This window comes from Pseudomonas sp. NPDC087804 (genome assembly GCF_044742965.1).
GTDB classification, from domain to species: domain Bacteria; phylum Pseudomonadota; class Gammaproteobacteria; order Pseudomonadales; family Pseudomonadaceae; genus Aquipseudomonas; species Aquipseudomonas rustica.
On record NZ_JBIUVN010000008.1, the window covers coordinates 113,733 to 169,511 of the forward strand.

The following is a 55,779-nucleotide window of genomic DNA, read 5'->3' on the forward strand; positions in this document are numbered from 1 at the left end:
TCAATGACCATCCGCCAGCCACCACCAGCGATCGACGCAACGCAAGGCGATCACGCGCGCCGATGGCGTGGCCGCAGAGGGCTTCGACGGCGTGGGCCAGACCGTCGAGGGCGTGGGCGGTCAGCAGCAAGCCATTGAGCAGCAGCGCGTTGGCGGCGACGGTGGCATCACCCAGCCGCGCGCCTTGCACGGTGATCAGGAAAAACACCGATTGCAGGGCGAGGCTGCGGATGAAGATGTCGCGATTGACCGCCAGCAACGGGCGCCAGCTCTGCCACAGTTTCAACGCCGCCCAGGCAATGTGCCCCGGATACGCGCGCAGGGCTTTGCGGGTCATGTAGAGGCCGAGCAGGGCGCCGCTCCATTCGGCGATCACCGAAGCGCGGGCCGAACCGACCACGCCCCAGTCCAGACCGATGACAAACCACAGATTGAGGGCGATGTTGATCAGGTTGGTGCTGAGCAGAATCGCCAGTGGCGCCCGCGCGTTTTGCGTGCCGAGGAACCAGCCGACCAGCGCGTAACTGGCCAGCGCCGCCGGCAGGCCGAACAGCCGCGTATGGAAAAACTCCCGGGTGAGCTGATCCAGCTCCGCCGACGGCTGCATGAAATGCAGAGCTACGCCGCTCAACGGCACGCCGAGGGTGCCGAGCACCAGCGCCAGACCCATCGCCAGCAGCAACCCTTGCAAGAGAATCTGTCGCAACGCCGCGCCGTCACTGCGCCCGGCTGCTTGCGCGGCAAAACCGGTAGTGCCCATGCGCAGAAAACCCATGGCCCAGGCGAGAAAGGTGTACAGGCTGGCGCCGACTGCCACGGCGCCCAGTTGATGGGCGTGGGGCAAATGGCCGATGACAGTGCTGTCGACCAGCGCCACCAGCGGCACGGAAATATTCGAAAGGATCATCGGCGCAGCCAGCGCCCAGACCTTGCGGTGAGTCGGGCGGTCGCGCCAGTCGGTGGTCAGGTTGGACATGCGGGCTCCTTGGGGGAGCGGCATTGTAGCGATTAACGCTATCCCCCTGTAGGAGTGAGCCTGCTCGCGATAGCGGTGTGTCAGCTAGAGATGTTTCAACTGAACCACCGCTATCGCGAGCAGGCTCACTCCTACAGGAGGGCGGTGGTGTCAGTGAATAATCCAGCTCAGCAACCACAACCCCAGCAACAACCAGATAATCCCGGCAATGATCGACGCATTCATAAACGCCCGAATCGCCGACCACAACAGCATCAACCCGACAATCAGCGCGATGATGCTGATGATCGATGTGTCCATCCCCAGCGTCTTCGCCAGCCCGTCGACAAAGTTGCCGCCGGCATTGCTCAGAATATTGAACAGCCCGCTGAGGCCATCGACGATAAAGCGGATCACCGACCCGAGCGCCTGGCCGAGCCATTCGAAAAAGCTTTCTACCTGCATGTGTGCATCCTGATGAAAGAGCTGAGCCTTGGGCCACAACGCAGGTGGCCGAGTTCCCTGCATGATAGTGGGTTTACACCGCCCTTGTAGGAGTGAGCCTGCTCGCGATAGCGGTGTGTCAGTCAACGGTGATGTTGAATGCAATGGCGTCATCGCGAGCAGGCTCACTCCTACAGGGTTTGCGCTTGCCTTCAGCGGGCATCCGCTTGAAGCTATACGCCTTCAGGAGAGCCCGATGAACCTTGTTGAACTGACCGAACGCCTGCACGCCATTCGCGACCGCAATGACTGGCGGCAATTTCACAGCCCGAAAAACCTGGCCATGGCCGCCAGCGTCGAGATGTCTGAGCTGGTGGAAATCTTCCAGTGGCTGAGCGAAGACCAGTCGCGCCAGTTGCCCGCTGACAAACTCGCCCACGCCGGGCAGGAAGTCGGCGATATCGTGCTGTACCTGTTGCTGCTGTGCAGCGAGTTGGGGTTGGACATGAATGAAGTGGTGCGCGCCAAGCTCGCCGACAGCGAACGGCGGTTCAGCTGATGAGCGACCGGCATTTCGACCAGTTGGCGACGCGTTTCGCCGAAAAAATCTACGGCGGTGCCAAAGGCGCGATTCGCCTCGCGGTGTTGCAGGCCGACCTCGCTGAAGCGCTGCCGGATCGGCGGTTGCGTGTGCTCGACATCGGCGGTGGTCTCGGCCACATGTCGCTGTGGCTGGCCGAGCGTGGCCACGACGTGACCTTCACCGAACCGGCCGAGCCGATGCTTGAAGGCGCGCGCCAGCGTTTCGCCGAAGCCGGGCAGACCGCGACGTTTATTCAGGCGCCGTGGCAGGAATTGCTTGGGCAACTCACCGAACCGTATGACCTGGTGATCTGCCACGCCGTGCTCGAGTGGCTCGCCGAACCCCACGCGATCCTGCCGGTGCTGCATCAATTGACCAAGCCCGGCGGCTGGCTGTCTTTGGCGTTCTACAACCGTGACGCGCTGATTTACCGCAACCTGCTCAAAGGCCATTTCAAGAAAATGCGCAAGAACGACATGGCCGGTGAAAAGCAGAGCCTGACCCCGCAGCAGCCCCTCGATCCACGGGAATTGGCAACGCAACTCGAAGGGTTGTGGCAGGTCGAAACTCAGAGCGGGATCCGGGTTTTCCACGACTACATGCCGGTGGAATTCCAGGCCCGCGCCGAACTCGTCGATTTGCTCGAGATGGAGCTCGCTCACCGTCGCCACCCAAGCTTCGCCGGGCTTGGGCGTTACTTGCACTGGATCTGCCGGCCGATCTGATCGGAGCGCGAAATGAAAGCTCAATCCGGGTTATTGCTGATCTGTCTGGGGTTGGCCGCCTGCGAGGGCAGCAACCCTTACGTGGCGCAATCGCGGCCCTTGCCGCCGGCGCCGCCGCAAGCCGCCAACACCTTTGATCGCAGTGCTTATCCGGCGCCGCCGCGTGATTACGGACGCTATCGCAGCTGGGCCTGGCTCAACGGCCAATTGCCGCCGGGCACGGCATGGGCGGATTCGGCGCAAGTGGCCGAGGCAGTCAGCAACGCGCTGGATCAGCGTGGTCTGCGCCCGCTGCACGACAATCGTCCGGCCGACCTGTTGGTCAGCGCCAATCTGAGTCTGCAAACACGCTTGCGTCAGGTGCAGGACGATTACGGCTACTACGGCGGCGGATACAGTGGCTATGATCGTTATGGTCGGGGTTACGGGATGTACAACAGCGTGCCGATCGTGCGCACGTACTCCGAACAAGTGGTCGTCGTTCAGGTGGATCTGGTCGACGCCGGTACCGGACAACCGGTCTGGAGTTCCAGCGCCGAAACAGGCACCCGTGGCAACCAGAGTGATCAAGCTGATTCGATCCGGGAGGCTGTGGAAAAGGCCATGTCGGCGTATCCTCCCAGTTAGCTTCTTGCAAATGAGAAGCTTGTGCAGGTCATGTCTTCTACCGGAGAAAAACCATGTTCCGTCGTCTCGCCTTACTGGCCATGGCCGCGTTGCTCAGCGCCTGCGCCGCCAATCAGGTCAATCATGACTTCGACGCCAGCCGCGATTTTGCTGCGTATCGCAACTGGAGCTGGAAAGAACCCGCCCTGCAATATCGCCCGGATGATCCACGGATCAAAAGCGACCTGACCGAGCAACGCATCCGCCAGGCCGTCACCGATCAACTCGATCAGCGCGGTTTGCGCCCGGCCGCTGCCGGGGCCAAGGGTGATTTGAGTGTGCAGACTTACTTGATCGTCGAGGATCGTCAGCAGCAAGTGACGACCAATTACGGCGGCGGTTGGGGGGGGCCGTGGAATGGCTACTGGGGCGCGCCGATGTACAACGAAACGCGCAACATCACCTACAAAGTCGCGACCATCCAGATCGACTTGCTCGACGGCAAGGACGGCAAACTGGTTTGGCGCGGCAGCGACGAGCAGATGCTCGCCAGCAAACCGAACCCGGAAGACCGCAGCAACGCCATCCGCGAGACCGTCACCCGGATCCTCGCCAACTACCCACCGCGCTGAAATGATGTAAAAAATCCCCTGTAGGAGCTGCTGAAGGCTGCGATCTTTTGATCTGTTTTTTTAAAAGCAAGATCAAAAGATCGCAGCCTTCGGCAGCTCCTACAGGGATTCGTCAGCGTTCGTTTGCAGGCGCGTCTACACTCAATCGCATCAATGGAGGTAGCGCTCGGCAGTGCGCCGGCAAAGGAGTGCGCCATGTCGCCTCGTTCGCAGTTCAATGGCCCGGCCCGGCAACGCGGGGCGATCGGGTTGATGGCGGCTGCCACGCTGAGTGTGGCGCTGGTGGCGATGCTGTTGGTGGTCGACACCGGGCGCTTGTACATGGAACAGCGCAAATTGCAGCGGGTGGTGGATAACGCTGCGCTGGAAGCGGTGAGCCGTGGCGGCAACTGTCTGCCCGGTTTGACCGCTGCCACTTACGCCGGGCAAAGCGCGGTGCGTAATGGTTTTACCGTCGATGCCAACAACACCCTCGCCACCACCTGTGGTTCATTAGTCACGGCCGCGACCGGATTGCGTTCGTTCACCGTGGATGCCACGCAAGCGGCAGCGGTGCGCGTAGTCGGCAGTCACACCCTCACCACCAGTTTTGCCGGCGGCGTGCAGGCGTTGTTCAGCGGCACGGCGGTCAGCCTCAACACCACGCTTAACGCCACGGCCGTCGCCGCGAAACCCCAGCCGACCATCGCCCAACTGAACATTCGCAGCACCTTGGCCACGATCAATACCGCGCAATCGAACATCCTCAATCCGCTGTTTTCCGGGCTGCTGGGCGGCAACGTCAACCTCACGGCGCTGGGCTGGAACGGTTTGCTCAACACCGATATCAACCTGCTCAGCTACCTCAACCAATTGGCGATCAACCTCAATGTCGCCGCCGGCAATTACACGCAGCTGCTCAACACCCAGGCCACGGTCACCCAACTGATTCAGGCCGCCGCGACGGTGGTGCAACTCAACGGCGCCACGGCAGAGGTGATCACTGCACTGGGCCAGTTGCAGGTGGCGGCGATCAACGCGGCGCCGGTCAAACTTGGCGATATTCTGCAATTGCAGACCGGCACCACGGCGGCGGGGCTCGACGCCAATCTGCAACTGCTGCAACTGGTGCAGGGCGTGATTCAACTGGCCAACAGCAAAAGCGCGGTGGCGGCGACGTTGCCGATCAGTGTGTTGGGGCTGGCGAATGTCACGGTGAAGGTGAAGGTGATCGAGCCGCCGCAGTTTTCTGCGATTGGTGATCCGGCGCTGGCCAAGGTCGATCCGCTGGGGGCGAACCGGATTTATGTGCGCACTGCGCAAATTCGCACGCTGATTTCAACGAATCTGCCGGTGCTGAGCGGCGTGACCGGGCTGACCAACGCCGTGCTTGGACTAGTCGGTGCATTGACGCCGACGCTCAATGCGCTGCTGAGTCTGGACTTGGTTGGCACGCTTAACTCGCTGGGCTGCCTGCTTGGCGCGGGTTGCGAGCAACTGGATCCGCAACTGCTGCCGACGCCGCGAATCGACATCAGCCTGGATGTTGGCGGTGCGAAAAGTTATGTCACCGATTTCCGCTGCCCGACGGGCGCTACCGGCACCAAAAGCCTGACCGCCCACACCATCACGTCGATTGCCGACCTCAAACTCGGCAAGATCGACGCGACCAATGCGTTCTCTTCGGCTGCCGAACCGACGGTGGCGCCGTTGGCATTGATCGATCTGGGTATCGTCACCTGCCACAAAATCCTCGGGCTCGGAACCTGTGATGCATCCACCCACGTCCCTTTCGGCGCCGGCGGTATCGGCATCATGCTCGACACCAGCGTCGCGCAAAACTCGCAGGATCTGGTGTTCTCCAGCTCAACGCCGTTCGCCACCCCGGCCAACCTGAAATTGCCGCCGAGCATTCAGGCGGCCGTGCCGACTACCAACATCGTCAACAGCCTGTCGAACACGCTGGCGGGGGTTAACCTGATTGTCTATCGACCGCTGGGTAGCAATCCGTTGGGTGCCATTGTCACGGGCGTCGCCTCACTGATCAGTGACGTCACCAACCGTTTACTCCCTGCGGTCACCGCTGTGCTGAGTCCCTTGCTGGATCCTATTCTCAACAACCTGCTAAAAAGCCTAGGCATCAACCTGATGGACGTCGACGTCGGCGCCAACATGACCTGCGGGCAAACCGGCAAAGCCTATCTAGTCATCTAATCGTCCGCCGCAATCGGCAGTTCAATACAAAACCGCGCGCCCTCGACCGAGTTGCGCACGCTCAAAAGCCCACCCATGTTGTCGATAATCCCGTAACTCACCGACAGCCCCAACCCAGTGCCGACACCAATCGGTTTGGTGGTAAAAAACGGCTCGAAAATCCGCTCGAGCAAACGCGGATCAATGCCGCCACCGTTGTCCTCGACCCACAGCCTGACCTTCTCATCATCACGCTCGGCATAAATCGAAATCCACGGTTTGAAGCTCGAATCCTTCTCACGCTTGCTCAACAACGCATCGCGCGCGTTGACCATCAGGTTGATCAACACCTGCTCCAGTTGATCGACATAACCGCGCACCTGTACCTGAAAACCGGTGTCGCTGATGCGCAGATCCACGCCTTTTCCGCGCATGCCTTCAGCCAACAGTGACAACGTGCCTTCGATGGCCGACGCCGGATTGAACAGTTGCTGCTCGATCTCCGAACGGCGGCCGAACACGCGCATGTGATCGACAACCTTGGCCGCGCGCTGCACCTGCGCGTCGATGCGGTTGAGTTTGTCGGTCAGGTAATCGACCTGCACATCGCCGTTACTCAAGCGCTTGAGCACGTTGACGATGGCCATGCGCATCACGTTCAGCGGCTGATTGATTTCGTGGGCGAGCCCCGTGGCCATCTCGCCGAGGGTGGCCATTTTTGCGCTCTGCGTGAGCTGCTGCTGCGAGCGGCGCACTTCGGTGTTGTCGCGACCCACCGCTTGCACTTCGATCAACTGTCCGCGCTCATCAAACACACCGCGATCCGACCAGACCCACCAGGCATGTTCGCGGCCAGGCAATTGCAGACTTATTTCAGCGGTGCTTACCGGGTTGTCCGGGGTCAGCAGCGTCAGGCGCTGGACGAAAGCAGCGCGCTGCTCGTCGGACATCCAGGTGCCCAGATCGATACCCGGCAATTGCTCTGGCGTGCATTCCAGATAGTTAGCCAGTGGCCGGTTGCCGAAAGTCAGGGTCAGATCCGGGCGATAGCGGCAGATCATCGCCGGTGAATCTTCGACCAGAATCCGGTAGCGCTCTTCGCTTTGTTTGATCCGCTCAGCGGCCAGCGTCGCATCGGTAACATCCAGCCATAGGCCAACGGCTTCGACCGGCAAACCGAGGTCGTTGCGCAGCAGTTTGGCCTCGTCGAGTAGCCAGTGATAATCGCCACGGCTGTCCCGCAATCGATAACGCGCACGCACCGAACCTTCGCGCAGCAACTGCCGAGTACGCTGGAAATACACCTCGCGATCTTCCGGATGCAGGCGTTCGATCAGCGCCGCCGCCGTGCAATCCTCCAGACGCAAACCGAGCAACGGTTGCAGGCTGGCGCTGAAAAACGCCGGTTGCAATGCACCTTCGGCGTAGTGCTGCACGTAAATCACCGCCGGTGAACTGGCGATCAGATTGTCCAGCCGCGCATGGGCGGCGGCGGCCAGTTGCTGCTGGTTTTTGATGTCGCTGATGTCGAGCATGAAACCGACCAGCCGCCGGTGTTCGGCGCTGCCGGTGACTTGCCCTTGCACGCGAAACCACGTTGGCGCCTGCTCGTTATCCGCAGGGTGCAGACGCACGCTCAAGGTCAGCGGCTCGCCGTGTTGTTGCAGCGCGTGCAGGCCGCTGCGCATTTCCTCGCGATCGGCAGGATGGATCTGCGTCAGCCATTCTTCCTGGGTCAATCGTGTCGCCTGCAGTTGTAGGGCTGCAGCCAATGACGGCGCCAATTGCACCGCGTCGCCGACACCGGGGATTTCCCACCACCCGGTGCCGAGCAAGGTCTGTAGGGATTCCAGACGTTCGTGCTGGCGATGATGTTGCTGCTCGCGCAGACGCCCGAGCAACGGCGCCGCCAGTGAACTCGCCAGCCACATCCAGTCGCGCACGGTCAGATAGGGCGCGGCGTGATCAACGTCGTAAAAACCGCAGAGCAACCATGCGACCACGCCGCGATCATCGCTGTAGGGCACGGCAAAACCGTCGGCGTTGCCGAAGATGATCTGTACGCGCGAATGTTCGTTGAGGCCGTGGTGCGCATCGAGTCGCTGCGGCGCGGTGCCGTTCAAACTGTCGAGCGGCGTGCCCAGTCGCTGACCGTCGTGCCACAGCGTCGGCGCGTCATGGGCCTGGAACTGCCGATAGATTTGCCAGCCCTGTTCCTGTTCATCGAGCAGCGCCAATGCCAGACAAGGGATGTGCCAGCGCTGGGCGATGACTTGCAGTTGTTCGCTGACAATCGCCGGCAAACGCAGCGGGCCGCAACTGCGCAATTGTTCGCTGATTTGCCCGGCGATCACTTGGCAGGCGTCGTGGTGACGCGCTTGCTGGCGTTCGATGAGCAAGTCGGCGATGTCCATCAATTGCAACAGCCAGCCGTTGCCCCAGCGCTGCGCCCAGCCGCGCAAATGCAGTACCTGATCGCCGAGGCAGGCGAAGTCGAGATCGAGCAGTTGCCCCTGCCAATCACTTGGCTGGCCCTCGATGGCCAGGCAACTGTGGGCAAGCAAGTAGTCGCTCAGCGGTAACGGTTGAGCATGAGGTTTCTGTTGTTCCAGTACATGGCGCAACGGCCCGGCCATCTGCAATACCGCGCCGTCATCGTCGAGATGAATGTGCAGGCCCAGCATCGGCGAGACCAGAGGCTCCAGCGGTTCGTGAGCGACGATCGCTGAACGCTTGAGCAACCGCCCGAAAAGTTTATCGCCCGCCGTCAAAATTGCAGACTCGATTGGGCGGTCAGATTGGTCGGCAGGCTGGGCACGGTGCCAACTCCCGGCAGCACCAGAAACGGCAGCACCTGATTGAGTTTGCTGACCGGGTAATTGACGCTGACGGTGAGCGTGCCGTTGAGACCTTTAGTGCTGTCGAAAACCGCGCTGGTATCGGTGCCAATCACCAAATTGAACGACGACGGCACCCAAGACAATTGTTGAGTCAGTGCTGCATTCGCAGCATTGACGACCGCCGTCGCATAACCGGGCGTCGTCGGGTCAATGGCGACGCTACGGCGCACGGCTTCAGCCGTCGCCTGATTGAACGATTGCATCATCACGAACGGCAGGCTGTAGCTGATCAAGCCGTAAAACACCGCAAAAAAGATCACGAACACCAAGGCGAACTCAATCGCCACCGCACCTTTTTGCGACTTCCGAAAGCCGTTTTTCATGAGTGCGTCTACCCTGACAGTCACTGCGTAGTATCAGCATAGAATCATTCAGCAAAAACGGACGGTTTTTACCGGATGCAGAGTTTTATCCTTCTCGTATGGCTGCTGGTTTGCGCCGCCCAGGACGCCCGGCAGCGGCGCATCACCAATCTCTTGACCGTCGGTGTCGGTGCCTTGGCGCTGGGGTTTTTATTGGCCACCGGCAGCACGTGGCTGGGGGCTCAGGCCGGGCAGGGTGGCTGGGCGGTTTTGTTGGCGTTGGCGTTCACCCTCCCGGGTTATTTGATGGGCCGCATGGGCGCCGGCGATGTGAAATTAATGACAGCTCTGGGCCTTGCGACGGACGGTATTTTCGTTCTGTGGACATTTGTCGGCGCCGGTATCGCCAGCGTGCTCTGGCTGCTGCTCGCGCCAAGAGTCTGGCTGCATATGAGTCAAGGGCTTAGAGATCGTCTTCGATATTTGGGCCCGGGATCGTCAAAAAAGCTGCCATTTGCGCCGTTTGTGCTGCTCGGCACGGGGCTGGCTTTCTATTGGATCCACTAGTCGCCGGGCGCCACTAGTTCTATGTACATAGTCGGAAAGTACGTCTACTTTCAAAGAAGCTGGTTATACAGCCAAGGGCTGTCAGTACAGGAATGGTCAGCTTTGGCCTAGGGCATGGAGTGGCACGTGAACAAGCTTACGTCTGCGGTAAAAGTCCTCGTGGTTGATGATCAACCCTTGATTGTCGAGGAGTTGTGCGAGTTTCTCGAGTCCAGCGGTTATCGCTGCGTCCCCTGCGTTTCCAGCCAAGAGGCGATCGAGCGTTTTACTGAAGACGCGCAGATTGGTCTGGTGTTGTGCGACCTGCACATGCCGGGGATGGACGGCATTGAACTGGTGCAGGCGTTGCAGCGCCTGGCCGGCAAGCAGCGGGCGTTCGAGGCGATCATGTTGACCGGGCGCGCGGACAAGCAGGACGTGATCAAGGCGTTGCGCGCGGGGATTGCTGATTATTATCAGAAGCCGATTGATCTGGCGGAGTTGCTGGAGGGTTTGCAGCGTCAGGAGTTGGCGTTGCAGGAGCGGCACAAAAATGTGCAGCTTGGGCATTTGAATCAGAAGTTGCAGTTTTTGTCTGAGTCGATTGATGACCTTTACCAGGATCTGGATAAGGTTCGGCGTAGTCCTGCGACGGTGGTGCGGGATAGGTTGGGTGGGGAGGTTGAGGCGGCGGAGATGCCGGAGATTTTCAATCAGTTGTCGCCACGGCAGTTGGATGTGGCGCGGTTGGTGGGGAAGGGGCAGACGAATTATCAGATTGCTTGTGAGTTGGGGATTACCGAGAACACGGTGAAGCTTTATGTTTCGCAGGTTTTAAGGTTGACGCATATGCATAATCGGACGCAGTTGGCGTTGGCGCTTTCGCCTGGGCGGGGGCGGGTTACGGCGCATTGATTTGGGTACATATCCGGTATTTGTGTGATGGCGGATTAGGGTTCCGCCCTTACGGCGGGTCACTTTGGCAAACGCCCCAAAGTAACCAAAGGTCTTTGCCCTGACGTCCGGCCCTCGCTAAGGCTCGGGTTCCTTCGCTCCGGGTTCATCCGGGGGCATCGCCTACGGTTTGCTTCGCTGCACCTCCTCTCGATGCTTTCCCCGTATGAATCCCTCCCGCTCAGCCTCCCGACGGGCTCTAAGATCAAAATCAAAAGCTTGTCGAGCTTGCGCTCATCCTGTGTAGGAGCTGCCGAAGGCTGCGGTCTTTTGATCTTCGCTGGATTCGCCCCTCACCCCAGCCCTCTCCCGAGGGAGAGGGAGCCGATTTTTGGGCTTTTCAAAACTTGAGTTCAACTCGGTATCCCACGTCGGCGTAACTCGCCCAAACACCCGGATCAGTCCCCTCTCCCTCCGGGAGAGGGCTAGGGTGAGGGGCTTTTGATCCAAGCTTTAAAACTCAAGTTCGGCTCGGTATTTCACGTCGGCGTAACTCGCCCAAACACCCCGGTCAGTCCCCTCTCCCTCCGGGAGAGGGCTAGGGTGAGGGTTTGCTTTTGGTTGTTTAAAAGTGTGTGAAATTTGTCGAACCTTCCCACAGGGTTTTCAGGTTGTCCGTCGGACGCGCGCGCTCTAGTCTCTGCCTGTCGCTGCCAATTCAGCGACCAGGTGTGGAAACCTGTATCAAGTAGATGCATTGCATCGCTACCGTAATCATTGTCGGCGTCTTCTTTCGTCTGCAAACTGTGTCGCGGCGGCTGTGCGTGGGCAGACTTTGGTCTGGCCGGTTGCCTACTTATCGGTTTTCCACCCTGCGTACAGCTGCCACCTTTTGTCGTGTGGAAACGGCAAGAGTTGGCTCTCACTAGGAAGTAGGAGCTTTTCATGGACAAACTGATTCTCGATCCCCCGCACGACCTCACCACCCCACTCGCCGAAGCCATCCGCGCCGACGATCAAATCAAAAACCGCGAAGCCATCAAACGCGCCCTCGATTTCTACCTCAGCCCAGCACCCGAAAAAGCCTACCAACCCAGCACGATGTTCCTCGTCCATCCCAATGTCGATACCGAAAGCCTGCTCGCCCACGCATGCGAATCACTGGCCTCGGCGAGTGCCATGGCGAGTAATTTTGCGAATGAGTTGAGTGGTTTGCAGAGGAGTACGGCGTTGGCGATTCAGCAGATTGTGATGCTTGCTGAATTGACGGTGAATCGTGCGCTGGATCGGGTTGATCCGCAGACCTGACACCGACTCCCTGTAGGAGCTGCCGAAGGCTGCGATCTTTTGATCTTGATGCGAAAAAAGCGAGATCAAAAGATCGCAGCCTTCGGCAGCTCCTACAGGTTATGGGGTCTGTTAGTTCTTGGTCTCAATCTTCCCGCCCGCATCCGGGTCATACAGATCCGGGATTTCGTATTTGTATTTTTTGATCCAGCGCTGCATCGCCAATTCACGCTCAGTGGCGGTCGCCGGTTGTGGGTTTTTCGAGGCGGCCTGGTTGCGGCTTTGCAGGACGAGCCAGCCTTCGGTTTCCTGTTGTTGCGCCGAGGCGGGGCCGGCGTCGATGGCGTGGGCGCTGAGGGGCAGGCTGAGCAGGGTCAGGTAGCACAGGCCTTTGACGGGGTTCATGGCTGTCTCCTTATTTGATCGAGGACGGCAGTGGGTCGGCGACGACCGCGACCTGGTTGCCGGGCACGGGTTTGGCTTTGACCGGGGCTTTGAGTTTTTCCGCGCGTTCCTGGGCTTCGGTGAATTGATCCGGGGTCAGTTTGGCGCGGCTGACGATTTCGGCGGCTTGCGGCCAGTTGTTCTGGTAGAGCAGTAAGGTGACCAGGTTCTGCGCCGCCAGTTGGTTGTTTTGCTTGAGTTCGAGGGCGGTGAGGAATTCGAAGCTGGCGTCGTTCAGGCGCAGTTGGTTGAGGTAGACCACGCCCAGGTCGTTGCGGATTTTTTCGTCGGTGGGCGCCAGGCGCACGGCGCGTTGCAGGTGCGCCTGGGCCTGGCCGTTGTCGCCGCGCGCGGCATAGAGTTGGCCGAGGCCGTGTTCGGCTTCGGCGGTCAGGCAGCCGCCGACGAGGCTGCGGTAAAGCGGTTCGGCTTCGCTGCGGCCGAGCAGGCGATAGACCTTGGCTTTGCGCAGACGCACTTCGCTGAGGTTGTCCGGCAGGCTTTCGAGGTTGGCGAGGCTGGCGTGCAGTTTGCCGTCGTTGGCCAGGTCGTCGGCCAGGTTCAGCGCCAGTTCCTGCTCCGAGGACAGTTTGCTGCAACTGGACGGCGACAGTAACGACGTCCACGGCGCCTGGCCGTTGGTGGCGCAACCGCCGAGCAGCAGCAGACTGGCGATGACTATCAGTACTTTCATCAAACACACTCCATGAGTCGGATTCAGGATGCAAACGCCCGGGTAATCGCAGTGAAGCCGGGGCCGGCGAGGACGATCAGCAGCGCCGGGAACAGAAACAACATCATCACCACCGACATTTTTGCCGACATCTTCGAGATGTATTCCTGCAAGCGTGTCAGGCGCCGGTCATCCAGCAGTTGTTTGAGCGCAAGCAGCGATTTCATCGCGCCGCCGCCCTGTTGGATCAGTTGTTGAAGGATCACGCAGGTGTCGGTGAATTCGTCGACGGCGAGCATCACTGCGGCTTTGTTCAGCTCCTGACCGAGCTCCAGACCGGAGTCGACCCGGACGAGGATCAGGCGCAGTTCGCTGGTCAGTTCCGGCAGCAGTTTTTGCCCTTCGATGCTCAGCACGCGCAGCGCTTGTTCCACCGCCATGCCGGATTCGAAGAGGATGCGCAGCAGCGGAATGAACGTCGAAATTTCCACCGAGATGATTTTCTGCCGACGCCCGGCGGCGTAGGCGAGTAGGCGTTTGGGCAACAGGTAACCGGCGCCGGCAGCGAGCATCGGCATGATCCATTCGTTATCGGCGTGAGGGAAAAACACTTCCTGCAGAAACACCGCGACGCCAAGAGTCAGCAACGGCGTACCGATCTGGCAGGCGGCGAACAGCGCGCGCTCGTTGGCGCGGCGCCAGCCAATGCGGCTGAGCAGGGTTTGGGTTTCGCTGTCGATGGTTACCGAGCGCCGACCAAAACGCGTGTTGCCGAACGCGCGCAACCAAGTGCCGAAGCGGTTTTCGCGCACCAGCTGTCCCTGCAAACGCTGGTTGACCTGGCGCACGCGACGGCGCTCGGTGAGCAAGTGGTTGGCCACCAGCAGCAGCGCACCGAGCAATAACATCAGGGCGGCGAGATAGAGCATTTCAAACACTCCGCAACATGCGCCACAGCGCCAGGCATCCGAACACTTGCAACAGCGCTGCGATGATCAACATGGTGTGGCCGCCCGAGTCGTGCCACATGCCGAGCATGTAACCCGGATTGGTCAGCATGAAATAGCTGACGAGGATGATCGGCAGCGAGCCGAGCACCCACGCGGTCATCCGCGTTTCGCCGGTGAGGGCGCGCAATTGACGCGCGCCCTGATCGCGTTCGCGGATCAGTTTGATCAGGTTCTCCAGCAGTTCGCTGGCGTTGCCGCCGTAGCGGTGATTGACCTTGAGGCCGAGGGCGAACATGCGCAGTTCGTCCTGCTCGTACAGCTCGGCAAAGTCGCTGACGGCGTCAGGCAGATTGACCCCCAGTTGTACGTTGCGCTGCACCCGGCCCATGGCTTTTTTCAGCGGATCGTCACTGGCCTCGATGCCGCCCATGACCGCGTCGCTCAAGGTGCGCCCGGACTTCAAACTGCGCACGGTGTGATCGAGTAACTGCGGCAGTTGCTCGATCATGCGCTTGATTCGGCGCCGATAAAGGAAGGCGATGTACAGCCGCAAAATCAGCGGCGGAGCGACCAGCATCACCAGCAAACCGACCCAGTCGAACAGCAGATAACCGAGACCAATGGAGACCGCCCACAGGCTCATCCACAAGCCGAAACGCTCGGTCGGACGGCCCAAACCTGCGCGCAAAAACATCCGCTCAAGGCCCACCCATTTCGGTTTTTCTTCGGCCAGTTGCGGTTGCCCGGCGGCCAGTCGACCGAGGACTTTTTCGTTGGCGGTTTTGCGTATGCCGTGCAGAAACAAACGGATCGACAGCCCGAGCAAAACCAGACACAAGGTGATGAGAATGACCGGTCCCAGCATGCTCCGTGCTCCTTGCCGTCAGCCCAGATGAGTCTCGTGGCGCAACTTGTCGCCCGCCGGATTGACCGCTTCGCGGAGGAAGCCGAAACCAGTGCGGCGGTCGAGGCGGAACAGGGTGTTGGTGACGTAGACGTCTTCGCGGATGCCGACCACTTCCACCACTTCGCTGACGCAGCGGCGGCCGTCGGGCATGCGGGTCAACTGGATGATCACGTCGAGCGCCGCGCAGATCATCTGGCGCAAGGTGCGCTCGGCGATGGCGCGACCGGTCAGCCCGACCAGCGTCTCCAGACGCAGCAGCGCATCCTGCGCATTGTTGGCGTGGACGGTGCTCATCGAACCGTCGTGGCCAGTGTTCATCGCGGTCAACACATCGACCACTTCGACGCCGCGAATCTCGCCGAGGATGATGCGGTCGGGGCGCATCCGCAGGGCGTTGCGGATCAGGTCGCTGGCCTTCACTTCGCCGTGGCCCTCGGCATTCGGCGGACGGGTTTCCAGACGCACCACGTGCGGGTGGCCGAGCTGCAATTCGGCGACGTCTTCGATGGTCACCAGACGTTCGTGCGGGTTGATCAATTGGCTGAGGATGTTCAGCAGCGTGGTTTTGCCGGTGCCGGTACCGCCGCTGATGAGAATGTTGCAGCGCTTGCCGACCGCGTCCTGGAGGAACTCGAAGATCTGCAGATCGATGGTTTGCATCGCCATCAGGTCGCTGCTTTTCAGCATGTCTTTACGGAATTTCCGAATCGACAGGCACGGGCCGTCGAGGGCAATTGGCGGAATGATCGCGTTGACCCGGCTGCCATCCGGCAGGCGCGCATCGACCATTGGCGACGACTCATCAAGACGCCGACCGAGCGGCGCGAGAATCCGCTGCATCACCCGTTCAACGTGATGCGCATCGATAAAACGCAGGTCACTTTGGTGCAGCACGCCGTCGCGTTCGATGAACACCCGGTGCGGGCCGTTGACCAGAATTTCCGTCACCGTTGGATCGCGCAGCAGCACTTCCAGCGGGCCAAAACCGGTGAGCTCGTCGACGATTTCTTCGCCCAGCCGCTCCATCTCATAACGCGAGATCGCCAGGTGCAAACGGGCGATGTATTCGGCGACTTTGTCGGTGACGAATTGCGCGAGTTGCTGGCGCGAACCCTCCAGCAGGTTTTTTCCCGACTCTTCGATGGCATCGATGATGTAGCGGTGCAGTACCAATTTCAGGCCTTCGTGGTCGGTGTTGCCCACCGCCCCGCGTTGCGGCGAGCCGAAGAGTTTTTCGCTGCTCATGTGTTGCCTCGCAGACGCCCGAACCAGGTGACTTTCGGTTTCGCCAGCCCTTCGGAGCGTTTCGCCAGACGTTCGCCGAGGGCGCGCAGGCTTTGCGTGAGTTTTTCTCGCGGCGCCAGTTCGAACAGGCTGACGCCCTGATTTTTTGCGTTGAGGCGGACTTCGGCGTTGGACGCCAAAACCGCGATGACCTCGAGGTTGTAGGTCTTGCCGAGGGTTTCCGCATCCGGCGCGACGTTGCTTAAATAGCGGTCGATCAGCAGTCGGCCGTGGTCGAGTTTCATGCCTTTCTCGCGCCAGTTATTGAGCACGGCGAGGTTGCGTCGGCAGTTGAGCACGTTCTGATCGGTGTACCAGAGCAGCTTGTCGCAATGGCTGACAAAAGTGCGCAAGGCTTCGCTGTCGGCTTGCCCGGTGAGGTTGACGACGATGTGCTGGAAGTGCTGACGCAGGGCGCTGAGCAGCATGAACAATTCGGCGGCGCTGGTGGTTTCCAGCGGCTCGTCACTGCTGGCGTAAGCGAGGATGCGCAGCCCGGCTTCGGCGCTGGTGAAGGCGCTGTCGATCAGCGTCGCGTCGAGGCGTCTTAGATGGCGCAGGGCATCACCGAAGTGGAAAGAGCTCTCCAGCCCCAGCAGCGCGAGGCTGTCACCGCGCGGCAAACCGAGATCGAGCAACAAAGTTTGTTGTCCGCTCTTCTGCACGACCATCGCCATGTGATTGGCCAACAGTGCGCCGTCGGAGCTGCTCTGCACGCCATACATCACGGTCAGGCCACCCAGTTGCGTGTTCGGTGCCACCGGCGGCAGACGTTTGCTCAGGCGCCGCACCAATCCTGCGACTTCGCTGGAGCGCGAACCGTAGGCGACGAAATCCCGTGCGCCGGCGCGCATCGCATTCAGCACCAACTGATTGTCCATGCCATCGCCGAGGGCGACGATCGCCAGCATCGGTTTGGCTTCCAGCGCACCTTCGATCAGCGCGCTCTGCGCCACGACGTGTTCGCGATCGAGGCCGACGAACACCAGATTGGCGAAGGTGACATCGACCAGCGCGAGCAATTCGTCGAGGCTGCCGCCACCGGCGCTGACCACTTGGCCGAGCGGCGCAAGCGCGCTTTGCAGCCATTCCAGATCGGTGCTGTTGCGGGTGATGGCGAGGAACGTCTGGCTCAGGCTCTGGCTCATTGGGACAACCCGCTGCGCTTGTCGAAGTTGCCGTTTTCGAGGAAGAACATGCGATAGAAATTCGGGTCGTAGTTGCGCAGTTTTTCCCCCGGCAACGACGGCAGTTGCGCGTCGGCGGCCAGCGGCTGCACCAGGTGCGGTGTGACGATCATCAGCAGTTCGCGCTCTTCGCGTTTGATCTGCGAATCACGGAAAAACGCGCCCAGCACGGGGATGTCGCCCAGGCCCGGAAACTTGTTCACCTGCGAAGTGTTGGTGGTGCTGATCAAACCGCTGATGACGAAACTTTCGCCGTCGGCCAGCGACACACTGGTGTCAGTGCGGCGTACGGTCAGCGCGGGCACTGGCGTGCCGCCGATGTTGATGGCGTTGGCGTAATCCAGTTCGCTGACTTCTGGTGCGACTTTGAGGGTGACGCGATTACGGTCGATCACGGTCGGCGTCAGCGTCAGACGAATACCGAATTCCTTGTATTCGATGGTCACTGTGTCGCTGCCGGAGCTGGGCACCGGAATCGGGATTTCGCCGCCGGCGAGAAAGCTTGCGCTCTGGCCGCTCAGCGCCACCAGACTCGGCCGCGCCAAGGTGTAAGCGAAGCCGCTGCCTTCCAGCGCATTGATGATCGCCATGGTCTTGCCGCCGATCCACGAGAAGTTGAACAGGCCGTTGTTCACCGGCAAGCGTGGCTGCGGCACACCATCAATATTCGGCAATGTGCCGGGCGAGCCGAACAGGAAGTTGCCGCGCACACCGATCAACGAGGCGGTGGCTTCCTTGAGTTTGGTGCGGCTGACTTCGACGAAACGAATGTCGGTCTGCACTTGCGACGGCAGGGTCGGATCTTCTGACGGCGGCAGGCTGGCACCGGTGAGTGCAGCGGTGGCGGCGCCTTGCACGAACACCATGCTCTGGCGCGGTTCGCTGGAGCACGACGTCCAGACCATCAGGCTGGTGGCGCCGGGCGCGACGCCGGTGAGCAGAAAAGACGAGCTGCCGTTGGCGTGCACGTCAGCGATCTTCGGATCGCCAATCGCCAGCCGCGTGATCGCCACCGGTGATTGCACATCCTGTTGAAAGCCCTCGCCGATCTCGATCACCGGCGGCATGCGCCCGAGTGCCGAGCAATTACCGGTGGCCGCCCACACGGCGTCCATCGACAGGCCCATCAACAACATGGCCTGCAGCATTGGTTTTAAGGTCGGCCAGCAACGACTCGGCATGCACTTGGATCCTTGCGCAATCATGGGGTTTGTTGAGTGATCTGGTTGCCGCGAATGATCTCCACCGCCGGCCGTGCAACTGCCCCGGAGCCACCGCTGGACGGCACTTTTGGCGCCGCGCCGAGGGCCAGTTGGGTGAACTGGAAGAGTTGACTGTTGGCGTTATCGATGTGGGCGGGCGCCTGACTTTCGCCGGCCCAGTATTTCGCCAGACGTTGTTCTTCACTGCTGCGCACGGCCAGGCGCAACGTGCCGACCTGGGTGGCGAGCATCATCCGGCTGAGCAGTTGTTCCGGCACCGCCAGCACCACGGTGCGTGCGGCGATGCGGCGCTGATCCTGTTTGATTTTTTCATCGGCGCTCAGCGCGGGGGAGGCGGGTTGGCCGTCGTTGGTCAGGCCGTATTGATCGCCGACGCCAAGTACGCGCATGGCGGGTAAAACAATCTGCGCCGACTGCTGCAAGTTGCTGCCGTCCTGGCGCAGATAGAGAAGGACATCGACGTAGTCACCGGGAAGCAATTGCCCGGCAGCGCTGATCACTTCATCGACGGCCAGGGTCAGCGCGCGTTCATCGCTGTGGATCATGCGTGCCAGTGAGCCACCGGCGGAGAAGCTTTCATCATTCAGCCAGGTGCCGGCGCTGAGGTGCCGCCACGGTGTGCGACCGACCGCTTGATCAACGCTGCTCAAGCTGCCGGCCGGGGCGCTGCGCAGTTTTTCCACGGTGACGTCGGCGGCGGTCAGCGGCGAAAACGGTGGCACGTCGTGGAGCAGAACCACCACCGGTTGGCGGGTCTGGTCTTCGGCGATCGCGACAGTTTTTTCAACGGTGACGTTCGGCGCGGCAGGCGCCTCGGCCACAGGTGCCGGTTGGCGGCTGAGCACCAGCCCCCAGTAACCGACAAAAACGGCGCCGAGCAACAACACTGCTGCAAGGCCCATGGTGACGCGACTGTTCATGACGGCTCTCCCTTTCCTGCTGCACGACCCACCGCTTTTTTCAACGAGAGATTTCGCAATCCGGCAGCTATGAACATTCAACTATTTCGCTATTTCCACGCTAGCTGATCCAAGCCAAAACGCCATTAGTGACAGACAAATAACTGACTAAAGTAGGGGTGTTGGCCAATTAACAGCAGGAAACGGCCGATCACCAATGGACTAATCCTTTGTGATTAATCCGTTCTTACAGTTGTTGGGAGGGAGTTTGTTGACAATGCTCAAATGGCACGGTGGAACCTTGCCGCTGTAGCGTGACATCGGCGCCAAAGGCGCGAAGGAGTGGACGTATGTTTCGTATGACTCTCGACTATCTGCGGGCACGTGCCCGGACATTCTGCAAAAGCGACGAAGCGGCGTCGGCTATTGAATACGCGATTGTTGTGGCGATGGTCGCCGTGGTTGTCGTGGTATTTGTGACACCTGTCGGCGATAAGGTACTGGCGATTTTCAACGTCATTCTGACCAAGCTTGGCGGTACGGCGCAGACCAAGCCGGGTATCTGATCGAACTCACTCTTCCCTTATTCATTGCTTGCGCGCGCTAGTGAATTGCGAGCGCAGGTTTTGACGAGGCTGTTGTTTTTTTCCGTATCCGGCCAGCGGCTGGAACGCAGGAGAATGGCCATGTTTCTTGATTATGTGATTACGCGCGTGCGCTCGTTTCTGGCGAGTACTGAAGCGGCGTCGGCTATCGAGTACGCGATTGTGGTTGCGATGGTCGCTGTGGTGGTCGTGGTGTTCGTTACGCCGATCGGAGCGAAGGTATTAGCGATCTTCAACAGTATTCTGGTGTCCCTGGGTGGCACTGCGCAGACCGCTCCGACGCCTTGATCGCGATGATGGGCGAATGACGCGCTACACTCGGGTTCACTTTCGGTTTTTCAGGGATTGCCCATGACTGCTTCCTCGCTGCCGCGCCAACAGTTGCTTCTGGTTGACGATGAGGAGGATGCGTTGCTGGAGCTGGCTGAGTTGCTGGAGGGTGAGGGGTTTGTGTGTCATACGGCGACGTCGGTGAAGTTGGCGTTGCATCATTTGACGCGGCATCCGGATATTGCGTTGGTGATTACCGATTTGCGCATGCCTGAGGAGTCGGGCATGTCGTTGATCAAGCGCTTGCGTGAGCATACGTCGCGGGCGCATTTGCCGGTGATTGTGATGTCGGGGCATGCGGATATGGAGGATGTCAGTGATTTGCTGCGGTTGCAGGTGGTGGATCTGTTTCGCAAGCCGATTTATCACGTGAGGTTGTTTGAGACTTTGGATAATTTGTTTCCCAAGCCTAGGGGGGTTGGGCGGGGGTGAGTTTTTGGGGGTATATCCGTTTTTTTTGTGATGGCGGATATGGGTTCCGCCCTTACGGCGGGTCACTTTGGCAAACGCCCCAAAGTAACCAAAGGTCTTTGCCCTGACGTTCGGCCCTCGCTAGGGCTCGGGTTCCTTCGCTGCGGGATTGATCCAGGGTTCATCGCCTACGGTTTGCTTCGCTGCACCTCCTCTCGATGTGTTTGGCTGCGCCAAACGGTCGCTGCGCTCCCACCCCGGATCAATCCCTCCACTCAGCCTGCCGACGGGCTCCAAGATCAAGAGCTGCACCCGAGCTTGCGCTCATCGTGTTGAGTGGTGAAAAGCAGAGGCGATGGGGTTTTGCTTTTGATCTTCGTAGGAGCTGAGCTTGCTCGCGAAGGCGGCCTGACAGCCGACCAATCTCCACCTGAACACACCCAATCAAACTGTAGGAGTGAGCCTGCTCGCGATGGGGCCAATGCATCCAACCACCCCCTACCTGAATGCCTCCAACCCAAACTGTAGGAGCTGCCGAAGGCTGCGATCTTTTGATCTTGCTTTATGAAAACAACATCAAAAGATCGCAGCCTTCGGCAGCTCCTACAGGGGGCGCGTCATAGCTGATAACTAAAACTGATGCTGTAACGCGTCCGCCGATTGAAAGTATCGAGCGCTTCATCCGACATCGCTTTGGCCGCTTCCAGGGCAACGTTGTAGTACTTGGCATCGCCAAACCGTAATCCCAGCGCCGCCGAGGACAAGCTGTTCGCCTGCACCGGCAGTTGATTGAACCAGCTGCGCGAGCGATCCAGCACTACATACGGTTGCAGTATCCGCACCCAGCTTCCTTCGCGGTTGTAGCTGTAGTTGACCTCGTACGCCACGCCCCATCCCTTGTCGCCGGACGCTTGGTCATCGGGATAGCCGCGACCGAAATTCTGTCCGCCAAATACCGCGCGTTCGCTGTCGGGCACGCTGTCGTCGCTCCAGTACAGGGCGGCCGAGAGCACACCTTGCCAGTTGTCGAAGAATTTGTCGCTCTGCACCCCGGACAGTCGTGCGCGGAAGAAGTCGAGGTCGATGGCGCTGTTGTTGGTTTTTGCGCCCATGCTGTCGAGCCCCTGGTAGAGGCCGGCGCTGAGGATGCGCAGTTGTTTGGCATCGGCTTTGCGCCAGTCGCCTTCGAAGGCGAGGGCGCGGATGTCGGTGCGTTCTTCGACGCTCAGCGGGTAGCCGACGACGTTGTAGCGGGTTTTGTCGTTGACGGCGTAGAGGCGCGAGCCGGCGGTGAGCAGTTCATTGGAGGCGGCGATCAGGGGAACGGTGAAGCCGATCGAGTAGCGATCGTTTTCGCGGTGCGGTTTGAGTTCCAGGCCGTTGTCCAGTCGCAGGTTGGTGCCGGGGTCGGCGCGGTAGCGTGAGGCGGACAGGGCCAGTTGTGTGCCCTCGGATCCGAGGAATTGGCTGTAGTCGGCCCGGTAGTAATGTTCGTCATCGTCACCTGGCGGGAACAGGCCGCTGAGGGTCAGTTGTTCGCCCATCGAGGTTTGCGAATTGCTGCTGACACCGAGCAATGCTTGAGTGCCGTTGCGGTTGTCTTCGGTGGTGCTGAGTGTGCTGGTGAACGGCTTGCGACTGGCCTGGGCGATCAGTGTGGTGGCGCCGTCGGTGGTGCCCGGTGGCGGCACTTGCGCCTGGATGGTGACGCCGGGGATGCGTGTCATCAGCGTGGTGTAGCGTTCGAAGGTCTTGCGGGTCAGCGGGCGTTCGGCCTGGATTTTGGTGATGAATTTATCCAGCAGACCTCTGACGCGGCCGACGTCGCCTTCGACTTGTACGTCGCGTACGTAACCTTCCACCAACACCACCCGCGCCACGCCGTCGTCGAATTTCTGTTGCGGCAGGAACGCGTAGGACAACAGGTAGCCGTCCTGTTGATAACGGCGGGTGATGTTGCGCGTGGCTTCGATCAGGTCGGCGAGGCTGGTTTCGCGGCCGATCAGGGGCTTGTAGTTTTCTGCCAGTTCAGTGAGCGGGTAGATCGTGCCGCCTTCGATCTGCACGGTTTTCAGGTTGATCTTGGTGCTCATCATCAACGGCTGCGCGGCGGCAGCGCCGGGATCCGGGACTTGCACGGGCGCGGCGTTCGGGCGATAGGCATCGGCCGGCAGGTTGGGCACGGGCAGGTTGCGGATGGTTTCGTTGGAGTTGAGGAAGGTCGGCAGGGTGTCGGCGAGGGCAGTGGAACTGAGGCTGAGGAACAGCAAAGACGCCATTACGCGCATAGGACACTCCGTGGTCATCACAGCACCGGGCTGATTTTTCCTAAGAAAAAAGCGGAAGACTCGTGGGAATCTTCCGCCCTCAACCAAGCGTAGGCGCTGTAGGTGAGGCCGTCGAATCGGCCAGGTGCAATTTAGCGTTTGTTGCCTCCAAGGGCGCCGGTCAGACCACCGAGTACGCCGCCCAGACCACCACCGGTGGCGGTGCCGCCAGCGCCGGACGCGGTGCTGGTGACTGTGTTGAGTACGCCGCCGACAGTGCCGCCGACAGTGTTGACCGTATTGCCGACGGTGGCGCCGACGTTACTGACCAGTGAAGTGACCGGGTTTGTCGCGCCAGTACCTCCGCCCGCCGTGCCGGCGTTGACCAGGCCTCCGACAGCGCCGACGGTGGTGCCCACGCTGGCGACGGTGCCACCGACCGCGCTGAGAACCGGGTTGCTTGTTGCACCGGCGATGCCGCCACCCAGATTGCTGACTGCGCCGCCCACCTGTGCAGTGAGGCTGGAGACCGGGCTGCCAAGGCCGGTCGCTGCGCCGACATTTTGCGTCAGGCTGGTGACGGCTGTCGTGACCGGAGCAATGCCTGTACTGACGGTGTTGGTGATGGTTGCCAGGGTTGCGGTCGGTGCGGTGATCGGTGTGCCCGAACCGCCCAGAGCCGTGTTGAGCGAGGCGACGGTGTTGCCGACCGAGACGACGGTGCCGCCCGGAGCTGCCAGTGCGCTGTTGCCAGTGCTCAAGCCGCTGCCAACATTAGCTACCGCGCCGCCGACGGTTTGCAGCAGGCCGGTGCCGCCCAGACCACCACCGACACCACCCGAACCGCCACCGGTACCGTTGGATACCAGGCCGCCCGCCTTGCCGACGGCGGTGCCGGCATTGCTCAACGCTCCGCCGACTGTGTTGGTCAGGGCATTGCCGTTGCCAGCGCCGGTGACTTTGCCACCCAGGTCGTTAACGGTGCCGCCGACTTTCTGGATCACGCCGTTGAGTGGAGCGCCCAGACCGGTAGCGCTGCCGATCTTGTCGGTGGTGCTTTCAACCATGGCAATCACCGGCACCAGTTTCTGACTGACCTGGGTGGTTAAGCCGCCGAGGGGGCCTGTCGTCGTCGCTGTGCTCAGGGTGTCACCGAGCATGGTGACTTTTTCGCCGACGCCATCCAGCAAAGGGGCGACTTTGGTGACGATACCGCCGACCACTGGCACGCTGCTGGTTGCGGTGGCCAGTTTGCCACTGACATCGGATACGCCATCACCGACATCTGCTACTACGCCGCCGACCGATGACGCCGTGACGCCAACACCGTTGGGTGTGCTGGCCAGTTTGCCGATGCCGTTGCCCAAGCCATCCCCCAAGGTGCTGACGACATTGCCGGTGGTGTTGGCAACGCTTTGCACGACGCCACCCACCACGGGAACAGTGCTCAGGGAATCGCCGACCTGGCCAACGCCGTTGCCGACGCCGCTGACCGTGGTGCCGACATCTTGCACCAATGTCGTGGTCACCAAGGTAGGGACGGTAGGATTGGTCGGGTTGGTTGGATCTGTAGGGTTGGTCGGATTGGTAGGGTCGGTGCCGCCACCGGTTCCGCCTGTGCCTCCAGTACCACCGGTTCCACCGGTTCCGCCGGTTCCTCCGGTGCCACCCGTGCCCGCGGTGCCGCCATCAGTGCCGCCGGTACCGCCCGTGCCACCGGTGCCCGCAGTGCCGCCATCGGTACCACCCGTGCCGCCGGTTCCATCAGTACCGCCTGTGCCTCCAGTGCCGCCAGTTCCCGCAGTATCTCCGCCACCACCGGCGCCACCCGCAGCGCTGTCGCTAGCCGGCGCGGAACTGCCCGAGCTGCTGTGATGGCCGCCACCGCCGCTGCTGCAACCGGCGAGACCGAGAGAGAGAACCACTGCCAAAGCGATTGCAGATTTTGACCAGACTTGAGTTTTCATGATCGAGATTCCTTGCACCTGTCACAACGTTCGTTGCCTTCGATGACTCGCCGATTCATGTCGCCGGCAATGTCCTCGTCCGTTGCTGCAATCTCAGTCCAGGCGCGGGTTCCCGCCATTCTCAAGTTGGTATTAACGCCTTTATATAGAGGGCCGTTTGCAGCGCCTAAGGACTAATACCGAGGTGATAAACGCGCAAAAAAAAGCCTTGAAAATCAAGGCTTGGGTTTTTTCATTGGAAGGGAGGGGAGGCGGGAAAACTTAAGTGATATATACACAATTAACAGGTCGAACCTTCCGTTTCCGGGATCAACACAATCCTCTGTGCGACCTCAAGCCTGTGGTGAGGGGATTTATCCCCGTTGGGTGGCGCAGCCGCCCCAAGATCAGCAATCAGTTTCTTTCTGATACACCGCATTGAATGGACTCACGACTGCTTCGCAGCCGAACGGGGATAAATTCCCTCGCCACAAGGGTTCTGCGTTTATTGCGCGATCGGTTGCCACAGCCCGACCATATGCTCCAACTCCCCATTGCCCACTAACCGCAACTCACCACTCGACCCCGCCGCACTCGCCAGCAACGTCACCTCGCTCGGCAGTCGCACCGGCTTACGAAAGTGCACAGTGATTTCCAGATTGGCCTTGGGCAAATGATCGGCCAGTGCCGCCAATGTCCGTGCCTTGTTCCACAAACCATGAGCAATGGCCGTAGGAAAGCCAAACAGCTTGGCACTCGCCGCGCTCAAGTGAATCGGGTTGTAGTCGCCGGAAACCTTGGCGTACTGCCGGCCAATGTCCGCCGGCGCTTTCCAGCGCGCCACTTCGCTTAATGCTTGCGCAGGCTCCCAGTGCTGTTCCACCGGTTCGCCGTCGAGTTTCACCCCGCGACAAAGCATCTGGCTTTCCGCCTCCCACAACGGCCCGAGTTGGTCGTCCAATGTAGTCAGCAGATCAAACGTTGCGCCCTTGGGGTGCGGCTGCAAGTTGTGCACACGCACGCTGACCTGCGCGCGACTGATCCCGCCCATTGGCCGCAACACGCAAATGCGATTGCTCAGATGAATCAGCCCCAGCAACGGAAACGGAAACTCTTTTGCCGTGAGCAATTGCATCTGCAACGCGAACGCGAGGATATGTGGATAAGTCGGCGGCAACAGCCCGTCATCGGCAAAGCCGCAGACCTTGCGATAGTCCGCCAGGCGCTTGCCATCGACATCGACCCAACAGCGCAAACCGCTGTCGGGCAGGGTGGTGCCGGTGATTTTGCGTCGCGTCGCGGCCCGTGCGTAAAGCCCCGGCAGGCTCGGTTCGCGATCCAGCGTGTGCCATTCGATGCTCATGCCTTAAGCCCCCAAAACACTTTGCCCACAAACCCGCAACGCCTGACCGGTGAACGCGCCGGTACCCGGTTGCGCCAGCCACGCCACGGCTTCGGCGACGTCTTGCGGCAAGCCGCCCTGGCCCAGCGAACTCATGCGCCGCCCGGCTTCACGCAGACCAAACGGGATGTGCGCAGTCATCTGCGTTTCGATAAAACCGGGGGCGACCGCGTTGATGCTGATGCCACGCTCCAGCAACGTCGGCGCCCATGCTTGGGCCAGACCGATCAAACCGGCCTTGCTCGCGGCGTAGTTGGTTTGCCCACGGTTGCCGGCGATGCCGCTGATCGAGGCGAGCAGAATCACTCGCGCATTGTCGTGCAGCGTGCCGTTGTCGAGCAGCGCTTTGGTCAGTACTTGCGGCGCGTTGAGATTGACCGCGAGCACCGCGTCCCAGAATTCCGGGGTCATGTTGGCCAGGGTTTTATCGCGGGTGATGCCGGCGTTATGCACCAGAATGTCGAGGCCGTCCGGCAGGTGTTCGGTCAACTGTGTAGCGGCGTCTTCGGCGCAGATATCGAGGGTGATCGCGCGACCACCGAGGCGGGCGGCGAGGGCTTCGAGATCGGTTTTCGCTGGCGGCACGTCGAGCAGAATCACTTCGGCGCCATCGCGGGCGAGGGTCTCAGCGATCGATGCGCCGATACCGCGTGCCGCACCGGTGACCAGCGCTTTGCGACCGGCCAGCGGACGCGTCCAGTCAGTGACTTGTGTGGCGCACGCAGTCAGGCGAATCACTTGTCCGGAGACAAATGCGCTTTTCGGCGAAAGGAAAAACCGCAGCGGGCCTTCCAGTTGATCCTCGGCACCTTCGCCTACATAGATCAGTTGCAACGTGCCGCCGCTGCGCAGTTCTTTGGCCAGCGAACGCGAAAAACCTTCGAGCGCGCGTTGTGCACTGGAAGCGAACGGATCGCTGAGGGTTTCCGCGGCGCGGCCCAGAATCACCAAGTGCGCGCTGCTCTCAAGATTCTTCATCAGCGGCTGAAAGAATTCGCGCAGTTGCTTGAGCTGGTCGGTGTGCTGCAATTCGCTGGCGTCGAACACCACCGCTTTGAGTTTCGGGCCATGGCCGGGAATCCATTCGGTGGCGGTCGCCGGTTGCTCGCCGTAGCGGTAAATGCTTTCGGTCAGACGGTTGGCGAACGTGCTGACGCGCTCGGCCAGCGGCCCGCCACCGATCAGCAGCGCACCTTCCACCGGCCGCAGGCGCCCAGCCTGCCAGCGCTCCAGTCGCACCGGCGACGGCAGGCCCAGCGCCCCGACCAGACGATGGCCGAAGGACGAGTTGGCGAAGTCGATATAGCGGTCAGACATGGAACGCTCTCCAAAAGTTGGGGTTCAAAGTGTGGACTACCGATGGCAATCAATCGTTCGATCCACGCAATAGGGCCTACGCTAGAACAGCAGAGTAGTTTGCCCCTGATGGTTTTGTTGGCGAACACAAATTCAGAAACACAGCAGAACCCTTGTAGGAGTGATCCTGTGGCGAGGGGATTTATCCCCGATGGGCTGCGAAGCGGCCCCAATTCCATGCTGAGCGGTCCATCTGAAACACCGCGAGTGCAGGTTCTACGACTGCTTCGCAGCCGGTCGGGGATAAATCCCCTCACCACAGTGTTCATTCCTACAGAGATCTGTGTGAATCCGATCAATTTGAAAAGGAGTTATTCATGAGTCAGCTGCGCCGCGTCGCGATCATTGGCGGTAACCGTATCCCTTTCGCCCGTTCCAACGGGCCGTACGCCACGGCCAGCAATCAGGTGATGCTCACCGCCGCGCTCGAAGGCCTGATCGAACGCTACAACCTGCACGGCCTGCGCATCGGCGAAGTGGTGGCGGGTGCGGTGCTTAAATTGTCACGAGATATGAACCTGACCCGCGAATGCGTCCTCGGCTCGCGTTTGTCGCCGGCCACCCCGGCTTACGATCTCCAGCAAGCCTGCGGCACCGGTCTGGAAGCCGCATTGCTGGTCGCCAACAAAATCGCCCTCGGCCAGATTGATTGCGGTATTGCCGGTGGCGTCGACACTACGTCGGACGCGCCGATCAGCGTCAGCGAAGGCCTGCGCAAAATCCTCCTGCAAGCCAACCGCGCGAAAACCACCGGCGACAAACTGAAAACCTTTCTGCAACTGCGGCCCCAACACCTGATCCCGGAATTCCCGCGCAACGGCGAACCGCGCACCGGCCTGTCGATGGGCCAACACTGCGAACTGATGGCGCAGACCTGGAATATTCCGCGTGAAGAGCAGGATCAACTGGCCCTCGAAAGTCACCAAAAACTGGCGGCGTCCTATAGCGAAGGCTGGCACAACGATCTGATGACACCGTTCCTCGGCCTGACCCGCGACAACAATCTGCGCCCGGATCTGACCCTGGAAAAACTCGCCGCGCTGAAACCGGCGTTCGAGAAAAGCGCCAAAGGCACGCTGACGGCAGGCAACTCCACGCCACTCACCGATGGCGCCTCGGTGGTGCTGCTCGGCAGTGAAGAGTGGGCGAAGGAGCGCGGCTTGCCGATCCTTGCCTATCTGCGCGATGGTGAAGCGGCGGCGGTGGACTTCGTCAACGGTGCCGAGGGCCTGTTGATGGCGCCGGTGTATGCGGTGCCACGCTTGCTGGCGCGCAACGGGCTGAGCTTGCAGGATTTTGATTACTACGAAATTCACGAAGCATTTGCGGCGCAGGTGTTGTGTACGCTCAAGGCTTGGGAGGATCCCGAATACTGCAAATCCCGGTTGGGGTTGGATGCGCCGTTGGGGTCGATTGATCGTAGCCGGCTGAATGTGAAGGGCAGTTCGCTGGCGGCGGGGCATCCGTTTGCCGCAACCGGTGGACGCATCGTCGCCAACCTGGCCAAACTGCTGGAGGCGGCGGGTAAGGGGCGCGGTCTGATTTCGATTTGCGCCGCTGGCGGGCAAGGTGTTACCGCGATCATCGAACGCTAAAAGCCCCTCACCCTAGCCCTCTCCCAAAGGGAGAGGGGACTGATTGGGGGATGCTTGCGAGGTACGCCGACCTGATAGTGCTTTACCGAATCCAAAATTCGACGCGGTCATTCAGTTAGCCGAATCCATATGTTTCAGTTTGCCCAATCCATAATCGACGCGGTGTTTCAGGTCGATGTATAACGCCAGACAACTCGGTCGGCCCCCTCTCCCTCCGGGAGAGGGCTGGGGTGAGGGTAAAAAGGCGAAACCACAAATGTCAGATTCTGTCGCAAATGCCCTCACCGGCCGATACCAACAAGTACCACGCTGTCAGCTATGATTCGCTGCGGTCTACGCAGGTTGGCCCTGAATAATCCGGCACAGTGTGTGCATCGACAACGTTCACAGGTCGGCAACCCCTCCCCGTACTGCGAGGATTGCCGTATAACGAGTGACATTCGCGTGTTTGGTAATAAAGGACCCACAATAAAAGCTGATGAAGACTCCAAAACGCATTGAACCGCTGATCGAAGACGGTCTGGTTGACGAGGTGCTGCGACCACTCATGAGTGGTAAAGAAGCAGCTGTTTATGTGGTGCGCTGCGGCAACGAGTTACGTTGCGCCAAGGTCTACAAGGAGGCAAACAAACGTAGTTTCCGCCAGGCAGCCGAGTATCAGGAAGGCCGCAAGGTGCGTAACAGCCGTCAGGCGCGCGCGATGGCCAAGGGCTCGAAATTCGGTCGCAAAGAGACCGAAGACGCCTGGCAGAACGCCGAAGTGGCGGCGCTGTTCCGTCTGGCTGGCGCCGGTGTGCGCGTGCCCAAGCCGTTCGACTTCCTCGAAGGCGTGCTGCTGATGGAACTGGTGGCCGATGAATACGGCGATGCGGCGCCGCGTCTTAATGACGTGGTACTGGAAGCCGATCAGGCCCGTGAATATCACGCGTTCCTGATTTCGCAGATCGTGCTGATGTTGTGTACCGGTCTGGTGCACGGTGACCTTTCCGAGTTCAACGTGCTGCTGACACCGACCGGCCCGGTGATCATCGACCTGCCACAAGCGGTCGATGCTGCCGGCAACAACCACGCGTTCAGCATGCTTGAACGTGACGTTGGCAACATGGCTTCGTACTTCGGTCGCTTTGCGCCGGAGTTGAAGAAGACCAAGTACGCGAAAGAAATGTGGGCGCTGTACGAAGCCGGCACCTTGCACCCGAACAGTGTGCTGACCGGTGAGTTCGACGAGCCGGAAGAGCTGGCCGATGTCGGCGGGGTTATCCGCGAGATCGAAGCGGCGCGGCTTGATGAAGAGCGCAAGCAAGCAATCCGTGCGGCGGATGACGAGCCTAAAGGCAAATCAGAAGAACCACCGCCACCCCCGTGGATGCAGTGATCGTTTGAACAGAAACCCGGCTTCGGCCGGGTTTTTTGTCTTCAGCACACCACCAATCCTTGTAGGAGCAGAGCTCGCTCGCGAAGAGGCCGTGTCAGTCACCCCACAATTGGCAGACACACCCCTTGTAGGAGCTGCCGAAGGCTGCGATCTTTTGATCTTGGCGATTGATCAGAAAACAAGATCAAAAGATCGCAGCCTTCGGCAGCTCCTACAAGGATCGTATGTGAGTACCCAACGCAACACCCAACTGATCATCACCGCCCGGCTCATCTCCGATTTCGGCGCATTCCTCAACATGGTCGCGCTGGCCACCTACGTCTACCTGCTCAGCAACAGCGCCATGAGCGTCGGCATTTTCCTCGCCAGTCGCGTCGGCGGCGGGATTTTTGCCAGCCTCATCGGCACTGCGTTTTACCGGCGCTGGAGCGGCCGTGCGCCGCTGATTGCCTTCGACCTGTTGCGCGCCAGCGTGCTCGGTTTGCTGTTGATCGTGCCGGTTAGCCAGCAGGTCTGGTTATTGCCGCTCATCGCCTTCGGCCTCGGTTTCGGCAATTCGATGTTCGCCATTGGCCTCAACAGTCAGCTGCCGCGTTTGATCCCCGCCGATCAATTGCTCAAAGCCAACGCATGGATCACCTCCGCCTCATCAGCAGCCATGGTCGGCGGCAGTCTCGTATCGGGTTTGCTGGTAGCCGCATTCGGATTTGAAACGGTATTCGCCCTGAATGCCGTGACCTATCTGCTCGCGGCACTATTGATCGTACCGCTGCGCTTCGACGCGCCCACGGACAACGAGGAACCCGAACGCGGCGAATGGTCAGCGCTCAAGCACGGTTTGCACAGTGCGCCGGTGATTGCCGCGATGCTCGCGGTGACGATGGCCGACACCTTGGGCAGCGCCGCGCACAACGTCGGTTTTCCGATCATCTCGAAACTGCTCACGCCCGATTCGGCGAGTACCACGTTGGGCCTGATGCTCGCTGTGTGGGCCAGCGGCAAACTGCTCGGCGCGCGCATCGCCAGTCGCCTCAAAGGCTCGGACAATATCCATCTGGAGCGGCGGTTTTTCTTCGGTGTGGCGCTGATGTCTTGCGGTTTCATTCTGATGTTCCAGCAGCACAGCCTCTACGGATTGCTGCTGTTTTCATTGCCGGCGGGGCTGGGCGATGGCTTTTCCGAAGTCGGCCTGATGTCCCGTCTGCAACGCGCGCCCGAGCACTTGCGCCTGCCAATCTTCAGCGTGCTGACGTTGCTGCAAATGACCGGTTTCGGCATCGGCATGCTCATCGCTGCGCCGTTCTACGCGTGGTGGACGCCGGGCGCCGTGGTCATGTTGTTCCACGGCATTCCGCTTTGCACATTGCTCACGGTGAAACTGTTTGCGCTCAAACGCGCGCGGGTTGTGCGCAGCAGCCCGACGCCAGCTCCTTGAGGATCGGGCAGTCGGGGCGGTGGTCGCCATTGCAGTGTTCGACCAGGTCTTGCAGGGTGTCGCGCAACTCGCCGAGTTCGCGGATCTTCTGATTCAGCTCGTCGATGTGCTGACGCGCCAACGCCTTCACATCGGCGCTGGCGCGTTGGCGATCCTGCCAGAGTGTCAGCAGTTTGCCGACCTCTTCCAGTGAAAAGCCTAAGTCCCGCGAGCGCTTGATAAACGCCAACGTGTGCAGGTCATCGTCACCGTAGACCCGGTAACCGCTGTCGGTGCGATGCGCCGCTTTGAGCAGGCCAATCGACTCGTAGTAGCGGATCATTTTCGCGCTCAGGCCACTGTGTTTGGCCGCTTGACCGATGTTCATCGGTGCTCCTCCAGATCCTTGGGTTTCCAGGTTTTCAACAGTAGCGCATTGCTCACCACGCTGACGCTGGACAGCGCCATCGCCGCCCCGGCCAATACCGGATTGAGGAAGCCGAACGCCGCCAGCGGAATGCCGATCAGGTTATAGACGAAGGCCCAGAACAGGTTCTGACGAATTTTCGCGTAGGTCTTGCGGCTGATTTCCAGCGCCGCCGGCACCAACCGTGGATCGCCGCGCATCAGAGTGATACCCGCCGCGTGCATGGCGACATCGGTGCCGCCGCCCATGGCGATGCCGATGTCGGCAGCGGCGAGGGCCGGGGCGTCGTTGATGCCGTCGCCGATCATCGCGACCACGCCGGTTTTTTTCAGCTCGGCGACGGTGGCGGCTTTGTCGGCGGGCAGCACTTCGGCGTAAACGCTGCTGATGCCCAGCGCTTCGGCGACCACGCGAGCGCTGCCACGGTTGTCGCCGGTCAGCAAATGGCTGTGGATATCTCGTGCGGCGAGTTGTTGAACGGCTTCCAGTGCGCCGGGTTTCAAGGTGTCACCGAAGGCGAACAAACCGAGCACTTTCGGCTCCGGACTTTGTTCGATCAACCATGACAACGTGCGACCTTCGGCTTCCCAGACTTGGGCAGATTCGCGCAGGTTGCCGGCGCTCAAACCACTTTCGTCGAGCATGCGCCGATTGCCCAAGGCCAAACGTCGGCCATCGAGATTACCGGCGATGCCGCGACCGGTCAGCGACTGGCTGTCGCTGACATCCGGCACCTGCAGATTGCGTTCAGCAGCGGCGTCGAGCACCGCTTTGGCCAACGGGTGCTCACTGCCGCGTTGCAACGCACCGGCCAGTGTCAGCAGCGTATTTTCGTCGCCATCCACCGCACTGAGGTGGGCGATGCGCGGCGTTCCGGAGGTCAGCGTGCCGGTCTTGTCGAACACCACGCTGCTGACTTCATGAGCACGTTCCAGGGCTTCGGCGTCCTTGATCAGAATGCCGTGACGCGCGGCCACGCCGGTGCCGGCCATGATCGCGGTCGGGGTGGCGAGGCCGAGGGCACACGGGCAGGCGATGACCAAAACGGCGACCGCGTTGATCAGCGCAGTTTCCAGCGGCGCGCCATACAACCACCAGCCAATCAACGTGGCCAAGGCGATCAGCAACACGGTCGGCACGAAAATCTGACTGACCTTATCCACCAGTTTCTGGATCGGTGCTTTCGCCGCTTGAACATCCTCGACCAGACGAATGATCCGCGCCAGCACAGTCTCGGCGCCGAGCGCCTGAGTGCGCACCAACAAGCGACCTTCACCGTTGATTGCGCCGCCGGTGACTTTGTCGCCCGGTTGTTTCGGCACGGGCAGGCTCTCGCCGCTGATCAGCGCTTCGTCCGCGTGGCTCTGGCCCTCAATGACTTCGCCATCGACCGGAAAGCGTTCGCCGGGTTTGACCAGCACCAGATCATTGAGGCGCAGGGCGCTGATGGCGACATCTTGTTCGCGGCCGTCGATCACTTGAATCGCCCGTTCCGGCCGCAAGGCTTCGAGGGCGCGGATGGCGCTGGCGGTCTGGCGTTTGGCGCGGCTCTCGAGGTATTTGCCGAGCAGCACCAAGGCAATCACCACCGCCGACGCTTCGAAATACAGATGCGGCATGCGCCCGGCGGCGGTGGCCCATTCATAAAGGCTCAAGCCATAACCGGCACTGGTGCCGAGGGCGACGAGCAAGTCCATGTTGCCGGCGCCGGCACGCACGGCTTTCCACGCAGCGACGTAGAAACGCGCACCGAAGATGAACTGCACCGGCGTGGCGAGGACGAATTGCGCCCAGGCCGGGAGCATCCAGTGAATGCCGAACGGTTGCAGCAGCATCGGCGCCACCAACGGCAAGGCGAGGGCGATCGCGCCGATCAGCGCCCAGCGTTCGTGCTTGAGCTTCTGTTGTTGGTTATCGGTTTGCGGGTGTTCGGCTTGCCAGACGCTGGCCGAGTAGCCGGCCTTGCTCACGGCGTCGAGCAGGGTTTGTGAGTCGACGTGGCCGAGCAATTCGAGGTGGGCGCGTTCGTTGGCCAGATTGACACTGACGCTTTTCACCCCGGGGACTTTATTCAGGGCGCGCACGACGCGGCCGACGCAGGAGGCGCAGGTCATGCCTTCGATATTCAGTTCGAGAGTTTGCTGCGGGACGCTGTAACCGGCGCGTTCGACCGCTTCCATCAAGGCCGCAAGGCTGTCACCCGGCGCCTGCACACGGGCCTGCTCGGTGGCGAGGTTGACGCTGACGGCACTGGCGCCGATGACTTTGCTCAAAGCCCGCTCGACACGTCCGGCGCAACTGGCGCAGGTCATGCCGGCAATCGGCAGATCGAAAGTGATGGAATCGGACATCGGTCGTACTCCCTGTAGTAGATGCCTACAAGGATCAACCTTGCCATGCGGGCAAGGTCAAGCGCCAATCTTCCTACCGTGATCGTTCCCACGCGGAGCGTGGGAACGATCACGCGCATAAATCAGTATTCGAGATCGGCGCGTTTCAGGTAGACGCCTTCGGAATTCATCGCCAAGCGATACTTCAGCACATCCCCGGCACGCAGTTTGATCTCCTGCGAACCCGGCGCAAGCATGCCCGGATTGCAACCGGCGACTTGCCCCGGCAGCAACTTCAAGCGCAGCGACACGGTGCCCGGCGGCAGGTTGAAAGAAATACTTTGCTCCTGCAGCAGCCGCGCCGAGAGCTGATCCTGGATATACACGCCAATCTCGCAAGAGGTCGACACTTCCAGACGCTCGCGGGAGATGATCAGCACCGCGTAATCCTCCCCGGCGGCTTGCACTTGAGGGACGGCGGCAAAGAGGCTGAGCAAGCCAAACAGGCTGAAAGCTGACCAGCGCATGGCTGAATCTCCTGAATTTAAGTCATTGATGCACGCAGCTTGGCCGAGCGCGACGCCGATTGCCAGCCCGGCAGATGATTGCAGAACTTGACCTTGCCATCGTGGCAAGCTCGACACTGCCGGCAACCTCACTCAAAGGAGTCAATACATGCAAGTGTTCAACGTTCAAGGCATGTCCTGCGGTCACTGCGTCAAAGCCATCACTAACGCCGTGCAGGCCAAAGATCCGGCGGCCAGCGTGCGCGTCGATCTGGCGGCGAAAGAAGTGGGCGTTGAAAGTGCGCTGAGTGCCGAGCAGGTGATCGAGGTCATCAGCGAAGAGGGCTACGCCGTCAAACTCGCCTAGAAGCAAAAAGATCGCAGCCTTCGGCAGCTCCTACATTGGAATGCGTTCCCTGTAGGAGCTGCCGAAGGCTGCGATCTTTTGCTGTTTTTATAGTTAGCGAGCTATCGGAATGTTCAAGGCGTCCAGCCGCAGCTAGACTGTCGGGCTGCCGACTTGCCTGACTGGATGCCTGATGAACTTCCGTACCATTTTGATTCTCGGTGCCTTGACCGCCTTCGGGCCCTTGGCGATCGACTTCTATTTACCTGCATTTCCCGCGATGGCGCTGGCGTTCGCCACCGACGAGAAGCACGTGCAGATGACCCTGGCCGCCTATTTCGCCGGTTTGTCCCTCGGCCAGTTGGCCTACGGCCCGGTGGCGGATCGCTTTGGTCGGCGCATTCCGCTGCTCGTCGGCCTGACCCTGTTCACCCTCGCTTCATTGGCCTGCGCCTACGCGCCGAACCTCGAATGGCTGATCGGCGCGCGCTTCGTGCAGGCATTGGGCGGCTGTGCGGGTATGGTGATTTCCCGCGCCGTGGTCAGCGACAAATGCGACGCCGTCGGCTCGGCGAAGGTGTTTTCGCAGCTGATGCTGGTGATGGGTCTGGCACCGATTCTGGCGCCGATGCTCGGCGGTCTGCTGGTCAACACCACCGGTTGGCAGTCGATTTTCCTGGTGCTGACCGGTTTCAGCGCCCTGGCCGGCCTCGCGGTCGCGCTCGGTCTGCCGGAAAGCATGCCAGCGAGCATGCCGCGCCAACCGTTGTCCGGTGCCTTTCGCCAGTACGCACGCCTGCTGAGTGATCGCGTTTACCTCGGCCACGCGCTGACCGGCGGCATCGCCATCGCCGGGATGTTTGCCTACATCGCCGGTTCGCCATTCATCTTTATCAAACTGTATGGCGTGCCCGCCGAGCATTTCGGCTGGCTGTTCGGCACCAACGCGGCGGGCTTCATTCTGGTAGCGCAGGTCAACGCGCGGCTATTGGCCAAGCGTGGCCCGGCATTCCTGCTGGCGCGTGCAGTCTGGGTTTATCTGGCAGCGGGCCTGACGTTGTTGGCGGTCAGCGCCTTGCACACCGAATCGTTGTGGCCGCTGCTGATTCCATTGTTTATCTGCGTGTCGAGCCTCGGCTGCATCAGCCCCAACGCCGCCGCGTGCGCGATGAACGGGCAGGGCGGGCGCGCCGGCAGTGCGTCGGCGTTGCTCGGTTGCATGCAATTCAGCGTCGCCGCCGGGGCTTCGGCTCTGGTCGGTGTGTTGCACGACGGCACCGCCGTGCCGATGGCGATTGTCATCAGCGTTTGCGGTTTGCTGGTGGTGTGCGTCGCGATGCTCACCCGACGTCTGCAAAACGCCCGGGCGCTGGCGCAGGCTCAAGCCGAGGTCTGAAACACTCAGCCGGCGGCGCGCTGCTGGCTGCGGTCGGGAATCTGATGGGGCGCGAATATTCGCGCTTCGAGGGTGCGGGTGAAGGCCAGGGCTTCGGCTTCACTGCGGAATGTCACGGCGTGCTGGTCGAGACGAACCTGCCATTGAGACTTTGCCACTTCTTTTATCAGGATCTTCATTGCTGACCTCCTTTGCGTAAAAGATGTACCGCAGAGGCTTCGATTGTAGTCCTGAATACCATCGCAATTGTGACAAGGGTCAGCCATCTGACTGACGGCAAAGATCGCAGCCTGCGGCCGCTCCTATACGGTCGCGCCCACTCCACCGTGGCTCCACACCCCTGTAGGAGCTGCCGAAGGCTGCGATTTTTCGCTCTTAGAAACTTTCTAAAACAATTTTCCCCTTGGCCTTACCGCTTTCCAGCAACTCATGCGCCCGACGCAGATTGGCCGCATTGATCACACCGAAATGCTCGCCCACCGTGGTCTTCAACGTCCCCGCATCAATCAGCTCAGCCACACGATTGAGCAGGTTGTGCTGCTCGATCATGTCTGGCGTCTCGAACAGCGAGCGGGTGTACATGAACTCCCAATGCAGCGACAGGCTCTTGCGCTTGAGTTTGCTCACGTCGAGCGACTTCGGATCGTCGATCAGCGCCAGTTTGCCTTGCGGCGCCAGTGCCTCGACCAGTTGATCCAAATGCTGATCGGTCTGGGTCAGGCTGGCGACGTGAGTGACGTTGTCGATCCCGGCGCGTTTCAGTTCTTCGCTCAACGGCTTGCTGTGATCGATCACCAGATCGGCGCCCAGTTCTTTCACCCAATCGCTGGTCTGCTGGCGAGAAGCAGTGCCGATCACTTTCAGCCCCGTCAGTTGCTTGGCCAACTGAGTGAGGATCGAACCGACACCGCCGGCCGCGCCAACGATCAGCAGGCTCTGGCCTTCATCGGTTTTGCCTTCGCGGATTTGCAGACGTTCGAGGAGCAATTCCCACGCGGTGATCGCGGTCAGCGGCAACGCAGCGGCTTCGGCGAAACCCAGTGATTTCGGCATATGGCCGACGATGCGCTCATCTACTGTGTGCAGTTCACTGTTGCCACCAGCGCGGGCAATCGAACCGGCGTAGAAAACCTTGTCGCCAGCCTTGAACAGCGTCACGTCGCTGCCGACAGCCTTGACCACACCGGCGACGTCCCAGCCCAACACTTTCGCCGCGCCGTGTTCCGGCGCCACGTTCTGCCGCACTTTGGTGTCCACCGGGTTGACCGAGATGGCTTTGACTTCAACCAGCAGGTCGCGCGGGCCGGCGACCGGTTCTGGCAGTTCGATGTCTTGCAGGGATTTGGCGTCGCTGATCGGCAGGGACGTGTAATAGGCGATGGCTTTCATGAGTGGCTCCATACAGGTAATAGAAGAAGGAATCAGGCAATCGCGCCGAGGCGCTTGAGTTCGAAGTGTTCGATGGTCTGCCCGGCCGTGGCCTGAAAATTCTGGAAATGCGCGCTGGCGTTGTGCGTCTGGAGGATTTCCTCGCTGGCCCAATGTTCGATCACATAAAAAACCTGTGGGTCGGCGAGGTCGCGGTGCAAGTCGTACTGGCTGCAACCGTCCTCGGCGCGGCTCGGTTCAACCAAGGCCCGCAGGGCTTGTTCGAGGGCGTCCTGCTGGCCGGGTTTGGCGATCAGGGTAGCGATGGCGGTGAATGGCTGGGACATGTGCGGCTCCAGAGAAGCGGGATGAATTCGATGGGCGGATGATTAGCTATTTCTCTGCGGGATAAAACCGGCTAAAACAGCAGTCTCTTTCAATATTTTTTTGATAATCGAGGCTGAGGATGCTGCGTTTCGATGACTTGCAGTTGTTTGTCCGGGCGGCGGATCTGGGCAGCCTGTCGGCGGCGGCGCGGGTGATGGACATGTCCGCCGCCGTGGCCAGCGCGGCGTTGAAGCGCATCGAACAGCAACTCGGCGCACGTTTGCTGGCGCGCTCGACCCGCAGTTTGCGCCTGACCGCCGAGGGCGAGGGTTTTCTCGAATACGCGCGGGCGGCGTTGAGCAACCTCGATGAAGGGCGGCGCTTGCTGGCCAGCGGGCAGGATCAGGTCAGCGGAATTTTGCAGTTATCGGCACCCTCGGATTTCGGTCGCAATTTGTTGCTGCCGTGGCTGGATGAGTTCCAACGCGAGCATCCGAAACTGACTGTGCGCCTGCTGCTCGGTGATCGCATCGCTGACCTGTTCCGCCAACCCGTGGACATCGCCTTGCGCTATGGCGAGCCGGAAGATTCCAGTCTGGTGGCCATGCCGATCGCCGCGCACAACCGTCGCGTACTCTGCGCCTCCCCGGCGTACCTGGCCCGACACGGCGAACCGCGTCAGCTTGAACAACTGGCGCAACACAATTGCCTGCTGTACATGCTCGGCAGCCGGGTTCACGACCACTGGAGTTTTCACGACGGCAAGCGCGAAGTCGGGCTGACGGTCAGTGGCGACCGTTTCAGTGACGACGCCGATGTCGTGCGCCTGTGGGCAGTGTCCGGCGCAGGCATCGCCTACAAATCCTGGCTCGACGTCGGCGCCGATGTCCTCGCCGGACGCCTCAAAGTGCTGCTTCCGGAGCTGTTATGTGAGCGCGCTCCGCTGAATTTGTTGTGCGCACATCGCGCTCAATTGAGTAAGCCAGTGAACCTTCTGAGGGAAATGCTCGCCAGCCGATGCGCTGAATTGAGTAGTCAATTTCCCGCTTTCTCGAAAGTTGATCATTAGTCGCAGGTAAATAGAGAAATTTCTCTCAGCAACAATCACCACCCGTGCAGGCCCCGGCGCGGGACGCAGCCTGTAACCCGCTTATACTAGCGGCCGCCTCATGCCGTACCGACACCCCGATCCACAGACCTTCACCGCCCGTCGCCGGGAACGGGTGACGGGCGCGCAACGGCGACTGATTCAGTGCCCAGGCAGATTGCGTCAGTGGCCAGCATGGCCCCGGTACATGGCGTATTTCGCGTCTTGGCCGACGACTCATTAGTGGTCAAGATGTCTGCGAGCAGTAGACGATACGATTCAACAGGGAGTGAATATATGGAACATGCACCTTGCATCAGCCAGATCGCCACGTTGCTGGCTGACCCCAAGCGCAGTGCGATGATGTGGGCCTTGATGGATGGCTCGGCGCGGCAAACCGAAGAGCTGGCGTTGCTGGCGGGGTTATCGCCGTCCTCGGCCAGCGCTCATCTGGCGCGACTCTCCACTGGCGGCCTGTTGAAAGTCGAAGTGCGTGGGCGCAAGCGCTTTTTCCGTCTGTCGGCGCCCGAGGTCGGCGCGGCGATCGAAGCGCTGGCCAGCGCCACCATCGCCAGCGCACCGCGCGACATTCCCGCCGTGTTCAAACGCGCAACACCGATTGCCAAACCGCAGACGGCGCCGTCGTCACTGCTGCGCGCACGTTTCTGCGACGACCACCTCGGCGGCACGCTCGCTGCCGATTTGTATCAACGTTTGCTCGATGCCGGCTGGATCGAGCAGATCGAACAGCGCGTGGTGGTCACGCACAAAGGTTCGACACAACTGGCCAAGCGCGGGGTGTTCATTCAGGCGCTGGCCCATCGCAACGTGCAAGTCGCCTGCGCCTGCCCGGACTGGAGCGAAAGACGTCCGCACATGGGCGGCACCCTCGGCGCGGCGCTGTTGCAGTTGTTCATGCAATCCGGCTGGCTGACCTTGCCCCACGATTCCCGCGCCTTGCAATTGACCGCCACCGGGCAGCGCGAAATCCATCGCTTCGCCAGGGAGACCGAGCTGGAAATGGCGTTGTAGAGCAGTCGCCGCGTCGCCCACGGCTGCGAACAGGTCGCATCCAGCACGAACGCCTGAACGCGATCGCGCACACTCGATCCGGGGACTTTTCGGATGGGGGGAGGCGGCATGGACACTCGACACTTCAGTGCGGCAGAGCGGCTGGAACGCCTGCCGATCAGCGGTTATCACCGGATCATTTTCATCATCATTGCCTTGGCGTTTTTCTTCGATTCGATGGATCTGGCGATGATGACGTTTTTGCTCGGCTCGATTAAGGCCGAGTTCGGACTGAGCAGTGCGCAGGCCGGGTTGCTCGCCAGTTCGAGCTTTTTCGGCATGGTGCTGGGCGCGTCGTTGTCGGGCATGCTCGCCGACCGTTTCGGGCGTAAACCGGTGTTCCAGTGGAGCATCGTCTTATGGGGCGTGGCCAGTTATCTGTGCTCCACGGCGCAAACGGTCGAGGCGCTGACGCTGTTCCGCATCCTGTTGGGAATCGGCATGGGCATGGAGTTTCCTATCGCGCAGTCGATGCTCTCCGAGCTGATTCCGGCACAGCGGCGCGGGCGTTATATCGCCTTGATGGACGGCTTCTGGCCACTGGGGTTTGTTGCGGCGGGCGTGCTCTCGTACTTCCTGCTGCCGTTGATTGGCTGGCGCGACATCTTTCTGGTGTTGGCGACACCGGCGGTGTTTGTGTTGGCCATTCGTTTTTTCATTCCTGAATCACCGCGATGGCTGGAACAGGCTGGGCATGATGAAGCGGCGGACAAGGTGTTGAACGGCATCGAAGCGCGGGTGCGTACATCTCTCGGCGGTGCGACGCTGCCGGAACCGATTCGCTTGCCGCGCACCGTGACGCCGCCGGGCAACTTTTTTTCGGCGCTCAAACAGATCTGGTCGCCGCAGTATCGCCAGCGCACGACGATGATCTGGAGTCTGTGGTTTTTCGCCCTGCTGGGGTTTTATGGGCTGACGTCGTGGCTGAGTGCGCTGCTGCAACAGTCGGGTTTTGCCGTGACGCAGTCGGTGTATTACACGGTGCTGATTTCGTTGGGCGGGATTCCCGGGTTTCTGATGGCGGCGTGGCTGGTCGAGCGCTGGGGGCGTAAACCGGTGTGCATCGTTACGCTGCTCGGCGGCGGGGTGATGGCGTTTCTGTATGGGCAGAGCGCGGTGTTCGGCGGCAACGTGGCGCTGCTGATCGGCACCGGGTTGTTGATGCAGTTCTTTCTGTTTGGTATGTGGGCGGTGCTTTACACCTACACGCCGGAGTTGTATCCGACTTCGGCGCGCGCGACCGGCTCGGGGTTCGCCTCGGCTATTGGCCGCGTGGGATCGTTGCTTGGGCCATTGGTGACCGGGCTGGTGTTTCCGATTACCGGGCAGGGCGGGGTATTCGCGCTGGGCGCGGCGTGCTTCGCGATTGCGGCGGGGGTGGTGTGGTTGTTCGGGATGGAGACGCGCGGTAAAACCCTGGAGGAGCTGACCGAAACCCAATCCAACGGCTAACACCGATCCAATGTAGGAGTGAGCCTGCTCGCGATTGCGTTCTGTCAGCTAACACATCGGTGTCTGACACTCCGCCATCGCGAGCAGGCTCACTCCTACAAGGGTTTTGCGCTGCTGCTTACGGTTTTACCAGGCGCGCATCCAGGCTGTTTTGCGCCAGGCGCTTGGCCTGATCTTGGGTCATGCCCAAATGCTCATGCAACGCGTAGAAGTTCTCGGTCACATAACCACCGAAATACGCCGGGTCATCGGAGTTCACCGTGACCTTCACGCCACGCTCAAGCATGTCGAGAATGTTGTGCTGCGACATGTGATCGAACACGCAGAGTTTGGTGTTCGACAACGGGCACACGGTCAACGGGATCTGCTCGTCGATGATCCGCTGCATCAGGCGCTCGTCTTCGATGGCGCGTACGCCATGGTCGATACGCTGGATTTTCAGCAGGTCGATGGCTTCCCAAATGTATTCCGGCGGGCCTTCTTCGCCAGCGTGGGCAACGGTCAGGAAGCCTTCGTGACGGGCACGATCGAACACGCGCTGGAACTTGCTCGGCGGGTGGCCCATTTCGGAACTGTCGAGGCCGACAGCAACAAACGCGTCACGGAACGGCAGCGCCTGATCAAGGGTTTTCTCCGCTTCTTCTTCGCTCAAGTGGCGCAGGAAGCTGAGGATCAAACCGCTGGTGATACCCAGTTGCTGCTCGCCATCCTTCAGTGCCGCGGCGATGCCATTGAGCACCACTTCAAACGGGATGCCCCGGTCGGTGTGGGTCTGTGGGTCGAAGAACGGTTCGGTGTGAATCACGTTCTGTGCTTTGCAGCGCAGCAGGTACGCCCAGGTCAGGTCGTAGAAATCCTGCGAGGTGCGCAGTACATCGGCGCCCTGGTAATACAGGTCGAGGAATTCCTGCAGGTTGTTGAAGGCGTAAGCCTTGCGCAGGGTTTCCACGTCATTCCACGGCAGGGCGATCTTGTTGCGTTCGGCCAGGGCGAACAGCAGCTCGGGCTCCAGCGAGCCTTCCAGGTGCAGGTGCAGTTCAGCCTTGGGCAAGGCGTTGAGCCAGTCGTACATATTCTTTTCTCATCAGGTCCAATGACGGCATTCTACAGATGCTCGCCGAAACAATTGGCAAAACCTGACCAAACGATCCATCAAACGGCTTCCTGCTCGCGGCGATACGCGTAGGTATCGGCGAAGCGCGACAGGAGGAATTCGGCGCAAGTGGTCGTCGGATATTTCGCTGGATGCTGTGCGTCCTGACAACCGGGCAGGCATTCGATGCGCGTGTCCGGGTGCGGCTCGGCGAAGAACGGCATCGAGTAACGGTCAACGCCGAGCGGGCTGATCACCCGGTGCGGGGTCGAGCGATAACGGTCGTTGCTCCAGCGCGCCATCATGTCGCCGAGATTGACCACGAAAGTGCCGTCAATCGGTGGTGCGTCAATCCATTCGCCTTTGACGTTTTTCACTTGCAGGCCACCGGCGCTGTCCTGATAGAGCAGGGTGATGCAGCCGTAATCAGTGTGCGCGCCGGCGCCTTGCTGTTCGGCGGAGCTGGCGGTGTGGCGGGGTGGGTAATGGATCATGCGCAGCACGCTGACCGGATCAATGAAGCGGCTGTCGAAAAAGTCGCGTTCGATGTTCAGCGCGATAGTCATAGCGCGCAGCAGGGTTTGCGCGAGGGCTTGCATGTCGAGGTAATGTTGCTCCATCAATTCAGCCCATCCGGGTTGAGCTGGATGGCGGTTCGGCCCGCGCAACGGTTTTTCTGCGAGCACGTCGGGATGGTTGGCCGGAGCGTTTCGGTGTTGGTGTTTTCTTCGACGCAGCCTTCCTGAAATCTGTTGAATTCTTCCCGTGTCTGCCGGGCGCCGTAGCCGCGATGGTGGCGGGTCTGGGTGATGTCGATCTTGAGTTTTTCTGCGGCGGGCAGGGCAAAGAAACGTTGGGTGTGATCGAGCACGGCGGCGATGCGTTGCGCTGAAATCGGATGGCCCTTGATGTAGAAAAAGCCCCATTCGCGGCAGGCCAGGTCGATCTGCTCGGCCACCGCAGGCCAGGCGTTTTCGTCGTCGGAATAGAGCGGGCTGATGTCGATGATCGGAAGCTGATCCATACACAATCCTTGAAAAGTACGAGAGATCGTTCCCACGCTCCGCGTGGGAATGCCTCAATGGACGCTCTGCGTCCGCTTTTGGCAGGGACGCGGAGCGTCCCGGGCGGCGTTCCCACGCAGAGCGTGGGAACGATCTGGGTCAGGTGGGTTACTTCGGCATCTCGGCCTTCATGCCTTCAACGTAGTAGTTCATCGACGCCAGTTCCGCATTCGTCGCACTCACGCCCGCTGGGATTTTCTCGACGCCGGCCTGATCCTTGATCGGCCCGGTGAACGGCTGGAACGCACCGCTCTTGATATCAGCAATAATCTGCTCGGCCTCGGCTTTCACCGGCGCTGGCACCAGATCGCTGATCGGCAGTTCAATCGTGCCTTCCTTCAGCCCGCCCCAGTAATCCTGGGATTTCCAGGTGTGGTCGATCACGCTTTGCGTCGCCTGAATATAGTGCGGCGCCCAGTCGTTGACGATCGAGGTCAGCACCGCTTTCGGGCCGAAGTGCGCCATGTCCGAGGCGTAACCCACCGCATACACGCCACGACGTTCTGCGGCCTGAATCGGCGCCGGGCTGTCGGTGTGCTGGAACACCACATCGACGCCCTGATCGATCAGCGCGTTGGCCGCGTCGGCCTCTTTGCCCGGATCGAACCACGAGTTGACCCACACCACTTTGATCTCGGTGCCCGGGTTGTATTTGTTCAGCGCCAGTTGAATCGAGTTGATGTCGCGGATCACCTCGGGGATCGGGAACGAAGCGACGTAACCGATTTTTTTGGTCTTGGTCATCTTCGCCGCGAGGAAGCCACCGACGTAGCGACCTTCGTAGGTGCGCGCCAGATAGGTGCCGAGGTTTTTATCCTGTTTGTAGCCGGTGGCGTGTTCGAAGGTCACCTTGGGAAACTGCTTGGCGACTTTCAGCGTCGGGTTCATGTAGCCGAAAGAGGTGGTGAAAATCAGGTCGTACTTGTCCTTGGCCATGTTGCGGATGACCCGCTCGGCGTCGGCTCCTTCGGCGACGTTCTCGACGTAGTTGGTGGTGATCTGATTGCCGAATTTCTCGGCGAGAGCCTTGCGCCCCTGTTCATGCTGATACGTCCAGCCGTGGTCACCGATCGGGCCGATGTAAACGAAACCGACCTTGAGCGGATCGGCAGCGCTGGCGCTCAGGCTGATCCCCAGACCGAGGGCGGCGCACAGCAGTTTGTGCAGCGGACGTATTTGCATGAATTCGAACTCCATTTTGTTGTGTGTGGTCAGGGCCAATGCAAATTGCTGACCAACAGGACAACAAACAAAAAAGATCGCAGCCTTCGGCAGCTCCTACATGGGAATGCACAACCTGTAGGAGCTGCCGAAGGCTGCGATCTTTTCAGCGCCAGAACCAACGCAGTGCAAGTCCGCGAGTTCACGCCATCGCTTGGTGCGCTAATGTGTAACGAAACGTTAGCGCCGCTCCGCAGTCAGTAGCTCATTCGCACTCTTCGGTAAAAGGCCCGTCCATGCTCACCATCCTCAAGCAAGAAAGTTTTCTGCTACTGGCCGTCATCGCCGCGTGCGTTGCCTATCCGTTGGAACACTGGATGTTGCACAGCGGCCAGATCGTCGCGCTGACTGCCGGTCTGGTGCTGATCGCCTTCATCGTCGCCGCCTCGATGCGCGTCGCCCATCACGCTGAATTGCTCGCGGAAAAGGTCGGCGACCCTTACGGCACGATGATCCTCACACTCGCCGCCGTGCTGGTCGAGGTGGTGATTCTGGCAATCATGATGAGCAACGAAGCGTCGCCGACGTTGGTGCGCGACACGATCTATTCAGCGGTGATGCTCGACATCAACGGCATCCTCGGCCTCGCCGCGCTGATGGGCGGGATCAAACACGGCGAACAGTCCTACAACGACGATTCGGCGCGCAGCTACAGCGTGATGATCCTCACCGCCATGGGCGTGTCGATGGTGGTGCCGGAGTTTATTCCCGAGGCCAACTGGAAGATTTATTCGGCGTTCACCATCGGTGCGATGGTGGTGCTGTATGCGCTGTTTCTGCGCATGCAGGTCGGCCCGCACAGCTACTTTTTCAGCTACAGCTATCCGGATAAACGCCGCAAGAAAGAACCACAGGACGCGCAGGCGAAAGCACCGAGCATCGGCCTGTCGATCGGCATTCTGGTGTTTGGCATTGTGGTGATCGGCGCGTTGGCCGAAGTGATGTCCAAGACCCTCGATCTGGGCCTGGAAGGCACGGGTGCGCCGCCAGTAATCACGGCGATTCTTGTCGCGGCGATTTCAGCGGCGCCGGAGATTTTGACCGCGTTGCGTGCAGCGTTGGCCAACCGCATGCAGTCGGTGGTGAACATTGCGATGGGGGCTTCACTGTCGACGGTGATTCTGACGGTGCCGGTGATGGAAGCGATGGCGCTGTATACCGGCCAGCCGTTTCAGATGGCGATGACGCCAGTGCAGACGGTGATGATTTTCCTGACGTTGATCGTCAGCGCGATCAACCTCAATGACGGCGAAACCAATGCCATTGAAGGCATGACGCACTTCGTGCTGTTTGCGACGTTCATCATGTTGTCCCTGCTCGGCCTTTGATATTGATCGTTCCCACGCTCCGCGTGGGAATGCCGCCATGGACGCTCTGCGTCCGCTGCTGGGACGCGGAGCGTCCCGAGATGCATTCCCACGCAGAGCGTGGGAACGATCAGATGGGGAGGGGGATCAGGTGCCGGCGATCAGTTGGCGTGCCGCCTGGCTGTGATCGGCGATCAGGCCTTTGAGGTCAAGGCCTTCAACCTGGCCATCAACCACGCGCCACTTGCCGCCAATCATCACCCGATCGGCACGATCGGCGCCGCACAACAGCAGCGCCGAAATCGGATCATGGCTGCCGGAGAAACGCAGCTCATCAAGCTTGAACAACGCCAGATCCGCCTGCTTGCCCACGGCAATCTCACCAATATCGGTACGGCCCAGCAAGCTCGCCGAACCCTTGGTCGCCCAGCCCAGCACGCGTTCCGGAGTGATCTTCTCGGCGCCATAACGCAGACGCTGGATGTACAACGCCTGACGCGCTTCGAGAATCATGTTCGACGCATCGTTAGACGCCGAACCATCGACGCCCAGACCAAACAGCGCACCGGCGTCAGTCAGATCAATACTCGGGCAGATGCCGGAAGCCAGACGCATGTTCGAACTCGGGCAATGGCAGATACCGGTACCAGCCTCGCCGAGACGCGCGATTTCGTCCGGGTTGAAGTGAATACCGTGCGCCAGCCAGGTGCGCGGGCCGAGCCAGCCGACGCTGTCGAGATAATCGACGGTGCGCAGGCCGAAACGCTGCAGGCAGAAATCTTCTTCATCGAGGGTTTCAGCCAAGTGTGTGTGCAGGCGCACGTCGAGCTTGTTCGCCAGTTCAGCACTCGCCGACATGATTTCCGGGGTCACCGAGAACGGCGAGCACGGCGCCAGCGCGATCTGGATCTGCGCGCCGTCGCCACGCTCGTGGTACTCGTGAATCAGGCGCTGACTGTCGTCGAGAATCACCTGACCTTCCTGCACGGTCTGCTGCGGTGGCAGGCCGCCGTCTTTCTCGCCGAGGCTCATCGAACCGCGCGTGAGCATGGCGCGCATGCCCAGTTCACGCACGGTTTCGACTTGTACGTCGATGGCGTTTTCCAGACCGTCCGGGAACAGGTAGTGATGGTCGGCAGCGGTGGTGCAACCGGACAGCAGCAGCTCGGCCAAAGCGACTTTCGTGGCGAGGGCGAGTTTCTCAGGCGTCAGGCGCGCCCACACCGGGTACAGGGTTTTCAGCCACGGGAACAACGGCTGATTGACCACTGGGGCCCAGGCGCGGGTGAGGGTTTGATAGAAATGGTGATGGGTGTTGATCAGGCCCGGCAGGATCACATGCTCGCGGGCATCGAACACTTCATTGCACGGCGCTGACGGCTGTTTGCCGGCAGCCAGCACTTCGACGATGACACCGTCTTGCACGACTAGACCGCCACGGGCATCGAGCTCGTTGGAGGTGAAAATAGCGAGGGGATTTTTTAACCAGGTACGGGTCGCGGGCATGTTGCCGGCTCCTCTGAAAATTGGGTTCAGGGTTGCCAGCTCAGTGATGCCCTGTCTGCTGATCCAGGGTCGCCGCGGGGACGAGGTGCGCAGTTTCAAACAAAACGCCGCATCGGGCAAGCCCAACCCGACCATTCACCACACAACCAAAATACACAAACCCATGGCGATGTGATCCGACAACGCCCATTCCAGCAAATACGCAACCCTGTAGGAGCTGCCGAAGGCTGCGATCTTTTGATCTTGTTTTTTACAATCAAAAGATCGCAGCCTTCGGCAGCTCCTACAGGGGATCATCAATTACCAGGGAATGGTTTCACCCTTGTAGTTGATGAAGTGATGCCCGCCCTTGCCAGTGTACGCATTCACCTGATCAACCAACCCACGGGTGCTGGTTTCCACATCCAGATCCGCGCCTTCGCCACCCATGTCCGTCTTCACCCAACCCGGATGCAACGACAACACGGTCATCTTCTGCTCGCCCAACTGCGTGATAAAACTGTTGGTCATCGAATTCAGCGCAGCCTTGCTCGCTTTGTACAACGCCAGCTCCGGCGCGTCCGGCACGGTCACGCTGCCCAGCCCGGAACTCATGAACGCCAGCACGCCGCTGCCGTCACGAATCTGCCCGACAAAACGCTGGGCCAGATTGATCGGTGCCACGGCGTTGGTGAAGAACAACTGACCGACTTCAGCCAATGTCGCGCCGCCCGGGGTCTGATCGACCGGGCCTTTGACCCCGGCGTTGACGAACAGCAGGTCGAAGGTTTCGCCTTTGAGCTGTTGGCTCAGGGCGATCACCGCTTGCTGATCGTCCATGTCGAGCTTCTCGATCCGCACCTTGCCTAATGCTTGAAGCGCATCGGCATTGGCAGGATTGCGCACGGTGGCGGTGACTTGCCAGCCATCAGCCAGCAGGGTTTTCACCAGACCGAGGCCCAGGCCCCGGGAGGCGCCGATGATCAGTGCGTTTTTTGCAGACATGAGGGGCTTCCTTGATGAATGAGGATCATGGATTCAATGGACAGGCCTGACCGAGCCGAAGTTGCAGCTCTTGCCGCAGCACGTCGAGTTCGCTCATGCGGGTTTCGATCAGTTGCAGTTTGTCGCGCAGAAGTTGCGCCACGGCGTTGTCCGGATCGGGCGCGTTCCACAACGCCGCGACACTGTCACCGATCTCGCCGAGGGTAAATCCCAGGCGCTGCGCGGTTTTGATGTAGAGCACCAGTTGCACCATCTCCGGTGGATAGTCGCGGTAACCGTTGGCGCTACGCTGCGCCGCAATCAGCCCGCGCTGCTCGTAGAAACGCAGGGTGTCACGGCTGACGGCGCTGGCTTGGGCTAATTCACCGATGCGCATGGCAACTCTCAAAAGGGCTATTGACCCTGGAGCATACTCCAGGCTTTACCGTGCTTGCTCCCTGAATTTCTGGAGCATGGATGATGTGGACTTCAACGCAGTATCGCCACGTGGTGCGCGGCAGTGCCTGGTATGACTTGATCGTTACTGCGGCTTTTGCCACGCCGTGGAGTTTTGCGCTTGTGCACGGGTTGTTGAGTGCACTGGATTTGCCCGGCGAATTGCCGGCGTTTCAGCCTGTGCACATGTTGATGGCGAATCTGTTGGGTTCGGTGGTGTGCGTGTGGGCGGTGCTGCGGATTCGTGATCCGCAGGCGCTTTATGGACGGTATGACGCGGTGGCGCGGTTTTTGTTTGCGGCTTGGCAAGCGTATGCCTTGCTGCACGGTGCCAGTTCGATTCTGATTGTTTTCCTGGTCTTTGAACTGGCGTGGGGCGTTGCTCAGGTGTTGCCTGTGAGGGCGCCTTCGCTGGCAAGCCATGCTCCTACAGGTGATGCAGCGCTTTCTCTGTAGGAGCAAGGCTTGCCCGCGATAGGGCCAACAAGGTCAACGCATTAATGCCCGGCCTGCCACGGTTGCCCCAACGAAACCGGTGCATACAACCGCGTACGCACCGCATCCCGCGACAACAGCACCAATACCAAAATCGTCGCCACATACGGCAGCATCGCCAGCAAACTCGACGGAATCGCCAGCCCCAACCCCTGCGCGACCAAATGCAGGATGCTGGCGAGGCCAAACAGATACGCCCCGAGCAACAACCGCCACACCCGCCAACTGGCAAACACCACCAGCGCCAACGCGATCCAGCCACGCCCGGCGGTCATGTTTTCCGCCCACATCGGCGTATACGCCAGCGACAAATAAGCCCCGGCCAACCCGGCCATCGCTCCACCAAACAGCACCGCTAGAGTACGCACGGTCAAGACCGGCAAGCCCATCGCACTGGCCGCATCCGGGTTCTCGCCCACGGCTTGAATGATCAACCCGACACGACTTTTGATGATCACCCACGCCACCAGCGCAAACAGCGCGAACGACAGATACACCAGCAGATCCTGAGCGAATAACATCCGCCCGATCAGCGGAATCTCACTCAGATAAGGAATCGCCAACGGCTCGAAACCGGCCAGTGGTTTCCCGACCCAGGCCGCGCCGACAAAGGTCGACAGCCCGACACCAAAAATCGTCAGCGCCAACCCGGTCGCCACCTGATTGGCATTGAACACCAGCGCCACCAGCGCAAACAGTGACGACAACAACATCCCGGCGAACATCGCCAACAACACGCCAAGCCACAGGTTGCCGCTGTTCAGCGCGACGATAAAACCGATCACCGCGCCAAACAGCATCATCCCTTCCTGCCCAAGATTGAGCACGCCGCTCTTCTCGCAGATCAGCTCACCTAGCGCCACCAGCAACAGCGGCGTGCCGCAACGCACCATGGCGTAGAAAATATTGCTCAACAGATCGATATCCATCACAGCGCTCCAGCGGTTACGGCGGTGGTCGACGTGCGCTTCACCCAGCGCAGGTTCAGGCGTGGCCGATAGAGGATCAGCACGTCACAGGCGAGCAGGAAAAACAGCATCATTCCCTGGAACAACTGGGTGATCGCCTGCGGCAGATTCATCGTCATTTGCGCGCTCTCGCCACCGATGTACAGCAGCGCCATCAACAGACTGGAGAACAGAATCCCGATCGGATTGAGGCGTCCGAGAAACGCCACGGTAATCGCCGCATAGCCGTAACCCGGCGAAACCTGCGGCACCAATTGACCTATCGGCCCGGTGACTTCGCAGACACCGGCGAGCCCGGCCAAACCGCCGCTGATCAACAGCGCGAGCCAGATCAAACGCTTCTCGCGAAAGCCGACAAACCCCGCCGCACGCTTGTCTAGCCCGAGCACTTTGATCTGGAAACCGACAAAGCTTTTCTGCAACAACACCCACACCGCGACCAGTGCGAGCAGGGCGAAATACACCCCGGCGTGCACGCGGCCATCCTCCATCAACAACGGCAAACGGCTCGCGTCGCCGAACATCGCCGACTCGGGAAAGTTGAATCCGGCCGGATCCTTCAGCGGCCCGTGCACGCAGAACAGCAGCAGGTTCAGCGCGATGTAATTGAGCATGATGCTGGTGAGAATTTCGTTGGCGTTGAAGCGCGTGCGCAACCATGCGGTCAGCCCGGCCCACGCCGCGCCGGCGAGGGTGCCGGTAAGCAGAATCAACACCAGCGCCCAACGGCTTTGCATGTCGATAATGTTTACCGCCAACGCACTGCCGGCGAGGGCACCGAGGAGCAATTGACCTTCGGCGCCGATGTTCCAGATCCGCGCCTGATAGGCCACCGCCAGGCCCAGCGCGCAGAGCAGAATCGGCAGCGCCTTGACCAGTAATTCGGAGACGCCATACAAATCGCTGACCGGCGCGATCAGCAGCGTGTGCAAGGTTTGCAGCGGGTCGTGGCCGAGGGCGATAAACAGCAGCGAGCCGCAACCGAGCGTCAGCGCCGCCGCCAGTAACGGCGAGCACCACAGCATCAAGCGTGATTGCTGGCCACGGGGTTCGAGAGAAAGCAGCATGTTTGAAACTCCGTTAAACCGTGGCGGCAGAAGGTGGGTTGTCGAACTGGCCGGCCATCCAGCCGCCGACGTCGCTGAGTTGCGTATCGGTGGTGTTGTGCAGCGCCGACAGGCGTCCGCCACACAAGGCGCCGAGGCGGTCGCTGATCTGGAACAGTTCGTCGAGGTCTTCAGAAATCACCAGAATCGCTGCGCCGGCATCGCGCAACGCGATCAGTGCACGGTGGATGGTCGCGGCGGCGCCGACATCGACGCCCCAGGTCGGATGCGCGGCGATCAGCAGTTTCGGTTGCTGAAGGATTTCCCGGCCGAGGATGAATTTCTGCAGGTTGCCGCCAGAGAGGCTGCGCGCAGCGGTTTGCGCGTCCGGGGTTTTCACGCCGAAGCGCTGAATGATTTGTTGGGCGAGGGCTTCGACTTTGCCGCGTTCGATCAAACCGTGGCTGACCAAGCCTTGTTGGAAAGCGGTGAGCAGGGCGTTGTCCGCCAGGCTCAATTCCGGCACCGCGCCGTGGCCGAGGCGCTCGGCGGGGACGAACGCCAAGCCCAATTTGCGTCGCGCGTCCGGGCGCAGATCGGCGACGTGTTGCTCGGCGAATCGAATGGTTGCAGCTTCCGCCCGAGGCAAGGTTTGTTCGCCACTGAGCAAGGCGAGCAACTCATCCTGGCCATTGCCCGCAACCCCGGCGATACCGACGATTTCACCGCTGCGTACCTGCAGATCTATGCCAGTCAGCGAACAGCCGAACGGATCGGGGTTGTGCCAGCTCAAGCCCTTCACCTGCAAAAACGCCGCGCCGCCGCTGACTTTCGGATAGTCACCAATCAACGCCGCCGCTTCGCCAACCATCAACTGCGCCAGCTGCTGATCCGAGCATTCGGCCGGCACGCAATGCCCGGCCACGCGCCCGCCGCGCAGAACCGTCGCGCTATGACACAGCGCGCGTACTTCGCCGAGCTTGTGGCTGATAAACAGAATGCTGCAGCCTTCGGCGGCGAGACGGCGCAGGGTGATGAACAATTCTTCCGCCTCCTGCGGTGTCAGCACTGACGTCGGTTCGTCGAGGATCAGCAGACGAATGTCCTGCATCAGGCAGCGAATGATTTCCACGCGCTGCCGCTCGCCGATCGACAGACTGTGGACAAGTCGCTCCGGCTCCAGCGCCATGCCATAACGGCGCGACACTTCGCGAATTTTCGGTTCCAGTTGTTTCGGCGTGCCGGCCGCCGCGCCCATCGCCAGCGCGATGTTCTGCGCGACGCTGAGGGTTTCGAACAGGGAGAAATGCTGGAACACCATGCCGATGCCCAACTGCCGTGCCTGCGCCGGATTGCGGATGTTGACGCGTTGGTCTTGCCAGAGCATTTCCCCGGCGTCGGCCTGGGTGACGCCGTAGATGATCTTCATCAACGTACTTTTGCCCGCACCGTTTTCCCCGAGCAGGGCGTGAATTTCTCCGGGCGCGATGCTCAGGTCGATGGCATCGTTGGCCAGACAACCGGGGTAGCGTTTGCTGATGTGGCGCAGTTGCAGGCGCGCAGGAGTAGAAGCAATTGGCATGACAGGCTCGACTTGCTTGGAGTTGTGCCTGTGGATAAAGCAATTTCCTGGCCATTGAGTCAGGAACCCGAGCGGGCTGCGGGTGGCAGCGCTCGGCGCAGAGCATTGCGCTGAAAATCGACGGGATTTGCAGCACCAAATCGGAGCAAAGGTGTTGATCGGGCTCCAGTTTTGCCCGGCAGCAACTGATCAAAAAACGAGCAAACCCTTGGGAGCTAGGCAGAACCTGCGACTGCGGCGGTCATGAACGGGTTATCCACAGGTTGCTCCACAGTTATTGTGCGCAAGCCGAAACGCCGGGCATAAGCACTGTGGTGCTTTCTTCTAATGGTGATAAACGCGGCTAACTGATTGTTTCTGCTTGAAAATTACATTTCGTCGGGCAAATTGAACGAAAAGTGAACAAACCGCGCAAAGCCACGTGACAGAAGGGTTACAGCGTTATGTGCTCAGGTTATCCACAGTCGGGTGCACAGCAGATGTGGGCAAGTTTGCGAAATATGAAATTTCGCATCCGCCCCAAAACATCGCAGCCTTCGGCAACTCCTACAGGGAAACGCATTTCAATTGTAGGAGCTGCGGAACGCTGCGATCTTTTGACCTTGCTTCACCGCTGCAACAAAATCCGCCCACGACTCAAATCCGCCAACTGCCCCTGCAACACCGAAATCTGCGCCTCACCCACCGCCAACTTCAACTCAACCCCATTCGCCGTAAAATTCTCTTCCACCACCAACCCACCCAAATCCGCCACCCGCACCTTCACCAAAGCCAACTCGGCAAACCCGCAGGCACAACTCAACGCCACCCGACTGATCAACTCAACCTTCGCCGCCGTCTGCAAACACTTGTTCGCCCCACCGCCATAGGCCCGGGCCAAACCACCAGTGCCGAGTTGAATCCCGCCGTACCAACGAATCACCAACACCGCGACCTGATCACAATCCTGCGCTTCAATCGCCGCCAATATCGGTCGCCCAGCAGTACCACCCGGTTCGCCATCGTCATTGCTGCGGTATTGATCGCCGAGTTTCCACGCCCAGCAATTGTGCGAAGCATTCAAATCGCTGTGCTGTTCAAAGAACGCCTGCGCATCAGCAGGACTGCCGATCGGTGCGGCAAAAGTGATAAAGCGGCTTTTGCGAATCTCTTCGCGGTACTCGCAAAAACCGCTGAGGGTGAAAGGCATAAACGTCTTATAGAGAAGGAGTGAGGCCGCAGCCTTTGAGAATGATGCGGATCAGGTTGTTGCCGGCGTCTTCCATGTCCTGCTTGGTCAACTTGCTGCGACCGCTGACGCGACAGATCTGCGTGGCGAAATCGGCGTAATGCTGGGTGCTGCCCCACAACAAAAAGATCAGGTGCACCGGATCGACCGCGTCCATTTTGCCCGCATCGATCCACGCCTGAAACACTGCCGCACGGCCGGTGAACCAGGCGCGGTAATCCTGATT

53 protein-coding genes and 2 pseudogenes (2 of these 55 running past the window's edge) are annotated in these 55,779 nt (G+C 60.4%); 21 read left to right on the forward strand and 34 right to left on the reverse strand.

The window, feature by feature from the left end:
* Positions 1-976 carry the 5' portion of an MATE family efflux transporter gene (locus ACIOMO_RS14120; RefSeq protein ID WP_053116914.1) on the reverse strand. Its footprint begins 374 nt before the window's first position, so 976 of the gene's 1,350 nt are visible here — the first part of the coding sequence; its start codon is at positions 974-976; its stop codon lies beyond the left edge, outside the window.
* A gap of 150 nt (positions 977-1,126) precedes the next feature.
* On the reverse strand, positions 1,127-1,420 hold the full coding sequence (locus ACIOMO_RS14125; protein ID WP_007914623.1) for a hypothetical protein: 294 nt from the start codon (positions 1,418-1,420) through the stop codon (positions 1,127-1,129).
* Positions 1,421-1,655: 235 nt separating this feature from the next.
* Here ACIOMO_RS14125 and ACIOMO_RS14130 point away from each other — a divergent pair, with 235 nt between their 5' ends.
* The 5 genes from ACIOMO_RS14130 to ACIOMO_RS14150 all read left to right on the forward strand — a co-directional run bounded on the left by ACIOMO_RS14130 (position 1,656) and on the right by ACIOMO_RS14150 (position 6,138).
* On the forward strand, positions 1,656-1,958 hold the full coding sequence (locus tag ACIOMO_RS14130) for a MazG-like family protein (RefSeq protein WP_053116915.1): 303 nt from the start codon (positions 1,656-1,658) through the stop codon (positions 1,956-1,958).
* Positions 1,958-2,707, forward strand: coding sequence for a methyltransferase (locus ACIOMO_RS14135; RefSeq protein ID WP_401241426.1), 750 nt, complete (start codon positions 1,958-1,960; stop codon positions 2,705-2,707). The genes ACIOMO_RS14130 and ACIOMO_RS14135 overlap by 1 nt, the downstream gene beginning before the upstream one ends.
* Before the next feature lie 12 nt (positions 2,708-2,719).
* Positions 2,720-3,334, forward strand: coding sequence for a DUF4136 domain-containing protein (locus ACIOMO_RS14140; protein WP_401241429.1), 615 nt, complete (start codon positions 2,720-2,722; stop codon positions 3,332-3,334).
* A gap of 53 nt (positions 3,335-3,387) precedes the next feature.
* Positions 3,388-3,945, forward strand: coding sequence for a DUF4136 domain-containing protein (locus ACIOMO_RS14145; protein ID WP_053116918.1), 558 nt, complete (start codon positions 3,388-3,390; stop codon positions 3,943-3,945).
* Positions 3,946-4,140: 195 nt separating this feature from the next.
* On the forward strand, positions 4,141-6,138 hold the full coding sequence (locus ACIOMO_RS14150) for a pilus assembly protein TadG-related protein (protein WP_401241431.1): 1,998 nt from the start codon (positions 4,141-4,143) through the stop codon (positions 6,136-6,138).
* On the opposite strand, the gene ACIOMO_RS14155 is transcribed toward ACIOMO_RS14150, so the two are convergent.
* Both ACIOMO_RS14155 and ACIOMO_RS14160 read right to left on the reverse strand, forming a co-directional pair.
* Entirely contained in the window at positions 6,135-8,888 is a 2,754-nt protein-coding gene (locus ACIOMO_RS14155) for an ATP-binding protein (protein ID WP_401241433.1), read from the reverse strand. The genes ACIOMO_RS14150 and ACIOMO_RS14155 overlap by 4 nt on opposite strands.
* Positions 8,885-9,340: a TadE/TadG family type IV pilus assembly protein gene (locus ACIOMO_RS14160; protein WP_053116921.1), complete on the reverse strand. Its 456-nt coding sequence runs from the start codon at positions 9,338-9,340 to the stop codon at positions 8,885-8,887. The genes ACIOMO_RS14155 and ACIOMO_RS14160 overlap by 4 nt, the downstream gene beginning before the upstream one ends.
* A 75-nt stretch (positions 9,341-9,415) precedes the next feature.
* Here ACIOMO_RS14160 and ACIOMO_RS14165 point away from each other — a divergent pair, with 75 nt between their 5' ends.
* The 3 genes from ACIOMO_RS14165 (at position 9,416) to ACIOMO_RS14175 (ending at position 12,067) form a co-directional block, all read left to right on the forward strand.
* On the forward strand, positions 9,416-9,886 hold the full coding sequence (locus ACIOMO_RS14165; protein WP_053116922.1) for a prepilin peptidase: 471 nt from the start codon (positions 9,416-9,418) through the stop codon (positions 9,884-9,886).
* Between the two features lie 126 nt (positions 9,887-10,012).
* Positions 10,013-10,780 (forward strand): response regulator transcription factor, encoded by a 768-nt coding sequence (locus ACIOMO_RS14170; protein WP_159813489.1) that lies wholly within the window; start codon positions 10,013-10,015, stop codon positions 10,778-10,780.
* A gap of 924 nt (positions 10,781-11,704) precedes the next feature.
* A complete protein-coding gene (locus tag ACIOMO_RS14175) occupies positions 11,705-12,067 on the forward strand; it encodes a DUF6124 family protein (RefSeq protein ID WP_401241437.1) in 363 nt (120 codons plus the stop codon).
* 111 nt (positions 12,068-12,178) lie between these two features.
* Here the strand turns inward: ACIOMO_RS14175 and ACIOMO_RS14180 are convergent, their stop codons facing one another.
* From ACIOMO_RS14180 to cpaB, 8 genes are read right to left on the reverse strand one after another with little or no spacing between them, the layout of a single operon-like run.
* Positions 12,179-12,451 carry a DUF3613 domain-containing protein gene (locus ACIOMO_RS14180; RefSeq protein ID WP_053116923.1) on the reverse strand — a complete coding sequence of 91 codons (273 nt, stop codon included), beginning with the start codon at positions 12,449-12,451 and terminating at the stop codon, positions 12,179-12,181.
* A 10-nt stretch (positions 12,452-12,461) separates the two neighbouring features.
* Positions 12,462-13,184 carry a tetratricopeptide repeat protein gene (locus ACIOMO_RS14185; protein ID WP_212546349.1) on the reverse strand — a complete coding sequence of 241 codons (723 nt, stop codon included), beginning with the start codon at positions 13,182-13,184 and terminating at the stop codon, positions 12,462-12,464.
* 23 nt (positions 13,185-13,207) lie between these two features.
* Positions 13,208-14,092, reverse strand: a complete 885-nt coding sequence (locus tag ACIOMO_RS14190) for a type II secretion system F family protein (RefSeq protein ID WP_401241441.1) — start codon at positions 14,090-14,092, stop codon at positions 13,208-13,210.
* Between the two features lies 1 nt (position 14,093).
* Entirely contained in the window at positions 14,094-14,978 is an 885-nt protein-coding gene (locus tag ACIOMO_RS14195) for a type II secretion system F family protein (RefSeq protein WP_053116926.1), read from the reverse strand.
* An 18-nt stretch (positions 14,979-14,996) separates the two neighbouring features.
* Positions 14,997-16,265, reverse strand: coding sequence for a CpaF family protein (locus ACIOMO_RS14200; protein ID WP_053116927.1), 1,269 nt, complete (start codon positions 16,263-16,265; stop codon positions 14,997-14,999).
* Positions 16,262-17,452, reverse strand: coding sequence for a pilus assembly protein (locus ACIOMO_RS14205; protein WP_400648964.1), 1,191 nt, complete (start codon positions 17,450-17,452; stop codon positions 16,262-16,264). Before ACIOMO_RS14205 ends, ACIOMO_RS14200 begins: the two co-directional genes overlap by 4 nt.
* The gene (locus ACIOMO_RS14210) at positions 17,449-18,672 is read right to left on the reverse strand and encodes a type II and III secretion system protein family protein (protein ID WP_212546352.1); all 1,224 of its coding nucleotides are present in this window, start codon (positions 18,670-18,672) and stop codon (positions 17,449-17,451) included. Before ACIOMO_RS14210 ends, ACIOMO_RS14205 begins: the two co-directional genes overlap by 4 nt.
* Before the next feature lie 20 nt (positions 18,673-18,692).
* Positions 18,693-19,634 (reverse strand): Flp pilus assembly protein CpaB, encoded by a 942-nt coding sequence (cpaB, locus tag ACIOMO_RS14215; RefSeq protein WP_401241445.1) that lies wholly within the window; start codon positions 19,632-19,634, stop codon positions 18,693-18,695.
* A 338-nt stretch (positions 19,635-19,972) separates the two neighbouring features.
* Between cpaB and ACIOMO_RS14220 the strand changes: the two genes are divergently transcribed.
* From ACIOMO_RS14220 to ACIOMO_RS14230, 3 genes are all read left to right on the forward strand, one after another.
* On the forward strand, positions 19,973-20,179 hold the full coding sequence (locus ACIOMO_RS14220; protein ID WP_282358226.1) for a Flp family type IVb pilin: 207 nt from the start codon (positions 19,973-19,975) through the stop codon (positions 20,177-20,179).
* 120 nt (positions 20,180-20,299) lie between these two features.
* On the forward strand, positions 20,300-20,506 hold the full coding sequence (locus tag ACIOMO_RS14225) for a Flp family type IVb pilin (RefSeq protein ID WP_053116931.1): 207 nt from the start codon (positions 20,300-20,302) through the stop codon (positions 20,504-20,506).
* A gap of 63 nt (positions 20,507-20,569) precedes the next feature.
* A complete protein-coding gene (locus ACIOMO_RS14230; protein WP_053116932.1) occupies positions 20,570-20,980 on the forward strand; it encodes a response regulator in 411 nt (136 codons plus the stop codon).
* Between the two features lie 596 nt (positions 20,981-21,576).
* Here ACIOMO_RS14230 and ACIOMO_RS14235 read toward each other — a convergent pair.
* The 4 genes from ACIOMO_RS14235 to ACIOMO_RS14250 form a co-directional block, all read right to left on the reverse strand.
* Complete coding sequence (locus ACIOMO_RS14235) at positions 21,577-23,247, reverse strand: ShlB/FhaC/HecB family hemolysin secretion/activation protein (RefSeq protein ID WP_401241449.1); 1,671 nt, start codon at positions 23,245-23,247, stop codon at positions 21,577-21,579.
* A gap of 131 nt (positions 23,248-23,378) precedes the next feature.
* The gene (locus tag ACIOMO_RS14240) at positions 23,379-25,193 is read right to left on the reverse strand and encodes a collagen-like triple helix repeat-containing protein (protein WP_401241452.1); all 1,815 of its coding nucleotides are present in this window, start codon (positions 25,191-25,193) and stop codon (positions 23,379-23,381) included.
* 484 nt (positions 25,194-25,677) lie between these two features.
* Entirely contained in the window at positions 25,678-26,535 is an 858-nt protein-coding gene (locus ACIOMO_RS14245; protein WP_401241454.1) for a MaoC family dehydratase, read from the reverse strand.
* Between the two features lie 3 nt (positions 26,536-26,538).
* Positions 26,539-27,891, reverse strand: a complete 1,353-nt coding sequence (locus tag ACIOMO_RS14250) for a 3-oxoacyl-ACP reductase (protein WP_401241455.1) — start codon at positions 27,889-27,891, stop codon at positions 26,539-26,541.
* Between the two features lie 356 nt (positions 27,892-28,247).
* Here ACIOMO_RS14250 and ACIOMO_RS14255 point away from each other — a divergent pair, with 356 nt between their 5' ends.
* The 3 genes from ACIOMO_RS14255 to ACIOMO_RS14265 all read left to right on the forward strand — a co-directional run bounded on the left by ACIOMO_RS14255 (position 28,248) and on the right by ACIOMO_RS14265 (position 32,335).
* Positions 28,248-29,525, forward strand: coding sequence for an acetyl-CoA C-acetyltransferase (locus ACIOMO_RS14255; RefSeq protein ID WP_401241458.1), 1,278 nt, complete (start codon positions 28,248-28,250; stop codon positions 29,523-29,525).
* A gap of 478 nt (positions 29,526-30,003) precedes the next feature.
* Positions 30,004-30,900, forward strand: a complete 897-nt coding sequence (locus ACIOMO_RS14260; protein WP_053116938.1) for a PA4780 family RIO1-like protein kinase — start codon at positions 30,004-30,006, stop codon at positions 30,898-30,900.
* A 226-nt stretch (positions 30,901-31,126) separates the two neighbouring features.
* Complete coding sequence (locus ACIOMO_RS14265) at positions 31,127-32,335, forward strand: MFS transporter (RefSeq protein ID WP_401241461.1); 1,209 nt, start codon at positions 31,127-31,129, stop codon at positions 32,333-32,335.
* Here the strand turns inward: ACIOMO_RS14265 and cueR are convergent.
* From cueR to ACIOMO_RS14280, 3 genes are all read right to left on the reverse strand, one after another.
* Positions 32,289-32,702, reverse strand: coding sequence for a Cu(I)-responsive transcriptional regulator (cueR, locus tag ACIOMO_RS14270; RefSeq protein ID WP_064387762.1), 414 nt, complete (start codon positions 32,700-32,702; stop codon positions 32,289-32,291). The two genes, ACIOMO_RS14265 and cueR, sit on opposite strands and share 47 nt — an antisense overlap.
* Positions 32,699-35,092 (reverse strand): heavy metal translocating P-type ATPase, encoded by a 2,394-nt coding sequence (locus ACIOMO_RS14275; protein WP_401241464.1) that lies wholly within the window; start codon positions 35,090-35,092, stop codon positions 32,699-32,701. Before ACIOMO_RS14275 ends, cueR begins: the two co-directional genes overlap by 4 nt.
* A gap of 122 nt (positions 35,093-35,214) precedes the next feature.
* Entirely contained in the window at positions 35,215-35,598 is a 384-nt protein-coding gene (locus tag ACIOMO_RS14280; RefSeq protein ID WP_053116942.1) for a hypothetical protein, read from the reverse strand.
* A 148-nt stretch (positions 35,599-35,746) separates the two neighbouring features.
* Between ACIOMO_RS14280 and ACIOMO_RS14285 the strand changes: the two genes are divergently transcribed.
* Positions 35,747-35,944, forward strand: coding sequence for a cation transporter (locus ACIOMO_RS14285; RefSeq protein WP_025111719.1), 198 nt, complete (start codon positions 35,747-35,749; stop codon positions 35,942-35,944).
* Positions 35,945-36,116: 172 nt separating this feature from the next.
* Positions 36,117-37,319, forward strand: coding sequence for a multidrug effflux MFS transporter (locus ACIOMO_RS14290; protein WP_053116943.1), 1,203 nt, complete (start codon positions 36,117-36,119; stop codon positions 37,317-37,319).
* Positions 37,320-37,324: 5 nt separating this feature from the next.
* On the opposite strand, the gene ACIOMO_RS14295 is transcribed toward ACIOMO_RS14290, so the two are convergent.
* From ACIOMO_RS14295 to ACIOMO_RS14305, 3 genes are all read right to left on the reverse strand, one after another.
* On the reverse strand, positions 37,325-37,498 hold the full coding sequence (locus tag ACIOMO_RS14295; protein WP_172680068.1) for a hypothetical protein: 174 nt from the start codon (positions 37,496-37,498) through the stop codon (positions 37,325-37,327).
* Positions 37,499-37,694: 196 nt separating this feature from the next.
* Complete coding sequence (locus tag ACIOMO_RS14300) at positions 37,695-38,708, reverse strand: zinc-binding alcohol dehydrogenase family protein (protein ID WP_401241468.1); 1,014 nt, start codon at positions 38,706-38,708, stop codon at positions 37,695-37,697.
* Between the two features lie 32 nt (positions 38,709-38,740).
* Positions 38,741-39,034 (reverse strand): putative quinol monooxygenase, encoded by a 294-nt coding sequence (locus ACIOMO_RS14305; RefSeq protein ID WP_212546363.1) that lies wholly within the window; start codon positions 39,032-39,034, stop codon positions 38,741-38,743.
* Between the two features lie 119 nt (positions 39,035-39,153).
* Here ACIOMO_RS14305 and ACIOMO_RS14310 point away from each other — a divergent pair, with 119 nt between their 5' ends.
* From ACIOMO_RS14310 to ACIOMO_RS14320, 3 genes are all read left to right on the forward strand, one after another.
* Complete coding sequence (locus ACIOMO_RS14310) at positions 39,154-40,083, forward strand: LysR family transcriptional regulator (RefSeq protein WP_401241470.1); 930 nt, start codon at positions 39,154-39,156, stop codon at positions 40,081-40,083.
* A gap of 315 nt (positions 40,084-40,398) precedes the next feature.
* Positions 40,399-41,133 carry a helix-turn-helix transcriptional regulator gene (locus tag ACIOMO_RS14315; RefSeq protein ID WP_053116947.1) on the forward strand — a complete coding sequence of 245 codons (735 nt, stop codon included), beginning with the start codon at positions 40,399-40,401 and terminating at the stop codon, positions 41,131-41,133.
* A gap of 108 nt (positions 41,134-41,241) precedes the next feature.
* Positions 41,242-42,624, forward strand: coding sequence for an MFS transporter (locus ACIOMO_RS14320; RefSeq protein WP_401241473.1), 1,383 nt, complete (start codon positions 41,242-41,244; stop codon positions 42,622-42,624).
* 118 nt (positions 42,625-42,742) lie between these two features.
* Here ACIOMO_RS14320 and ACIOMO_RS14325 read toward each other — a convergent pair whose 3' ends face one another.
* The 4 genes and pseudogenes from ACIOMO_RS14325 to ACIOMO_RS14340 form a co-directional block, all read right to left on the reverse strand.
* Complete coding sequence (locus tag ACIOMO_RS14325) at positions 42,743-43,696, reverse strand: adenosine deaminase (protein WP_008082147.1); 954 nt, start codon at positions 43,694-43,696, stop codon at positions 42,743-42,745.
* Positions 43,697-43,776: 80 nt separating this feature from the next.
* A pseudogene (locus ACIOMO_RS14330) lies at positions 43,777-44,421 on the reverse strand (isopenicillin N synthase family dioxygenase); the annotation flags it as partial.
* Between the two features lie 61 nt (positions 44,422-44,482).
* Positions 44,483-44,741, reverse strand: a pseudogene (locus tag ACIOMO_RS14335) (2-oxoglutarate and iron-dependent oxygenase domain-containing protein); the annotation flags it as partial.
* A 148-nt stretch (positions 44,742-44,889) separates the two neighbouring features.
* Positions 44,890-45,963, reverse strand: a complete 1,074-nt coding sequence (locus tag ACIOMO_RS14340; RefSeq protein WP_053116955.1) for a BMP family ABC transporter substrate-binding protein — start codon at positions 45,961-45,963, stop codon at positions 44,890-44,892.
* A gap of 275 nt (positions 45,964-46,238) precedes the next feature.
* Between ACIOMO_RS14340 and ACIOMO_RS14345 the strand changes: the two genes are divergently transcribed.
* The gene (locus ACIOMO_RS14345) at positions 46,239-47,330 is read left to right on the forward strand and encodes a calcium:proton antiporter (RefSeq protein WP_034154762.1); all 1,092 of its coding nucleotides are present in this window, start codon (positions 46,239-46,241) and stop codon (positions 47,328-47,330) included.
* Positions 47,331-47,456: 126 nt separating this feature from the next.
* Here the strand turns inward: ACIOMO_RS14345 and ACIOMO_RS14350 are convergent, their stop codons facing one another.
* The 3 genes from ACIOMO_RS14350 to ACIOMO_RS14360 form a co-directional block, all read right to left on the reverse strand.
* Positions 47,457-48,815 (reverse strand): 8-oxoguanine deaminase, encoded by a 1,359-nt coding sequence (locus tag ACIOMO_RS14350; RefSeq protein WP_401241477.1) that lies wholly within the window; start codon positions 48,813-48,815, stop codon positions 47,457-47,459.
* A 300-nt stretch (positions 48,816-49,115) separates the two neighbouring features.
* Complete coding sequence (locus ACIOMO_RS14355; RefSeq protein ID WP_053116956.1) at positions 49,116-49,799, reverse strand: SDR family oxidoreductase; 684 nt, start codon at positions 49,797-49,799, stop codon at positions 49,116-49,118.
* Positions 49,800-49,824: 25 nt separating this feature from the next.
* Positions 49,825-50,175, reverse strand: a complete 351-nt coding sequence (locus ACIOMO_RS14360; RefSeq protein ID WP_053116957.1) for a MerR family transcriptional regulator — start codon at positions 50,173-50,175, stop codon at positions 49,825-49,827.
* An 83-nt stretch (positions 50,176-50,258) separates the two neighbouring features.
* On the opposite strand from ACIOMO_RS14360, the gene ACIOMO_RS14365 reads away from it, so the two are divergent.
* Complete coding sequence (locus ACIOMO_RS14365) at positions 50,259-50,690, forward strand: hypothetical protein (protein WP_401241480.1); 432 nt, start codon at positions 50,259-50,261, stop codon at positions 50,688-50,690.
* A gap of 41 nt (positions 50,691-50,731) precedes the next feature.
* Here the strand turns inward: ACIOMO_RS14365 and ACIOMO_RS14370 are convergent, their stop codons facing one another.
* The 5 genes from ACIOMO_RS14370 to ACIOMO_RS14390 all read right to left on the reverse strand — a co-directional run.
* The gene (locus ACIOMO_RS14370; protein WP_401241483.1) at positions 50,732-51,658 is read right to left on the reverse strand and encodes an ABC transporter permease; all 927 of its coding nucleotides are present in this window, start codon (positions 51,656-51,658) and stop codon (positions 50,732-50,734) included.
* A complete protein-coding gene (locus tag ACIOMO_RS14375) occupies positions 51,658-52,764 on the reverse strand; it encodes an ABC transporter permease (protein WP_401241485.1) in 1,107 nt (368 codons plus the stop codon). Before ACIOMO_RS14375 ends, ACIOMO_RS14370 begins: the two co-directional genes overlap by 1 nt.
* 13 nt (positions 52,765-52,777) lie before the next feature.
* Positions 52,778-54,325: an ABC transporter ATP-binding protein gene (locus ACIOMO_RS14380; protein WP_401241488.1), complete on the reverse strand. Its 1,548-nt coding sequence runs from the start codon at positions 54,323-54,325 to the stop codon at positions 52,778-52,780.
* A gap of 607 nt (positions 54,326-54,932) precedes the next feature.
* Positions 54,933-55,514, reverse strand: coding sequence for an IMPACT family protein (locus tag ACIOMO_RS14385; protein WP_401241491.1), 582 nt, complete (start codon positions 55,512-55,514; stop codon positions 54,933-54,935).
* A gap of 7 nt (positions 55,515-55,521) precedes the next feature.
* A protein-coding gene (locus ACIOMO_RS14390) for a TetR/AcrR family transcriptional regulator (RefSeq protein WP_008088675.1) crosses the window boundary here: on the reverse strand, positions 55,522-55,779 show its 3' portion. 393 nt of this gene lie beyond the right edge of the window; only the last 258 of its 651 coding nucleotides appear in the window; its start codon lies off the right edge, out of view; the stop codon is at positions 55,522-55,524.

Bases quoted from the DNA above. Each gene is read 5' to 3' on its own strand.
- ACIOMO_RS14160 (WP_053116921.1), bottom strand. From the start codon at position 9,340: ATGAAAAACGGCTTTCGGAAGTCGCAAAAAGGTGCGGTGGCGATTGAG.
- ACIOMO_RS14230 (WP_053116932.1), top strand. From the start codon at position 20,570: ATGACTGCTTCCTCGCTGCCGCGCCAACAGTTGCTTCTGGTTGACGAT.
- ACIOMO_RS14125 (WP_007914623.1), bottom strand. From the start codon at position 1,420: ATGCAGGTAGAAAGCTTTTTCGAATGGCTCGGCCAGGCGCTCGGGTCG.
- ACIOMO_RS14290 (WP_053116943.1), top strand. From the start codon at position 36,117: ATGAACTTCCGTACCATTTTGATTCTCGGTGCCTTGACCGCCTTCGGG.
- ACIOMO_RS14140 (WP_401241429.1), top strand. From the start codon at position 2,720: ATGAAAGCTCAATCCGGGTTATTGCTGATCTGTCTGGGGTTGGCCGCC.
- ACIOMO_RS14185 (WP_212546349.1), bottom strand. From the start codon at position 13,184: ATGAAAGTACTGATAGTCATCGCCAGTCTGCTGCTGCTCGGCGGTTGC.
- ACIOMO_RS14305 (WP_212546363.1), bottom strand. From the start codon at position 39,034: ATGTCCCAGCCATTCACCGCCATCGCTACCCTGATCGCCAAACCCGGC.
- ACIOMO_RS14380 (WP_401241488.1), bottom strand. From the start codon at position 54,325: ATGCCAATTGCTTCTACTCCTGCGCGCCTGCAACTGCGCCACATCAGC.
- ACIOMO_RS14310 (WP_401241470.1), top strand. From the start codon at position 39,154: ATGCTGCGTTTCGATGACTTGCAGTTGTTTGTCCGGGCGGCGGATCTG.
- ACIOMO_RS14360 (WP_053116957.1), bottom strand. From the start codon at position 50,175: ATGCGCATCGGTGAATTAGCCCAAGCCAGCGCCGTCAGCCGTGACACC.
- ACIOMO_RS14250 (WP_401241455.1), bottom strand. From the start codon at position 27,891: ATGTCTGACCGCTATATCGACTTCGCCAACTCGTCCTTCGGCCATCGT.
- ACIOMO_RS14355 (WP_053116956.1), bottom strand. From the start codon at position 49,799: ATGTCTGCAAAAAACGCACTGATCATCGGCGCCTCCCGGGGCCTGGGC.
- ACIOMO_RS14370 (WP_401241483.1), bottom strand. From the start codon at position 51,658: ATGGATATCGATCTGTTGAGCAATATTTTCTACGCCATGGTGCGTTGC.
- ACIOMO_RS14385 (WP_401241491.1), bottom strand. From the start codon at position 55,514: ATGCCTTTCACCCTCAGCGGTTTTTGCGAGTACCGCGAAGAGATTCGC.
- ACIOMO_RS14130 (WP_053116915.1), top strand. From the start codon at position 1,656: ATGAACCTTGTTGAACTGACCGAACGCCTGCACGCCATTCGCGACCGC.
- ACIOMO_RS14255 (WP_401241458.1), top strand. From the start codon at position 28,248: ATGAGTCAGCTGCGCCGCGTCGCGATCATTGGCGGTAACCGTATCCCT.
- ACIOMO_RS14205 (WP_400648964.1), bottom strand. From the start codon at position 17,452: ATGAGCCAGAGCCTGAGCCAGACGTTCCTCGCCATCACCCGCAACAGC.
- ACIOMO_RS14150 (WP_401241431.1), top strand. From the start codon at position 4,141: ATGTCGCCTCGTTCGCAGTTCAATGGCCCGGCCCGGCAACGCGGGGCG.
- ACIOMO_RS14295 (WP_172680068.1), bottom strand. From the start codon at position 37,498: ATGAAGATCCTGATAAAAGAAGTGGCAAAGTCTCAATGGCAGGTTCGT.
- ACIOMO_RS14260 (WP_053116938.1), top strand. From the start codon at position 30,004: ATGAAGACTCCAAAACGCATTGAACCGCTGATCGAAGACGGTCTGGTT.
- ACIOMO_RS14210 (WP_212546352.1), bottom strand. From the start codon at position 18,672: ATGCCGAGTCGTTGCTGGCCGACCTTAAAACCAATGCTGCAGGCCATG.
- ACIOMO_RS14235 (WP_401241449.1), bottom strand. From the start codon at position 23,247: ATGCGCGTAATGGCGTCTTTGCTGTTCCTCAGCCTCAGTTCCACTGCC.
- cueR (WP_064387762.1), bottom strand. From the start codon at position 32,702: ATGAACATCGGTCAAGCGGCCAAACACAGTGGCCTGAGCGCGAAAATG.
- ACIOMO_RS14190 (WP_401241441.1), bottom strand. From the start codon at position 14,092: ATGCTCTATCTCGCCGCCCTGATGTTATTGCTCGGTGCGCTGCTGCTG.
- ACIOMO_RS14240 (WP_401241452.1), bottom strand. From the start codon at position 25,193: ATGAAAACTCAAGTCTGGTCAAAATCTGCAATCGCTTTGGCAGTGGTT.
- ACIOMO_RS14275 (WP_401241464.1), bottom strand. From the start codon at position 35,092: ATGTCCGATTCCATCACTTTCGATCTGCCGATTGCCGGCATGACCTGC.
- ACIOMO_RS14350 (WP_401241477.1), bottom strand. From the start codon at position 48,815: ATGCCCGCGACCCGTACCTGGTTAAAAAATCCCCTCGCTATTTTCACC.
- ACIOMO_RS14320 (WP_401241473.1), top strand. From the start codon at position 41,242: ATGGACACTCGACACTTCAGTGCGGCAGAGCGGCTGGAACGCCTGCCG.
- ACIOMO_RS14325 (WP_008082147.1), bottom strand. From the start codon at position 43,696: ATGTACGACTGGCTCAACGCCTTGCCCAAGGCTGAACTGCACCTGCAC.
- ACIOMO_RS14175 (WP_401241437.1), top strand. From the start codon at position 11,705: ATGGACAAACTGATTCTCGATCCCCCGCACGACCTCACCACCCCACTC.
- ACIOMO_RS14220 (WP_282358226.1), top strand. From the start codon at position 19,973: ATGACTCTCGACTATCTGCGGGCACGTGCCCGGACATTCTGCAAAAGC.
- ACIOMO_RS14135 (WP_401241426.1), top strand. From the start codon at position 1,958: ATGAGCGACCGGCATTTCGACCAGTTGGCGACGCGTTTCGCCGAAAAA.
- ACIOMO_RS14180 (WP_053116923.1), bottom strand. From the start codon at position 12,451: ATGAACCCCGTCAAAGGCCTGTGCTACCTGACCCTGCTCAGCCTGCCC.
- ACIOMO_RS14145 (WP_053116918.1), top strand. From the start codon at position 3,388: ATGTTCCGTCGTCTCGCCTTACTGGCCATGGCCGCGTTGCTCAGCGCC.
- ACIOMO_RS14280 (WP_053116942.1), bottom strand. From the start codon at position 35,598: ATGCGCTGGTCAGCTTTCAGCCTGTTTGGCTTGCTCAGCCTCTTTGCC.
- ACIOMO_RS14165 (WP_053116922.1), top strand. From the start codon at position 9,416: ATGCAGAGTTTTATCCTTCTCGTATGGCTGCTGGTTTGCGCCGCCCAG.
- ACIOMO_RS14285 (WP_025111719.1), top strand. From the start codon at position 35,747: ATGCAAGTGTTCAACGTTCAAGGCATGTCCTGCGGTCACTGCGTCAAA.
- cpaB (WP_401241445.1), bottom strand. From the start codon at position 19,634: ATGAACAGTCGCGTCACCATGGGCCTTGCAGCAGTGTTGTTGCTCGGC.
- ACIOMO_RS14225 (WP_053116931.1), top strand. From the start codon at position 20,300: ATGTTTCTTGATTATGTGATTACGCGCGTGCGCTCGTTTCTGGCGAGT.
- ACIOMO_RS14365 (WP_401241480.1), top strand. From the start codon at position 50,259: ATGTGGACTTCAACGCAGTATCGCCACGTGGTGCGCGGCAGTGCCTGG.
- ACIOMO_RS14345 (WP_034154762.1), top strand. From the start codon at position 46,239: ATGCTCACCATCCTCAAGCAAGAAAGTTTTCTGCTACTGGCCGTCATC.
- ACIOMO_RS14200 (WP_053116927.1), bottom strand. From the start codon at position 16,265: ATGAGCAGCGAAAAACTCTTCGGCTCGCCGCAACGCGGGGCGGTGGGC.
- ACIOMO_RS14245 (WP_401241454.1), bottom strand. From the start codon at position 26,535: ATGAGCATCGAATGGCACACGCTGGATCGCGAACCGAGCCTGCCGGGG.
- ACIOMO_RS14300 (WP_401241468.1), bottom strand. From the start codon at position 38,708: ATGAAAGCCATCGCCTATTACACGTCCCTGCCGATCAGCGACGCCAAA.
- ACIOMO_RS14315 (WP_053116947.1), top strand. From the start codon at position 40,399: ATGGAACATGCACCTTGCATCAGCCAGATCGCCACGTTGCTGGCTGAC.
- ACIOMO_RS14195 (WP_053116926.1), bottom strand. From the start codon at position 14,978: ATGCTGGGACCGGTCATTCTCATCACCTTGTGTCTGGTTTTGCTCGGG.
- ACIOMO_RS14340 (WP_053116955.1), bottom strand. From the start codon at position 45,963: ATGCAAATACGTCCGCTGCACAAACTGCTGTGCGCCGCCCTCGGTCTG.
- ACIOMO_RS14375 (WP_401241485.1), bottom strand. From the start codon at position 52,764: ATGCTGCTTTCTCTCGAACCCCGTGGCCAGCAATCACGCTTGATGCTG.